The organism is Planobispora rosea, assembly GCF_014648175.1.
Classification (GTDB): Bacteria; Actinomycetota; Actinomycetes; order Streptosporangiales; family Streptosporangiaceae; genus Planobispora; species Planobispora rosea.
Window position 1 is genome coordinate 1 of sequence record NZ_BMQP01000040.1, and the last position, 55,481, is coordinate 55,481.

General features: G+C 69.6%; 54 protein-coding genes and 2 pseudogenes (1 of these 56 running past the window's edge). 35 read left to right on the forward strand and 21 right to left on the reverse strand.

The window, feature by feature from the left end:
- Both IEZ08_RS30160 and IEZ08_RS30165 read right to left on the reverse strand, forming a co-directional pair.
- On the reverse strand, positions 1-1,333 hold a 1,333-nt coding region (locus IEZ08_RS30160; protein WP_229803679.1), incomplete at its 3' end, for a cbb3-type cytochrome c oxidase subunit I.
- Between the two features lie 251 nt (positions 1,334-1,584).
- The gene (locus IEZ08_RS30165; RefSeq protein ID WP_068923223.1) at positions 1,585-2,169 is read right to left on the reverse strand and encodes a hemerythrin domain-containing protein; all 585 of its coding nucleotides are present in this window, start codon (positions 2,167-2,169) and stop codon (positions 1,585-1,587) included.
- 140 nt (positions 2,170-2,309) lie between these two features.
- Between IEZ08_RS30165 and IEZ08_RS30170 the strand changes: the two genes are divergently transcribed.
- Both IEZ08_RS30170 and IEZ08_RS40390 read left to right on the forward strand, forming a co-directional pair.
- Complete coding sequence (locus IEZ08_RS30170; protein ID WP_068923222.1) at positions 2,310-3,578, forward strand: cytochrome P450; 1,269 nt, start codon at positions 2,310-2,312, stop codon at positions 3,576-3,578.
- A gap of 225 nt (positions 3,579-3,803) precedes the next feature.
- Complete coding sequence (locus IEZ08_RS40390; RefSeq protein ID WP_268249380.1) at positions 3,804-3,926, forward strand: hypothetical protein; 123 nt, start codon at positions 3,804-3,806, stop codon at positions 3,924-3,926.
- Here IEZ08_RS40390 and IEZ08_RS30175 read toward each other — a convergent pair.
- The gene (locus IEZ08_RS30175; protein ID WP_189243458.1) at positions 3,908-5,347 is read right to left on the reverse strand and encodes an amidase; all 1,440 of its coding nucleotides are present in this window, start codon (positions 5,345-5,347) and stop codon (positions 3,908-3,910) included. The genes IEZ08_RS40390 and IEZ08_RS30175 overlap by 19 nt on opposite strands.
- A gap of 351 nt (positions 5,348-5,698) precedes the next feature.
- Here IEZ08_RS30175 and IEZ08_RS30180 point away from each other — a divergent pair, with 351 nt between their 5' ends.
- Positions 5,699-6,199, forward strand: a complete 501-nt coding sequence (locus IEZ08_RS30180; protein ID WP_203863547.1) for an enolase C-terminal domain-like protein — start codon at positions 5,699-5,701, stop codon at positions 6,197-6,199.
- A 221-nt stretch (positions 6,200-6,420) separates the two neighbouring features.
- Here IEZ08_RS30180 and IEZ08_RS30185 read toward each other — a convergent pair whose 3' ends face one another.
- The gene (locus IEZ08_RS30185) at positions 6,421-7,644 is read right to left on the reverse strand and encodes an SGNH/GDSL hydrolase family protein (RefSeq protein ID WP_189243459.1); all 1,224 of its coding nucleotides are present in this window, start codon (positions 7,642-7,644) and stop codon (positions 6,421-6,423) included.
- Between the two features lie 833 nt (positions 7,645-8,477).
- On the opposite strand from IEZ08_RS30185, the gene IEZ08_RS30190 reads away from it, so the two are divergent.
- From IEZ08_RS30190 to IEZ08_RS30220, 7 genes are all read left to right on the forward strand, one after another.
- Positions 8,478-8,768 carry a Nif11-like leader peptide family natural product precursor gene (locus tag IEZ08_RS30190; protein WP_068923219.1) on the forward strand — a complete coding sequence of 97 codons (291 nt, stop codon included), beginning with the start codon at positions 8,478-8,480 and terminating at the stop codon, positions 8,766-8,768.
- Between the two features lie 61 nt (positions 8,769-8,829).
- Positions 8,830-10,137, forward strand: coding sequence for a SagB family peptide dehydrogenase (locus tag IEZ08_RS30195; RefSeq protein WP_084780035.1), 1,308 nt, complete (start codon positions 8,830-8,832; stop codon positions 10,135-10,137).
- Positions 10,138-10,142: 5 nt separating this feature from the next.
- Positions 10,143-12,350 (forward strand): TOMM precursor leader peptide-binding protein, encoded by a 2,208-nt coding sequence (locus IEZ08_RS30200; protein WP_068923217.1) that lies wholly within the window; start codon positions 10,143-10,145, stop codon positions 12,348-12,350.
- Positions 12,347-12,901 carry a hypothetical protein gene (locus tag IEZ08_RS30205; RefSeq protein WP_189243460.1) on the forward strand — a complete coding sequence of 185 codons (555 nt, stop codon included), beginning with the start codon at positions 12,347-12,349 and terminating at the stop codon, positions 12,899-12,901. Before IEZ08_RS30200 ends, IEZ08_RS30205 begins: the two co-directional genes overlap by 4 nt.
- Before the next feature lie 377 nt (positions 12,902-13,278).
- Positions 13,279-14,460: an L-rhamnose isomerase gene (rhaI, locus tag IEZ08_RS30210; protein WP_189243461.1), complete on the forward strand. Its 1,182-nt coding sequence runs from the start codon at positions 13,279-13,281 to the stop codon at positions 14,458-14,460.
- A 52-nt stretch (positions 14,461-14,512) separates the two neighbouring features.
- Complete coding sequence (locus tag IEZ08_RS30215; protein WP_068923214.1) at positions 14,513-16,552, forward strand: bifunctional rhamnulose-1-phosphate aldolase/short-chain dehydrogenase; 2,040 nt, start codon at positions 14,513-14,515, stop codon at positions 16,550-16,552.
- Positions 16,553-16,605: 53 nt separating this feature from the next.
- On the forward strand, positions 16,606-17,988 hold the full coding sequence (locus IEZ08_RS30220) for a rhamnulokinase (RefSeq protein WP_189243488.1): 1,383 nt from the start codon (positions 16,606-16,608) through the stop codon (positions 17,986-17,988).
- A gap of 159 nt (positions 17,989-18,147) precedes the next feature.
- On the opposite strand, the gene IEZ08_RS30225 is transcribed toward IEZ08_RS30220, so the two are convergent.
- The 3 genes and pseudogenes from IEZ08_RS30225 to IEZ08_RS30235 form a co-directional block, all read right to left on the reverse strand.
- Entirely contained in the window at positions 18,148-18,780 is a 633-nt protein-coding gene (locus IEZ08_RS30225; RefSeq protein WP_068923213.1) for an MBL fold metallo-hydrolase, read from the reverse strand.
- Positions 18,780-19,709 (reverse strand): annotated as a pseudogene (locus IEZ08_RS30230) (S-(hydroxymethyl)mycothiol dehydrogenase); the annotation flags it as partial. The pseudogene IEZ08_RS30230 and the gene IEZ08_RS30225, both read right to left, overlap by 1 nt.
- 38 nt (positions 19,710-19,747) lie before the next feature.
- A complete protein-coding gene (locus IEZ08_RS30235) occupies positions 19,748-20,032 on the reverse strand; it encodes a GntR family transcriptional regulator (RefSeq protein ID WP_229803669.1) in 285 nt (94 codons plus the stop codon).
- Between the two features lie 702 nt (positions 20,033-20,734).
- Between IEZ08_RS30235 and IEZ08_RS30240 the strand changes: the two genes are divergently transcribed.
- Positions 20,735-21,199, forward strand: a complete 465-nt coding sequence (locus IEZ08_RS30240) for a GntR family transcriptional regulator (protein WP_189243462.1) — start codon at positions 20,735-20,737, stop codon at positions 21,197-21,199.
- On the opposite strand, the gene IEZ08_RS30245 is transcribed toward IEZ08_RS30240, so the two are convergent.
- Positions 21,196-21,765 carry a cysteine hydrolase family protein gene (locus tag IEZ08_RS30245; protein ID WP_189243463.1) on the reverse strand — a complete coding sequence of 190 codons (570 nt, stop codon included), beginning with the start codon at positions 21,763-21,765 and terminating at the stop codon, positions 21,196-21,198. The two genes, IEZ08_RS30240 and IEZ08_RS30245, sit on opposite strands and share 4 nt — an antisense overlap.
- Positions 21,766-21,784: 19 nt before the next feature.
- Positions 21,785-22,942, reverse strand: coding sequence for a hypothetical protein (locus tag IEZ08_RS30250; RefSeq protein ID WP_189243464.1), 1,158 nt, complete (start codon positions 22,940-22,942; stop codon positions 21,785-21,787).
- A 545-nt stretch (positions 22,943-23,487) separates the two neighbouring features.
- Between IEZ08_RS30250 and IEZ08_RS30255 the strand changes: the two genes are divergently transcribed.
- The 5 genes from IEZ08_RS30255 to IEZ08_RS30275 all read left to right on the forward strand — a co-directional run bounded on the left by IEZ08_RS30255 (position 23,488) and on the right by IEZ08_RS30275 (position 26,998).
- Positions 23,488-23,949, forward strand: coding sequence for a hypothetical protein (locus IEZ08_RS30255; protein WP_189243465.1), 462 nt, complete (start codon positions 23,488-23,490; stop codon positions 23,947-23,949).
- A 142-nt stretch (positions 23,950-24,091) separates the two neighbouring features.
- Positions 24,092-24,334 carry a hypothetical protein gene (locus IEZ08_RS30260; protein ID WP_189243466.1) on the forward strand — a complete coding sequence of 81 codons (243 nt, stop codon included), beginning with the start codon at positions 24,092-24,094 and terminating at the stop codon, positions 24,332-24,334.
- The gene (locus tag IEZ08_RS30265; protein ID WP_189243467.1) at positions 24,331-24,522 is read left to right on the forward strand and encodes a hypothetical protein; all 192 of its coding nucleotides are present in this window, start codon (positions 24,331-24,333) and stop codon (positions 24,520-24,522) included. The genes IEZ08_RS30260 and IEZ08_RS30265 overlap by 4 nt, the downstream gene beginning before the upstream one ends.
- Positions 24,523-24,878: 356 nt before the next feature.
- Positions 24,879-25,166 carry a hypothetical protein gene (locus IEZ08_RS30270; protein ID WP_189243468.1) on the forward strand — a complete coding sequence of 96 codons (288 nt, stop codon included), beginning with the start codon at positions 24,879-24,881 and terminating at the stop codon, positions 25,164-25,166.
- A complete protein-coding gene (locus tag IEZ08_RS30275) occupies positions 25,163-26,998 on the forward strand; it encodes a cell division protein FtsK (protein ID WP_189243469.1) in 1,836 nt (611 codons plus the stop codon). The genes IEZ08_RS30270 and IEZ08_RS30275 overlap by 4 nt, the downstream gene beginning before the upstream one ends.
- A 373-nt stretch (positions 26,999-27,371) precedes the next feature.
- Here the strand turns inward: IEZ08_RS30275 and IEZ08_RS30280 are convergent, their stop codons facing one another.
- The 4 genes and pseudogenes from IEZ08_RS30280 to IEZ08_RS30295 all read right to left on the reverse strand — a co-directional run bounded on the left by IEZ08_RS30280 (position 27,372) and on the right by IEZ08_RS30295 (position 31,512).
- On the reverse strand, positions 27,372-28,904 hold the full coding sequence (locus IEZ08_RS30280; RefSeq protein ID WP_189243470.1) for a recombinase family protein: 1,533 nt from the start codon (positions 28,902-28,904) through the stop codon (positions 27,372-27,374).
- 23 nt (positions 28,905-28,927) lie between these two features.
- Positions 28,928-29,107 (reverse strand): annotated as a pseudogene (locus tag IEZ08_RS30285) (alcohol dehydrogenase catalytic domain-containing protein); the annotation flags it as partial.
- A 144-nt stretch (positions 29,108-29,251) separates the two neighbouring features.
- Positions 29,252-30,499 (reverse strand): MFS transporter, encoded by a 1,248-nt coding sequence (locus IEZ08_RS30290; protein WP_068923211.1) that lies wholly within the window; start codon positions 30,497-30,499, stop codon positions 29,252-29,254.
- 89 nt (positions 30,500-30,588) lie between these two features.
- Positions 30,589-31,512: a LysR family transcriptional regulator gene (locus IEZ08_RS30295; RefSeq protein ID WP_068923210.1), complete on the reverse strand. Its 924-nt coding sequence runs from the start codon at positions 31,510-31,512 to the stop codon at positions 30,589-30,591.
- A gap of 109 nt (positions 31,513-31,621) precedes the next feature.
- On the opposite strand from IEZ08_RS30295, the gene IEZ08_RS30300 reads away from it, so the two are divergent.
- The 7 genes from IEZ08_RS30300 (at position 31,622) to IEZ08_RS30330 (ending at position 38,606) form a co-directional block, all read left to right on the forward strand.
- Positions 31,622-32,683, forward strand: a complete 1,062-nt coding sequence (locus IEZ08_RS30300) for a fumarylacetoacetate hydrolase family protein (RefSeq protein ID WP_189243471.1) — start codon at positions 31,622-31,624, stop codon at positions 32,681-32,683.
- On the forward strand, positions 32,683-33,660 hold the full coding sequence (locus IEZ08_RS30305; RefSeq protein WP_068928725.1) for a cyclase family protein: 978 nt from the start codon (positions 32,683-32,685) through the stop codon (positions 33,658-33,660). The genes IEZ08_RS30300 and IEZ08_RS30305 overlap by 1 nt, the downstream gene beginning before the upstream one ends.
- Before the next feature lie 7 nt (positions 33,661-33,667).
- A complete protein-coding gene (locus tag IEZ08_RS30310; RefSeq protein WP_068923209.1) occupies positions 33,668-34,795 on the forward strand; it encodes an FAD-dependent oxidoreductase in 1,128 nt (375 codons plus the stop codon).
- Positions 34,792-35,808: an amidohydrolase family protein gene (locus IEZ08_RS30315; protein ID WP_068923208.1), complete on the forward strand. Its 1,017-nt coding sequence runs from the start codon at positions 34,792-34,794 to the stop codon at positions 35,806-35,808. Before IEZ08_RS30310 ends, IEZ08_RS30315 begins: the two co-directional genes overlap by 4 nt.
- Positions 35,809-35,838: 30 nt before the next feature.
- The gene (locus IEZ08_RS30320; protein ID WP_068923207.1) at positions 35,839-36,777 is read left to right on the forward strand and encodes a VOC family protein; all 939 of its coding nucleotides are present in this window, start codon (positions 35,839-35,841) and stop codon (positions 36,775-36,777) included.
- A 15-nt stretch (positions 36,778-36,792) separates the two neighbouring features.
- Entirely contained in the window at positions 36,793-37,752 is a 960-nt protein-coding gene (locus tag IEZ08_RS30325) for a fumarylacetoacetate hydrolase family protein (RefSeq protein WP_229803670.1), read from the forward strand.
- A gap of 167 nt (positions 37,753-37,919) precedes the next feature.
- Positions 37,920-38,606: a class I SAM-dependent methyltransferase gene (locus IEZ08_RS30330; RefSeq protein WP_203863548.1), complete on the forward strand. Its 687-nt coding sequence runs from the start codon at positions 37,920-37,922 to the stop codon at positions 38,604-38,606.
- A gap of 103 nt (positions 38,607-38,709) precedes the next feature.
- Here IEZ08_RS30330 and IEZ08_RS30335 read toward each other — a convergent pair whose 3' ends face one another.
- Complete coding sequence (locus IEZ08_RS30335) at positions 38,710-39,759, reverse strand: aldo/keto reductase (protein WP_189243472.1); 1,050 nt, start codon at positions 39,757-39,759, stop codon at positions 38,710-38,712.
- 121 nt (positions 39,760-39,880) lie between these two features.
- Between IEZ08_RS30335 and IEZ08_RS30340 the strand changes: the two genes are divergently transcribed.
- Positions 39,881-40,351 carry a MerR family transcriptional regulator gene (locus IEZ08_RS30340; RefSeq protein ID WP_189243473.1) on the forward strand — a complete coding sequence of 157 codons (471 nt, stop codon included), beginning with the start codon at positions 39,881-39,883 and terminating at the stop codon, positions 40,349-40,351.
- A 289-nt stretch (positions 40,352-40,640) separates the two neighbouring features.
- On the opposite strand, the gene IEZ08_RS30345 is transcribed toward IEZ08_RS30340, so the two are convergent.
- The gene (locus IEZ08_RS30345) at positions 40,641-41,639 is read right to left on the reverse strand and encodes a zinc-dependent alcohol dehydrogenase family protein (protein WP_189243474.1); all 999 of its coding nucleotides are present in this window, start codon (positions 41,637-41,639) and stop codon (positions 40,641-40,643) included.
- Between the two features lie 109 nt (positions 41,640-41,748).
- On the opposite strand from IEZ08_RS30345, the gene IEZ08_RS30350 reads away from it, so the two are divergent.
- The 7 genes from IEZ08_RS30350 (at position 41,749) to IEZ08_RS39925 (ending at position 48,040) form a co-directional block, all read left to right on the forward strand.
- Positions 41,749-42,129, forward strand: coding sequence for an ArsR/SmtB family transcription factor (locus IEZ08_RS30350; RefSeq protein WP_068923201.1), 381 nt, complete (start codon positions 41,749-41,751; stop codon positions 42,127-42,129).
- 91 nt (positions 42,130-42,220) lie between these two features.
- Positions 42,221-42,865 (forward strand): PilZ domain-containing protein, encoded by a 645-nt coding sequence (locus IEZ08_RS30355; RefSeq protein ID WP_068923200.1) that lies wholly within the window; start codon positions 42,221-42,223, stop codon positions 42,863-42,865.
- Positions 42,866-43,040: 175 nt separating this feature from the next.
- The gene (locus IEZ08_RS30360) at positions 43,041-43,817 is read left to right on the forward strand and encodes an SDR family oxidoreductase (RefSeq protein ID WP_068923199.1); all 777 of its coding nucleotides are present in this window, start codon (positions 43,041-43,043) and stop codon (positions 43,815-43,817) included.
- Positions 43,818-43,977: 160 nt separating this feature from the next.
- On the forward strand, positions 43,978-46,158 hold the full coding sequence (locus IEZ08_RS30365) for an ATP-binding protein (protein ID WP_176728474.1): 2,181 nt from the start codon (positions 43,978-43,980) through the stop codon (positions 46,156-46,158).
- Between the two features lie 177 nt (positions 46,159-46,335).
- A complete protein-coding gene (locus IEZ08_RS30370; RefSeq protein WP_189243475.1) occupies positions 46,336-47,238 on the forward strand; it encodes an MEDS domain-containing protein in 903 nt (300 codons plus the stop codon).
- Positions 47,235-47,549, forward strand: coding sequence for an MEDS domain-containing protein (locus IEZ08_RS39920; protein ID WP_203863549.1), 315 nt, complete (start codon positions 47,235-47,237; stop codon positions 47,547-47,549). The genes IEZ08_RS30370 and IEZ08_RS39920 overlap by 4 nt, the downstream gene beginning before the upstream one ends.
- A complete protein-coding gene (locus tag IEZ08_RS39925) occupies positions 47,480-48,040 on the forward strand; it encodes an ATP-binding protein (protein ID WP_373294389.1) in 561 nt (186 codons plus the stop codon). The genes IEZ08_RS39920 and IEZ08_RS39925 overlap by 70 nt, the downstream gene beginning before the upstream one ends.
- A 47-nt stretch (positions 48,041-48,087) precedes the next feature.
- On the opposite strand, the gene IEZ08_RS30380 is transcribed toward IEZ08_RS39925, so the two are convergent.
- The gene (locus IEZ08_RS30380) at positions 48,088-48,912 is read right to left on the reverse strand and encodes an NAD(P)H-binding protein (RefSeq protein WP_068923195.1); all 825 of its coding nucleotides are present in this window, start codon (positions 48,910-48,912) and stop codon (positions 48,088-48,090) included.
- A 250-nt stretch (positions 48,913-49,162) separates the two neighbouring features.
- On the opposite strand from IEZ08_RS30380, the gene IEZ08_RS30385 reads away from it, so the two are divergent.
- Positions 49,163-49,975, forward strand: coding sequence for an alpha/beta hydrolase (locus IEZ08_RS30385; protein ID WP_229803672.1), 813 nt, complete (start codon positions 49,163-49,165; stop codon positions 49,973-49,975).
- A 198-nt stretch (positions 49,976-50,173) separates the two neighbouring features.
- The gene (locus tag IEZ08_RS30390) at positions 50,174-51,157 is read left to right on the forward strand and encodes a BtrH N-terminal domain-containing protein (RefSeq protein WP_189243476.1); all 984 of its coding nucleotides are present in this window, start codon (positions 50,174-50,176) and stop codon (positions 51,155-51,157) included.
- A 57-nt stretch (positions 51,158-51,214) separates the two neighbouring features.
- Here the strand turns inward: IEZ08_RS30390 and IEZ08_RS30395 are convergent, their stop codons facing one another.
- A complete protein-coding gene (locus IEZ08_RS30395; RefSeq protein WP_203863551.1) occupies positions 51,215-51,307 on the reverse strand; it encodes a BBE domain-containing protein in 93 nt (30 codons plus the stop codon).
- Between the two features lie 277 nt (positions 51,308-51,584).
- On the opposite strand from IEZ08_RS30395, the gene IEZ08_RS30400 reads away from it, so the two are divergent.
- Complete coding sequence (locus IEZ08_RS30400) at positions 51,585-51,998, forward strand: VOC family protein (protein WP_068923192.1); 414 nt, start codon at positions 51,585-51,587, stop codon at positions 51,996-51,998.
- A gap of 303 nt (positions 51,999-52,301) precedes the next feature.
- On the opposite strand, the gene IEZ08_RS40395 is transcribed toward IEZ08_RS30400, so the two are convergent.
- Entirely contained in the window at positions 52,302-52,436 is a 135-nt protein-coding gene (locus tag IEZ08_RS40395) for a hypothetical protein (RefSeq protein WP_268249381.1), read from the reverse strand.
- Between the two features lie 44 nt (positions 52,437-52,480).
- Here IEZ08_RS40395 and IEZ08_RS30405 point away from each other — a divergent pair, with 44 nt between their 5' ends.
- Positions 52,481-52,966, forward strand: coding sequence for a hypothetical protein (locus IEZ08_RS30405; protein WP_068923191.1), 486 nt, complete (start codon positions 52,481-52,483; stop codon positions 52,964-52,966).
- 124 nt (positions 52,967-53,090) lie between these two features.
- Here IEZ08_RS30405 and IEZ08_RS30410 read toward each other — a convergent pair whose 3' ends face one another.
- The 3 genes from IEZ08_RS30410 to chrA all read right to left on the reverse strand — a co-directional run.
- Positions 53,091-53,441, reverse strand: coding sequence for a hypothetical protein (locus IEZ08_RS30410; RefSeq protein ID WP_068923190.1), 351 nt, complete (start codon positions 53,439-53,441; stop codon positions 53,091-53,093).
- A 185-nt stretch (positions 53,442-53,626) separates the two neighbouring features.
- On the reverse strand, positions 53,627-54,547 hold the full coding sequence (locus IEZ08_RS30415; protein WP_229803674.1) for a DUF389 domain-containing protein: 921 nt from the start codon (positions 54,545-54,547) through the stop codon (positions 53,627-53,629).
- Positions 54,548-54,644: 97 nt separating this feature from the next.
- On the reverse strand, positions 54,645-55,481 hold the 3' portion of the coding sequence (chrA, locus tag IEZ08_RS30420; RefSeq protein WP_189243477.1) for a chromate efflux transporter. Its footprint extends 543 nt past the window's final position; the window shows 837 of its 1,380 coding nt (coding positions 544-1,380); its start codon lies beyond the right edge, outside the window — the gene reads right to left on this strand; the stop codon is at positions 54,645-54,647.

Below are 55,481 nucleotides of genomic sequence, written 5' to 3' on the forward strand. Positions count from 1 at the left end.
GGAAGCCTTCGGCGCCCAGCCAGTGCTGGACCAGGAAGGTGGTGTGGAAGCCGATGAACAACGTCCAGAAGTGCACCTTGCCGAGCGTGTCGTTGAGCATCTTGCCGGTGAACTTCGGCCACCAGAAGTAGAAGCCGGCGAACATCGCGAAGACCACGGTGCCGAAGACCACGTAGTGGAAGTGGGCCACCACGAAGTAGGTGTCGGTGACGTGGAAGTCCATGGGGGGCGAGGCCAGGATGATGCCGGTCAGGCCGCCCAGCAGGAAGGTGACCAGGAAGCCGATCGAGAACAGCATCGGCGACTCGAAGGTCAGGTGGCCGCGCCACATGGTGCCGATCCAGTTGAAGAACTTCACCCCGGTCGGGACCGCGATCAGGAAGGTCATGAACGAGAAGAACGGCAGCAGCACCTGGCCGGTCGGGAACATGTGGTGCGCCCACACGGCCACGGAGAGCCCCGCGATCGCGATGGTGGCCCCGATCAGGCTGATGTAGCCGAACAGCGGCTTGCGGCTGAAGACCGGGATCACCTCGGTGATGATGCCGAAGAACGGCAGCGCGATGATGTAGACCTCGGGGTGGCCGAAGAACCAGAACAGGTGCTGCCAGAGCAGCGGGCCGCCGGTGGCCGCGTCGAAGATGTGCGTGCCGAGCTTGCGGTCGGCCTCCAGGGCCAGCAGCGCGGCGGCCAGCACCGGGAAGGCGATGAGCACGAGAAGCGAGGTCAGCAGCACGTTCCAGGTGAAGATCGGCATGCGGAACATGGTCATGCCGGGCGCGCGCATGCAGATGATCGTGGTGATGAAGTTGACCGAGCCGAGGATGGTGCCCAGACCGGCGATCACCAGACCCATGATCCACAGGTCGCCGCCGACACCGGGCGAGGCGATCGCGTTCGACAGCGGGGTGTAGGCGAACCAGCCGAAGGCGGCCGCGCCGTCCGGGGTGAGGAACCCGGAGATCACGATGATACCGCCGAAGGCGAACAGCCAGTAGCTGACCATGTTCAGGCGCGGGAAGGCCACGTCCGGCGCACCGATCTGCAGCGGCATGACCTCGTTGGCGAAGCCGGCGAACAGCGGCGTGGCGAACAGCAACAACATGATCGTGCCGTGCATGGTGAACAGCTGGTTGAACTGCTCGTTGCTGGTGAGCTGGAGGCCCGGCTGGGCCAGCTCCGCCCGGATGACCAGCGCCATGACGCCGCCGATCAGGAAGAACACGAACGAGGTGATCAGGTAGAGGTGCCCGATGACCTTGTGATCGGTGGACGACATCCACTTCGTGAGGATGGTGCCCCTGCGCTCGGTGCGGACCGGCGCGACGGCCAGCGGCTCACCGGCGGGCGGCTTGTAGGTCGTCACGACGCCCTCCCGATGACCGGCGAACCGCTGCGGATCTCCGCAGCCCTGTGTTGTGCTGCCTGCCGTACTGCGTAGCGCTAGTACTCCGGCATATCACGGCGAACTCGCTCAGGGAACCGCCGGCGGGAACCCACCCGCGGACACCGTACGGCCCGCGCCTCCAGGGGACGGAGGCGCGGGCCGTACGGTGTCCGGAGTCCGGGGAATCGCCCGCAGGCTCAGCCGTTCTTGCCCATCGCCTGACGGATCACGTCGCGGATCCGGTCCACCATCGCCACCGGCGTGCCGACCAGCAGGTTCTTGGTCGCCGACTCCACACCCGGGTGCGGGTGCGTCGGGGCCATCGCCTCGGCCGCCTTCACCCCGGCCGCCATGGCCCGCCGCTCGGCATCGGAGGCGTAGGCGCGCAGCTTCTGGAACTCGTAGCGCTCCTCGCTGCGGGCGTGAGCCTCCACGGCCGCGCGCAGCAGGGCCAGGTTCGTCAGGAACTGCGGGTCCTCGGGACCCGCCTGGTCCATCCGCATGAGCAGTTCCTTGGCCTCGCGCTCCTCGGCCAGGCGGTCGTCGACCACCGCGTCCCCGCCCTCCAGCTTGAGACGGGCGTACGGGTGCACGACCTCCTCCTCGGCCGTCTCGTGGACCGCCAGCATCCGCACCAGCCGCTGGAACGCCTCCGGCCGTTCACCCGGGGTGGCCTTCTCGACCTCGTCGAACATGTCCCTGATCAGGGCGTGCTGCGCCAGCAGCAGGTCGACGACATCGGTCTCTTCCATGGTCTCCGGGCGGGGGTAGGTGTTGGTCATATCGCTCTCCCTTCGCGTTTCTCGCGCCCGCCTGCCCTACCCACACCCGGCAGCCGAACACCACCGCGCGGCGGCCGGCGTGCCCCGGGCCGTTTCCCACCGGCGGTTTCACCGCCCGCGGCGCGGGCATTCCAGCGCCTATGTTTCTGCCGGACAACACGATCCCTCTCCTGCTCCAGGGTTACGCCTGGCTGCCCCAGCTGCGGCGGCGCGCCTCCGGCGAGGTTGTGCACACCCGGGTGGGGGGCCAGCGCGCCGTCGCGCTGCGCGGGCCGGACGCCGCCCGGTTCTTCTACGACGAGGACCACGTCGAGCGGCACACCGCCCTGCCCGGTCCCATCAAGAGCACCCTGTTCGGCCATGGAGCCGTGCACACCCTGGACGGCACCGGCCACCGGGTGCGCAAGGCGATGTTCCTGTCCCTCCTGACCGGTGACGGCATCGGCTCCCTGGTCAGGTACACCACCGCGGCCTGGGACGAGGCGGCCGCCTCCTGGGCCGATGGGCGGCGCGTGGTGCTCTTCGACGAGGCCGCCGCGATCCTGGCCCGGGGCGTGTGCCGGTGGACCGGCATCCCGCTGGCCGAGTCCGAGGTGCCCGCCCTGGCCTCCGACCTGGTGGCCATGGTCGACGGCTTCGCCACCCCGGGGTCCCGGCACTGGCGGGCCCGGACCGCCCGCGCACGCCGCGAGGCGTGGCTGAGGTACCTCGTGGAGTACGTACGCGACGGTGTGGCCACCGTTCCCGCGGGCTCGGCGCTCGACGTCGTCGCCCACCACCGCGACGCCGACGGCGAACAGCTCGATCCGCACACGGCGGCGGTGGAACTGCTCAACATCATCCGGCCGACCACAGCCGTGTGCTGGTTCGTCTCGTTCGCCGCCCACGCCCTGCACCGCTGGCCGCGGCACCGCGCACCGCTGCGCGAGGGAGACGACGCCTTCGCCGAGGCGTTCACGCATGAGATCCGTCGTTTCTACCCGTTCGCCCCGTTCCTCGGCGGCCGGGCGGTCCGGGACCTGACCTGGCGCGGAGAGAAGATCCCCGCCAGAAGCCTGGTGCTGCTCGACGTCTACGGCCAGCACCATGACCCCGCCCTGTGGAAGGAGCCCTACACCTTCGACCCACGGCGGTTCATCGGCCGCGAGATCGACGCGTTCGAGCTGATCCCGCAGGGCGGTGGCGACCCCGCCGCAGGTCACCGCTGCCCGGGCGAGGCCATCACCGTCGCGCTGCTGAAGGCGCTGAGCATGCGGCTGGCCCAGCTGGACTACGACGTCCCGGAGCAGGACCTGGACATCTCCCTGCGCCGTATCCCCGCCCGCCCGGCGAGCGGCTTCGTGCTGACCGGCGCCCGCGCCGCCGCGGGGTCCGCGACGGCACGCCACGCGTCCACGGCCCGGAGCTGAGCCCGCACGTTTGACCGCTCCATACACAGCGATGACCCGGGCCCGCGCATCGGTTCTCTCCTGCGGGAAACGACTACCCATGGCCGGAGTGGTGCCGCGCAGAACCGCGCTCACCACTCACACGGCCTGCCGACGTTATCGTTGGACGCACATCACCCTGTACGGACAGTCCGAGCCGGCCGTGTCAGCGGCCGGGCCTCGGGCCGACCTCGGCGTGGAGAGACCATGACGACACCCGGACCCGATCATGTCGACGACGGCGCCGACATCGATCTGGACGACCTGCTGCCCGATCCGGACGACCGGTTGCCCTGGGCCGACGCCGACGACTACGACTGGACGCGATAGGAACGCGGCCACAGTGCGGAGACCGGGGGCGTCCGGTCCTTCCACGGCATAGCCCGCTCCAGTTCGGCGGCGACCTGGAACAGCAGGTCCTCGCGCCCGTGGGCGGCGACGATCTGCACCCCGATCGGCAGCCCGTTCCCGCTCCAGCCCAGCGGCAGGCTGATCGCGGGCTGGCCGGTGACGTTGAACACCACGGTGAACGGCCCGTAGTCGGCCAGCGACTCCAGCCAGCTCAGCAGGGTGTGGCCGGGGTCGTCCTGACGCAGTGTGCCGTGCGGCGCCGGGAGGCGGCCCAGCGTCGGGGTGACGAGCAGGTCGTACTCGGTGAGGAAGGCGCTCACCGAGCGGGTCACCCGGTTCTGCGCGTCGAAGGCGGCCATCATGTCCATCGCCGTGTACTCCCCGGCGACTTTCAGGAACTGCCGGGAGACGGCCTCCATCATGGCCGGGTCGGGCTTTCGGGGGGCCAGCAGCAGGGTGGAGGAGAGCGCCACCCCTTCCAGCACCCAGCTCCGCATGACCGCGTCCCAGTCGACGCGCGGGCCGTCCTCGGAGACGAGGTGCCCGGCCTGCTCCAGCACCAGACCGGTCCGTATCGCGGCCGCGGCCACCTCGGCGTCCACCGGCGTCCCGGACCATGCCCGGGTGGTCACCGCCACCCGCAACCGGCCCGGGCGGGCCGCGATCTCCTCGGCGTAGGGGCGCAGCGGCGGCGGAGCGGTGTACTTGTCGCCGATCCCCGGTCCGCAGACGGCGTCCAGCAGGTGGGCGGCGTCGCGGACGGTGCGCGTGAGAGCGAACTCGCAGGCCATGCCCAGCATGGGCTCTCCCAGGTCGGGCCCGCTGGTGATACGGCCCCGGCTCGGCTTGAGCCCGACCAGGCCGCAGCAGGAGGCCGGGACGCGGATGGAACCGGCCCCGTCGCTGGCGTGCGCGACGGGCACGGCCCCGGCGGCCACCAGGGCGGCGGCGCCACCGCTGGACCCGCCCGCTCCCCTGTCCGGATCCCACGGGTTGCGGGTCGTTCCGAACCTGACCGATTCGGTGGAGAAGCTGACGCACATCTCCGGCGAGGTGGTGAGGCCCAGAGTGACCAGGCCCGCGGCCCGGAAGCGGGCCATCAGATCGCTGTCGTGGTCCGGGACGACGCCCGGCAGGCTCCGGCTGCCGAGGAAGAACGGCACCCCCTCCGCCACCGGCCCGTGGTCCTTGATCAGGAACGGTACCCCGGTGAACGGCCCGTCCCCGGCGTGGTCGAGCGCCGGGCTGAACACCGGCAGCGCCAGGCCGTTCACCTGCTCGTCCGCCGCGGCCAGGGCCTTCCTGGCGGTGGCCTCGACCTCCTCGGCGGTGACGTCACCTGCCTTGATCAGCGTCCGGAGGCCGACGGCGTCGTACCTTGCGTACTCGTGAAGTTCCATGGAGAGTCCTTCTCCGGGCGTCCCCGACGCCCGTACATCGATCACAGGGGATCCTTCGGCGGATCCGCTCGTCAGTGAGGCAGCGCGGCAGGCCGCTGAGCGGGTGCTGAGCGGGGCGCTGCGATGGGATACAGCCTGAACGAGACGACGGTCGCTCCACCGGGTCAGCAGCCCGGGAAACCGTCGCCGGTGATCGAGGTGGTTCTACGCTCGGTACATCACCGCCCATGCTGCCGGACACCGTGCCGGGACGTCCACACGATTTGAGGCGTCCTCCGCGGCAGGCCGTAGACCCGGCGCGCGGTCGCCCCGAACACGGCGGCGCGGCCGGCCGGGTCCAGATCCGCCAGCATCGAGGAGCCGACCAGCCCCGACGACGTCCTCGGTCACGCCGCGATCCGCCGCGGGGTCGCCCCGGTCAGGGTCGCCACCGGGGAGCACTGCGCCAACCGGGTGATGTTCAAGCAGTTCCTGCAGGCCGAGGCGGTCGACGTGCTCCAGCTCGACGCCTGCCGGGTCGCCGGGGTCACCGAGAACGTGGCGATCCTGCTGCTGGCCGCGCGGTTCGGCGTGCCGGTCTGCCCGCACGCCGACGGCGTCGGGCTGTGCGAGGTCGTGCAGCACCTGGCGATGTTCGACTACGTCGCGGTCAGCGGCAGCGTCCAGGACCGGGTGATCGAGTACATCGACCACCTGCACGAGCACTTCGTCGACCCGGTGACGGTGCGCGACGGCCGGTACGCGGCGCCCACGGCTCCGGGCATGTCGGCCGAGCTGCGGTCCGAGTCGCTGGCCGCCCACCGCTATCCCGACGGACCCGTCTGGCGGAACGTGAGGAATGCCGATGTCTGAGCCCACCGGGTCCACTGAGCCCATCGACCCCATCGAGTCCCAGGAGCCCCATGAGCCCGGCGAGTTCCGTGGGCTCGCCGCGCTGGTCACCGGCGGGGCCTCGGGGATCGGCCTGGCCACCGCGCCCACCCGAGGACTCCGGCGCGGGTGCCCGTGTCACCTGCGCCGGAGCGGTGGAGACCGGCGCAGGCGCCGGCATCACGCGTTCACCGGGAAACGTCTCACTTCGGGACGTCGAACGGCAGGTCGGCGTAGGGAGCGTGGCTGCGCCACGTATCGCCGCTGAGCCTTCCCAAGGTGTATCCCGCATCCAGCAGCCGGCTCACGAAGTACCTGGCGATGATCTCGTACACCGCCTCGGTCGGGTGCGCCAGGTCACTGGTCGTGATGCACCGCCGCATCTTCGCCATCTCGGGAGTGTCCTTCGGCTGCGGCGAGACGCTCCCGTGGTAGATGGGGCGCACGCCGCGCTGCTGGGCCTTCTTGGACAGGTTCCACTGGTCCATCTGCGCGCTGACGTGGTCCATCCACGCACTCATGCGCACGAGGTGGACGTTGTCGGCGCCGGGTGCGTGCGGTCCGGCCGGCCACTTCTCCACGAGGCTTTCGAGCATCGCGTCGTAACGGCGGATGACCGGGTCGATGCTTCCCGCCAGGGGAATCCACGAAGGGTCTCCGAGGCCCTCGATGAACCGGATGGCGTTGTACACGCTCGGCAGGTCGAGCACCATGAAGTGGTGGCGGTCCTTCGTCTCGGGGAAGCTGGAGTTGACCAGTTCGACCAGGGACTGGATCTCCGCCACGGCGGGGAACACCCCGACGCCGCCGGTGAGCTCCTTCGGATACGTCTGGCTCCACGACAGCCATGCCGAGTAGTCCGGCGTGGTCGGCAGGGTCTTGATTTTCCTCGGGTCGTAGTCGGGACGCTCCGCGGTGACGAAGTCGTTGAGGCCGATCCAGATGACGTGCATCGTGTCACCCTCGAAGGGCTTGGTCAGGAGCCTGCGCTGTGCGACGTAGTCTTTGACCTGATCCCGCAGGTAGGTGAGCGCACCGAATTTGGGTGCCCAGTCCGTGGTGACGATGGCCCCGCCCATGGCGTAGTTGACGTACTTGATCTCCGGCAGGGCTCCGGTCTCCTCCGACGGCTTCCTCATCTGCTTGAGGTATTCGTCGAGGTCCACCGGGGGCTTCGGTTCGGCCCGTCCCCCCTGGGGTTCGACGCCGAGGACGGAATAGCCGGACAGGGTGCGGTAGTCGTTGGACTTTCTGATCGACAGGTCCTTGTTGCCCCACATGAGGGTCTCACCGGTGGACCACTCCACGAGGAAGTCGGTCCAGTTTCTTCCGTCGCTGTAGCGGCCCGCCTCGTTCACGCGCATGGCGCGGAACAGCCGGGCGAGCTCTCCCGTCGGCCACAACCACTTGTTCCCGATGTCGGACATGCTGTCGCCGAGGATGACGACGTTTTTGATGTCGATCTTTCGGCCCGATGCCGGAGGAGCGTCGATCTTTCTCCTCGAAGTCGAAGGGGTGTCCATTTTCCTCTCCAGTCCCGAAGAAATTACAGCCAGGATCCGAAACCGTTTACGGGCGGCTTCCAGCCGTCCACGGAGAACACGAAAGATCGAATGCACTCCGGCCCGGACTGGACGTCTCGGCTCACCATAGAGCGCGAATCCGACACTGCCTAGGGCCCGCCCGCCGCCGGAATGATTACAGACAACATGTAAGGATATTTCTCTTGATTCTCTTTCAGTGACGCCGCCAAAGGATTCTGACGGCCTGCCGTCAGAATCCGGGGAGCAGATCTCCGAGATTTCTCGGCAAATCATCCGATAACGAGACAAAATCGAGCCATACCGAACGGGATCGCGGCGAACGGCGATCACCGGGAACCACAAGGGCGGCAGTGATCGAAAAGCGTCTGCCGGATAGCCGAAACCCCCCTTCCCGTCGAACCGAAACGCAGATCATCCACTCGGGACAATCACTACTCCTGAAATGCCCGAAGTTTCCGAAAAGCCGTTGTTCTCCGGGGCGTGGCCACAGCGTTGCGGGCCGCATGCGGTCTCGTGGTCGCGGTCTCGCAGGTGGGTGCCGCGTTCGACGGTACGGGCGAGGTGGACCGGCCGGAGTCGCCGTCTTCGACGCGGAATGCCGGCCCGTCGACGGCGAGAAGCTTCCCCGTTGTGTGCACAACGACACAGACTCCCCCGCCTTTCGTCGTTTCAATTCTGCTTCGACAGCACTGGAACTCTCAATGAAAGGAGTCGCGATGGAGCACGGCACAGCGCTGGTGGCTTCCCCGGCCGAGCAATTCCTGAGGCTGACCCAGACCGATGACGGACTCAGGGCGCAGCTCCGGGGAATGTCGAGCGAGGACCTGGTGGAGGCGGCGGTGAAACTCGCCGCCGAGCGGGGCCTCGTCTTCTCCGGCACCGAACTCGAAGACGAACTGGCCAGACAGCTCGGCCTCGAGGAGCACGACCTGCTGCAATTCGCGCCGCCGACGAACTGCTCGTCGGCCAGCGGCTGCCGCACGCCGTGCATGTACTGCAACTACTAATCCGATAACGGGGGATGCGATGTTCGGGGATTTGCACCTGTCACTGAACAAAGGCGTTTCGATGAAGTCGGAGGGCGACGTCGTGACGCTGGAGCGCGACGGGCATCGCATCTCCATCGCCGCTGCGGGCCATGAGCTCGCCGCGGCCGTGAAGGAGCTGTCCGCCGGGGGTGTCACGCTGGCGCGGCTGACCGGGGATCCCGTACGGCTGCCGATGGTGATGCGCCGGCTGGCGCGTGGCGGCTGGCTGCGTTACTCGATCATGGACGGCGCCGTCGTGGCCACACCGGTGGCGACGCCCGAGACCGAGTGGCCGGCTCTGGACCCTGACGCTCGTTATGCGCTCTCACGCTTCGCCTACCTGCACCGCGACGGGGACACGCTGCTGCTCAGGTCGCCGCTGTCGTACCTGGAGGTGGCCGTCGCCGACCCCCGGGCGATCGCGCTGGTGGCGCGCCTGGCCGCGCCGCGCCCGTACGACGAGCTCGTCGAGACGGACCTCGACGCCCAGGTCATGCGCCTGTTCAGGCACGCCCGCCTGGTCTGCGAGCCGGACGGCGAGGACGGCGAGGACGGCGACCCGGCGATCAGGCAGTGGGAGTTCCACGACCTGCTCTTCCACGCCTCCACGCGCGACGGGCGGCACGACCGGCCCACGGGCGGCACGTACAGGTTCCGGGGCGAGATCGACCCGCTGCCCGCCGTACGCCCCGCGATCGGGGAGCTCGTCACCCTGCCCGCGCCCCGCGCCGAGCGGCCGGAGACGTCGCTGTTCGACGTGCTCGACCGGCGGCGGAGCATCCGGCGGCACGGCGAGCGGCCCCTGACCAAGGAGGAACTCGGCGAGTTCCTGCACCGGTCGGCCAGGCTGAGCGGGGTCTTCAGAGCCGGGGACGAGGAGGTCGGCCGGCGGCCCTATCCGGGCGGCGGCGGCCTGCACGAGCTGGAGATATACGTCGTGGCCGGAAAATGCGCCGACCTGCCTGCCGGTCTTTACCACTATCGCGCCCGCGAGCACGCGCTCGGCCGGGTCAGCGAAATGACGGCACCAGTCGAGGCGTTGCTGCGCGACGCCGCCTTCTCGACCGCCAATCCGGAGGGCCCGCAGGTGCTGATCGTCATCGCCGCGCGTTTCCAACGGCTTTCCTGGAAATACCAGCGGATCGCGTACTCGCTGATTCTCAAACACGTGGGCTGCCTCATCCAGACCATGTACCTGGTCGCCACGGCCCTCGAACTCGCGCCGTGCGCGATAGGCGGCGGCAATTCCGAGCTGTTCACCCGGGCGCTCGGAGAATCGTATTTCACTGAGACGTCCGTCGGAGAGTTCGCCTTGGGGACCCGGCCGGACCGTGACGCTGAGGAGTGAGCCGGATGCTCGAGCGCCCCCAGTTCAAACCGCATTTCCAGGTGGAGGTGTCGCCGCCTGACACGGTGTTCCTCCTGAGTGAGGACGGCGCCTTCTCCCTGACCGGATCCGTGTACGTGCTGCTGGCGTCCCTGCTGGACGGCACACGGGACAGGCAGGAGATCCTCGACGCCGTGGCCGGGCGCTATTCCGAGGTCGCGGCGCACTTCGCGCTGTCGCGCCTGGAGCGCATGGGGTACCTGTGCGAGCGGGTCCAGGGGAACCCCGCCGAGGCGGCCTACTGGTCGATGCGGAACGTCCCGCCGGCGGAGGGCCGCGGGATCGCCGTGGCGGCGCTGGGCTCCGTGCCCGCCGCCGAGTTCGAGACCGCCCTGAAGGCGCTGCACGTCCGGGTCGAGTCCGGCCCCGAGGCAGCCGACCTGGTCATGGTCGTCGCCGACGACTACCTCGACCCGCGCCTGGCCGAGTGGAACGAGACCGCCCTGCGCGCCGGACGCCCCTGGATGCTGGTCAAGCCGGTGGGCCGGGTGCTGTGGCTGGGCCCGATCCTGGTCCCGGGGGTCACGGCCTGCTGGCGGTGCCTGGCGGAGCGGCTGACGGACAACCGGCCGGTCGAGACGTTCGTGGCGCTGCGCAGGGGCCGGCCGGGGCCGATCTCGGTGGCGGCGCTGCCGTCCACCGTCCAGACGGCCGTGCACGCGGCGGCCACGCTCGCCGCCGACTGGCTGCTCACCGACGCCGACGACCTGCGGGGAACGCTTGTCTCGCTCGACTCCGCGGGGCTGGACAGCCGGCGACATCGGCTGATCCGCGACACGACCTGCCGTGCGTGCGGCACCGGCGACGCAGAGCCCGACCGGCGGCCGATCGAGCTGACGAGCAGGAAGAAGACGTTCACCACCGACGGCGGACACCGTACCGTGTCCCCCGAGGAGACGCTGCGCCGCCATGAGCACCTGATCAGCCCGATCACCGGCGTGGTGCGGGATCTCCGCGCGTTCGAGACCGGCAGCCCGCTGATCACCGTGTACGCGGGCGCGCACAGCTTCGGCCGCCCCGGCCACGACCTGGCGGACCTGCGCCGCCTCCTCGTCACCGAGAGCGCCGGCAAGGGGCGCAGCGACGCGCAGGCCAAGGCCAGCGCCCTGTCGGAGGCCATCGAGCGGCACTCCGGCGTCTTCACCGGCCGCGAGCCGCGCGTCTCGGCGACGTACGCGGGACTGGGCGAGTCGGCCGTGCATCCGGCGGCCTGCCTGCAGTTCAGCGACGAGCAGTACCGGGGGCGTGAGCGGTGGAACCGCGAGCACTCCAGCTACGCCTGGGTCCCCGAGCCCTTCGACGAGTCGCGCGAGATCGAGTGGACGCCGGTGTGGTCGCTGAGCCTGGGCCGGTGGCGGTACCTGCCGACGGCGTTCTGCTACTACGGCTACCCGCTGCCGGACGGCCACCGGTTCTGCGTCGGCGACTCCAACGGCAACGCCTCGGGGAACAACCTCGAGGAGGCGATCCTGCAAGGGTTCATGGAACTGGTCGAGCGCGACAGCGTGGCCGTGTGGTGGTACAACCGGCTGCGCCGTCCCGCTCTGGACCTGGACAGCGTGGCCGATCCGTACCTGGCCGAGGTGCGCGCCGAGTACGCGCGGCGCGGGCGCGAGATGTGGGTGCTCGACCTCACCGGCGACCTCGGCATCCCGACGTACGCGGCGGTCTCCGCGCGCGTCGGCCGGCCGGACGAGCACATCATCCAGGGGTACGGCGCCCACCTCGACCCCGGGATCGCCCTGCTGCGCGCCGTGACCGAGATGAACCAGATGATGGCCCTGACCATGAACGAGCCGCTGGACTTCACCGGCGATCCGGACAACCGGTACTGGTACGAGCACGCCACCCTCGCCAACCAGCCCTACCTCCTGCCCCACCCCGGCCTGGAGCCCGCCAGGCTCTCCGACCACGCCCGCCGGTGGAGCGACGACCTCAGGGACGACATCCGGACCTGCGTGGACATCGTCGCCGCGCACGGCATGGAGACCCTGATCCTCGACCAGACCCGTCCCGGCATCGGGATGAACGTGGTCAAGGTGATCGTCCCCGGACTGCGGCACTTCTGGGCGCGTTTCGCGCCCGGCCGCCTGTACGACGTGCCCGTGAAGCTGGGGTGGCTGCCGCGGCGGCTGCGCGAGGACCAGCTCAACCCGTTGCCGATCAGCTCATGAACGCCATGGCACGCTCCTTCACGGGCGTCTTCACCGCCGCTCAGGTCGCGGCGCTGGTACGCGAGGCCGCCGCGGCGTACTCGGGATCGCGGCAGGTGCTGGTCGAGGGGTACCGGGTGAACGGCGCGCAGCTGCTCTCGCCGACCCGTTACCGCTACGCGCGTACCGGCTCGGAACTGGACGGGCACAAGAACGGGGTGCTGACCTCGCTCGTACGGGAGCACTTCGGGGCCCGCCTGACGACGGTGACCTCCTCGTACAACTTCTACGGGGTCGGCGACCACATCGGGATCCATCGCGACGCGCCCGACTGCCGGTACGCCGCGCTGATCTCGCTGTCCGGGAACCTCGGACCGCTCGACGTCTACCCGCACCTGGCCGGGTGCGACGGCGGTGAGCTGCTGAAGCGGATCGAGAACGACGCGGCCGGCACCCCCGTGCGGCTGCCGGTCCCGTACGGCGGCGTGGTGGTCGTCCAGGGCAGCGTGCTGCCGCACGCCCGGCCGCCGGCGACGCTCCCGTGCGCCGTGGCGACCGTCTGCTTCGGCTGACAGGCTCATCAGCGAAGATCACGACGCCTATGGTGTCACGGTGGTTTTGCCGGGTGGGCTCGTCCGGGCACCGAGAAACCCGCCGGAGACATCCGGTACCGGAGTGCACGCTCTCGCAGGTGATTAAAACGTTCTATCCACGGTCGTACGGACCCCGCCCGCCGGAAGCGTTCGGGGGTTCGGCAGCTCACGCGCGCAGCCTTCACCGCTGCGGCCGTCCGGCCGATCAGCGCAGAACCCCAGGAAGATGAAGCCCGGCTTTCTCGGCCCGCCGGGTCCGCACCCGGAGGGGCTCGACAGCCCGGCTATCTGAGGCATTATTGTTAAAACGTTTCATTTTCCTCTCGAGCGACTGCCCGGGGAACGGAGCCATCGACATGAGCCATCTGGACCAGTCCGCCCGTGACGGCGTCAAGCGGGCGTTGCGGGAGCAGCGGATCGAGACGCCGTCCTGGGCGTACGCCAACTCGGGCACCCGCTTCAAGGTGTTCGCCCAGCCGGGCGTGCCGCGCGATCCGTACGAGAAGATCGCCGACGCGGCCGTCGTCCACCGGCTGACCGGCGTGGCCCCCACCGTGGCGCTGCACATCCCGTGGGACCGGGTGGACGACTACGCCGCCCTGGCGAAGTACGCCTCCGACCGGGGCGTGGCGCTGGGAGCGATCAACTCCAACGTCTTCCAGGACGACGACTACAAGCTGGGATCGGTGACCAACCCCGACCCGCGGGTGCGCCGCAGAGCCGTCGACCACCTGCTGGAGTGCGTCGGCATCATGGACGCCACCGGCTCGCGGGACCTGAAGCTGTGGTTCTCCGACGGCACCAACTACCCCGGCCAGGACGACATCCGCGCCCGCCAGGACCGGCTGGCCGAGGCTTTGTCGGAGGTGTACGACCGCCTCGGCGCGGAGCAGCGGATGCTGCTGGAGTACAAGCTGTTCGAGCCGGCCTTCTACACCACCGACGTGCCCGACTGGGGCACCGCCTATGCGCACTGCCTGCGGCTGGGGCCCAGGGCCCAGGTCGTCATCGACACCGGGCACCACGCCCCGGGCACCAACATCGAGTTCATCGTGGCGTTCCTGCTGCGCGAGGACAAGCTCGGCGCCTTCGACTTCAACTCCCGCTTCTACGCCGACGACGACCTCATGGTGGGCTCGGCCGACCCGTTCCAGCTCTTCCGGATCATGAACGAGATCGTCGCCGCCGACGCGCTCCGGCCGGAGTACGGCATCGCGTTCATGCTGGACCAGTGCCACAACATCGAGCCGAAGATCCCGGCGATCATCCGCTCGGTGATGAACGTGCAGGAGGCCACCGCCAAGGCGCTGCTGGTGGACCGCGAGGCGCTGGCGGCGGCCCAGGCCGCCGGTGACGTGCTGGGCGCCAACGCCGTCCTGATGGACGCCTACGACACCGACGTCCGGCCGCTCCTGGCCGGGCTCCGTGCCGACCTCGGCCTCGACCCCGACCCGATCGCCGCCTACCGGCGCTCCGGTTACGCCGAGAAGATCGCCGCTGAGCGCGTCGGCGGGCGGCAGGCCGGGTGGGGCGCCTGAACCGCGTCCCGATCCGCCCGCGTCACCGGCCCCTATCCCAGGAAGACCGATCATGAGCAATCCCCCTGTCTCCCCGGTCCACGACCTGCTGGCCCGGAGCAACCGGCTCGGTTCCGATCCGCGCACCACCAACTACGCCGGCGGCAACACCTCCGCCAAGGGCGAGGCCGTCGACCCCGTCACCGGTACCCCGGCCGAGCTGCTGTGGGTCAAAGGCTCCGGCGGCGACCTGGGCACCCTGACCGAGCAGGGCCTGGCCGTCCTCCGCCTGGACCGGCTGCGCGCCCTCGTGGACGTCTACCCGGGGGTGGAGCGCGAGGACGAGATGGTCGCCGCGTTCGACTTCTGCCTGCACGGCCGGGGCGGCGCCGCGCCCAGCATCGACACCGCCATGCACGGGCTGGTGGAGGCCCCGCACGTCGACCACCTGCACCCCGACTCCGGCATCGCCGTCGCCACCGCCGCCGACGGCCCCGCGCTGACGAAGGAGATCTTCGGCGAGCGGGTCGTGTGGGTGCCCTGGCGGCGCCCCGGCTTCCAGCTCGGCCTGGACATCGCCGCCGTCCGGAAGGCCAACCCGCAGGCCATCGGGGTCATCCTCGGCGGGCACGGCATCACCGCCTGGGGCGCGACCAGCGAGGAGTGCGAGCGCAACTCGCTGGAGATCATCCGTACGACCGAGGAGTACATCGCCGAGCACGGCCGGCCCGAGCCGTTCGGCCCGGTCGTGTACGAGACGCCGCCCGAGGCCGAGCGGCACGCGCGGGCCGCCGCGCTCTTCCCGGTCCTGCGCGGCCTGGCCTCGACCGACCGGCCGCAGGTCGGCCACTACACCGACACCGACGTCGTGCTCGACTTCGTCACCCGTGCCGAGCACCCCCGGCTGGCCGCGCTCGGCACCTCCTGCCCGGACCACTTCCTGCGCACCAAGGTCCGGCCGATGGTGGTGGACCTGCCGCCGGCCGCGCCGCTGGAGGACGTCGTCGCGCGCGTCAGGGAGCTGCACGCCGCCTACCGTGAGGACTACCGCGCCTACTACGAGCGGCACGCCGGCCCGGACTCCCCGCCGATGCGCGGCGCCGACCCGGCGATCGTGCTCATGCCCGGCGTCGGCATGTTCAGCTTCGGCGCCGACAAGCAGACCGCCCGGGTGGCGGGCGAGTTCTACGTCAACGCGATCAACGTGATGCGCGGGGCGGAGGCCGTCTCGGCGTACGCGCCGATCGACGAGGCGGAGAAGTTCCGCATCGAGTACTGGGAGCTGGAGGAGGCCAAACTCCGGCGCAGGCCCAGGCCCAGGGCACTGGCCACCCGGATCGCCCTGGTCACCGGCGGCGGGTCCGGCATCGGCCGGGCGACCGCGCTCCGGCTGGCCGCCGAGGGCGCCTGCGTGGTAGTGGCCGACCGCGACGCCGAGGCCGCCGCGAAGGTCGCCGCCGAGATCGGCGGGCCCGACGCGGCGGTCGCCGCCGCGGCCGACGTGACCGACGCCGAGGCGGTGGCGCGGGCGGTGCGCGAGGCGGTGCTGGCCTTCGGCGGGGTGGACCTCGTGGTCAACAACGCCGGCCTGTCCATCTCCAAGCCGCTCCTGGAGACCAGCGAGACCGACTGGGACCTCCAGCACGACGTCATGGCCAAGGGTTCCTTCCTCGTCTCCCGCGAGACGGCCCGGGTGATGATCGTGCAGGGCATGGGCGGCGACATCGTCTACATCTGCAGCAAGAACTCCCTGTTCGCCGGGCCCAACAACGTCGCGTACGGCGCCGCCAAGGCCGACCAGGCCCACCAGGTCCGGCTGCTCGCCGCCGAGCTCGGCGAGCACGGCATCCGCGTCAACGGCGTCAACCCCGACGGCGTGGTCCGCGGCTCCGGGATCTTCGCCGGCGGCTGGGGCGCCCGGCGCGCGGCCGTGTACGGCGTGCCCGAGGAGAAACTGGGCGAGTTCTACGCCCGGCGCACGCTGCTCAAGCGGGAGGTGCTGCCCGAGCACGTCGCAGGCGCCGTGTTCGTGCTGACCGGCGGGGAGCTGTCGCACACCACCGGCCTGCACGTCCCGGTCGACGCCGGCGTCGCCGCGGCGTTCCTGCGGTGACGGCGGCACTCGCCGTCGCGGCGGTCGACCTCGGTGCGGCCAGCGGCCGCGTCATGGTCGGCCGTCTCGGCCCCGGCCGCCTCGAACTGACCGAGGCGCACCGCTTCGCCAACGAGCCGGTGCGCCTGGGCGTCACCCTGCACTGGGACGTCCTCGCGCTGTACGCGGGCGTGCTGCGCGGGCTGCGCACCGCCGGGCCGGTCGCCGGCGTCGGCATCGACTCCTGGGCGGTCGACTACGGGCTGCTGGACGCCTCCGGCGCGCTGCTGGGCAACCCGGTCCACTACCGCGACGCCCGCACCGACGGCCTGGCCGACCGGGTGGCCGACGAACTCGGCCGCGAGCGCCTGTACGGCGTCACAGGCCTGCAGCACCTGCCCTTCAACACCCTCTACCAGGTGGCCGCCGAGCTGGGCACGCCCCGGTACGAGGCGGCCCACCGGCTGCTGCTCATCCCCGATCTGCTCTCCTACTGGCTCACCGGCGAGATCGGCGCGGAGATCACCAACGCCTCCACCACCCAGCTGTACGACCTGAACCGCCGTGCCTGGGCCGCCGAGCTGATGGTCGAGGCGGGCATCCGGCCGGAGCTGCTGGCGCCGCTGCGCGAACCCGGCACCCGCATCGGCCCGGTCCTGCCCGGGACCGGCCTGCCCGGCGCTCCGGAGGTGGTGGCGGTGGCCTCCCACGACACGGCCTCCGCCGTCGTCGCGGTGCCCGCCTCCGGGCCGGACTTCGCCTACATCTCCTGCGGCACCTGGTCCCTGGTCGGCGTCGAGCTGGACCGGCCGGTGCTCAGCGAGGCGAGCCGGCGGGCCAACTTCACCAACGAGACCGGCGTGGACGGCACGATCCGCTACCTGCGCAACGTGATGGGACTCTGGCTGCTGCAGGAGTCGCTGCGCGCATGGGGCGAGACGGACCTGCCCGGCCTGCTGCGCCGGGCGACGCAGGAGCCGGCGTTCGCGTCGGTGATCGACGTGGACGACGCGGTGTTCCTGCCGCCCGGCGACATGCCCGCCCGCATCGCCGGCGCCTGCCGGGCCACCGGCCAGCCCGTGCCGCAGACCCCGGCCGCCGTCGTGCGCTGCGTCCTCGACAGCCTGGCCCTGGCCCACCGCCGGGCCGTACGGCAGGCGCAGGAGCTGTCGGGACGGCACGTCGACGCCGTGCACATCGTCGGCGGCGGCGCCCGCAACGCGCTGCTGTGCCAGCTGACCGCCGACGCCTGCGGCCTGCCCGTGGTGGCCGGGCCGGTGGAGGCCACCGCGCTGGGCAACGTGCTCGTCCAGGCCCGCGCCGCCGGGGCAGCCGGTCCCGGCCTGGCGGACCTGCGGGCGCTGGTCCGCCAGACCCAGGACCTGGTGCGGTACGAGCCGCGCGGCGGCGCGCGCGCGTGGGCGGCGGCCGAAGCGCGGCTGGACGGGGAGGGCTGAGCGCGCGCATCGCGTGGTTCGCCACCTGCCTGGCCGACACCCTGAACGGCCGCGCCCGCGTCCCGTGCCGCTCGGACGCCTGAACGGCGCGGAACGTGTCCGGCGGGTCTCCCCGACCGGCATGGCCGTACGGCGGAGACCCGCGGGACGTTCCCGTCCTCAGTGGCCCCGGCTGATCCACTCCTGCAGGTGGGGCGCCTCCGCTCCGATCGTCGTGCTCGCGCCGTGCCCGGTGTGGACGGCCGTCTCCCCGGGCAGCGTCAGCAGGCGCTCGCGGATCGAGTCGACGATGACGCCGAAGTCGGAGAACGACCGTCCGGTGGCGCCCGGCCCGCCCTGGAAGAGGGTGTCACCGGTGAAGACGGCGCCGAGCTCCGGGGCGTGGAAGCAGCAGGCGCCCGGGGCGTGACCCGGTGTGTGCAGGACCTCCAGGCGGGTGCCGCCGACCTCGATGACCTGTCCGTCGGCCAGGGCGCCGTCAGGCCGGCGATCCGGATGGGTGAGCTCCCACAGCGGCAGGTCGGCCGGGTGCAGCAGGACGGGCGCCCCGGTGGCCTCGGCCAGGGCCGGGGCCACCCGGACGTGGTCGTCGTGGGCGTGGGTGGCGAGGACGGCGACGACCCTGCGGCCGGCGACCAGCTCGGTGATGGCCGCCACGTCGTGCGGGGCGTCGACGACCACGCACTCGTCGTCGTCGCCGAGCACCCAGACGTTGTTGTCGACGTCGAAGGTCTGGCCGTCCAGGCTGAAGGTGCCGGAGGTGACGGCGTGGCCGATGCGGACGCCGCCCATCAGAACACCACCACGGAGCGCAGGACCTCGCCGTGGTGCATCTTGGTGAACGCCTGCTCGACCTGGTCCAGGGGGATGGTCTCGGTGACGAAGCCGCCGAGGTCCAGCCGTCCCTGCAGGTACAGGTCGATCAGCATCGGGAAGTCGCGAGACGGCAGGCAGTCGCCGTACCAGGAGGACTTCAGCGCGCCGCCGCGCCCGAAGACGTCCAGCAGCGGCAGCTCCAGCGTCATGTCCGGGGTGGGGACACCGACCAGGACCACGGTCCCGGCCAGGTCGCGGGCGTAGAAGGCCTGCTGGTAGGTCTCCGGGCGGCCGACCGCCTCGATCACCACATCGGCGCCGACGCCGCCGGTCAGCTCCCGGATCGCCTCGACCGGGTCGGTGGTCCGGGAGTTGACCGTGTGGGTCGCGCCGAAGCCCCTGGCCCATTCCAGCTTGCGGTCGTCGATGTCCACCGCGATGATCTTCGCGGCTCCGGCCAGCGACGCGCCCAGGACGGCCGCGCCGCCGACGCCGCCGCAGCCGATGACGGCCACGCTGTCGCCGCGGGTGACCCCGCCGGTGTTGATGGCCGCGCCGAGGCCCGCCATCACGCCGCAGCCCAGCAGACCGGCCACGGCCGGGGACGCCGCCGGATCCACCTTGGTGCACTGCCCGGCCGCCACCAGGGTCTTGTCCGCGAACGCCCCGATGCCCAGCGCCGGGCTGAGCTCCGTACCGTCACCCAGGGTCATCTTCTGCGTCGCGTTGTGGGTGTCGAAGCAGTACCACGGACGGCCGCGCAGGCACGCCCGGCACTGGCCGCAGACCGCCCGCCAGTTGAGGATCACGTAGTCGCCCGGGGCGAGACCGGTCACGCCCTCGCCGACGGCCTCGACCACGCCCGCGGCCTCGTGGCCGAGCAGGAACGGGAAGACGTTGCTAGGTAATTGTCCCCTGGTTGTTACCTAGTCAGCAGTGATCGTCATTCCTTAGACGAGGCGCTGAGCTGGCCGTTCGGCCCGCTAGGACGATCAGCGACGAAGCTTCCCATCCCCGGCTCCGTGCGGATGAGCCCATCGTTCCGCAACGCCCGATGGACCTTCTGACCGGTTGCAGTGGCAATGCCGTATATCTGCTGAAGCTTCAGCACAGACGGCACCTGATCACCAGGAGCAAGCTCCCCGCTCTCGATCTGCCCCTTGAGGATCTCGTAGACCTGCACCCAGCGGGGAACACCGGGCTTCCACTCTCGCTCCTGATCAACCACACGGACACGCTAAGCGGGGCATAGTCTGGCAGGCGAGATATAACATGCCTGGCTAGGTATAGCATGGTGTACTACAGTGCCTTTCATGAGGAGCTATTCAGAGCAGCCCGAGGGGGAAGGGCACGCACCCATCGAAGGCCGACCGCTTACGGCATCCACGAGGTTCCCGGTCCCACACCAAGACAGTCCTTCCGAACCACTCATCTACGCATGGACCGCGCACGGCGAGGACGGGCAGGGCTCGCGTGGAGTCACAACCGAGCCCCATAACGCGACAGCCCGTTTAAGTGAAGCCCTCTACGCGCTGGGGCCGGGCGCGAAAGGCTCAATTCGGCTGGCACGTCTCGATTATTTGGCCGTGAATCCATCGTACGTGTACGGAGAAGTACTCCTAAGCGCTCATCGGGAATGGCTAACGGGCGCGGTAGTAGTACGAGGAACCGGGCAGAGATATGACGCTCGTTGAATGGAAGCCATACACCCGGTCAGAACGAGACCGCATCAGGATCACTGAGACATCCTGCTGCGCAGCCTATGAATGGGCGTGCCAGGGTGGCCACTTTCTCATTCTCCGGCGTTCGGGAAAACGTTACGAAGAGGCCGCGAGGGGCCTTTATCGCCAAGCGCGCGATACATGGGAATCCCTAATTCTGGAGCATGCGCGGGACCATATGGAACGACAGAAGGGTAAGGGCAATTCCAATGGGCAGACCGGCCGCGTTCCGAAAAATCGCAAGCGTTCTGTGCGAGCGGATAGAGACAGGGGAATACCCGATAGGCGGTAGCCTCCCTTCAGAATCAGAGCTGTCTCGGGAGTTTGGCGTTGCACGAACAACTCTCCGGCGCGCCTTGATCGCGATGGAGGCCAAAGGACTGATCGAGTCGATTCCCGCTAAAGGACGCATCGTAAAGGGAGGCCAGGAAACGCCTCACTACCGATATCAGGCCATCGCCGATGATCTGCGTGAGCAGATCCGTCAGCAGGAAATTCCTCCTGGGAGTTCATTGCCGAGCGAGGCCACATTACGACGCCGATACGCTGCATCGCGTAACACTGTGAGACATGCTCTTGCCGTCCTGGAAAGCGATGGATGGCTATTGCGCGGAACAGGAATGAGGCGCGTGGTGCGTCTTCAGGGAGAAGACGCACCACACTGTCATTGTTAGTCCGATACTTCGACCTGCCCCGACGTTAGCGATGCCCACGGGATGTCCGAGATCTCAATTATCTGTCCAGGACCGATGAAGCGGGAAGCCACAAGGACACCCGCGTCATGTGCGTACTGGCCTGCGTGACTAGCCGACGCATCCTTGATCAGGCGCGGTGTAAGATCGCGCTCAAATGCGTCCACTACCGTTTTCAGCACGCAGCTTTCAGTATCGAGACCGCACACGTATAGGTCGGTCCAGCCGTGCTCTCGAACAAGCGCCTCGCCCTGTTCATTGAAGAAGCTGTATATGGTCTTATCCAAAACAACCGTTGCCTTGTTGGCGAATGGGGCGAGCTCAGGCACGATGTCAATTTCCGGAGAGCTTTTTAGCTTCGACCAGCGGATCAGTCTTTCGTAAGGGCTCCCCTCATAGTTGATGTATCGCGTGAAGACGACATCGCCGCCCGCTTCCTGCCACCTGTCAACCAGCTCCGCTATCACTGGTATCACAGGGCTCGAATGCTCACTGATGAAGCCGTTCTGCGCGTCGATAACGACCAGCACCGCCGACTTGTTGAACACTGACTTGCCTTCCGTCTTACTATCGCAGAATTTCGATTGCCTCTGACATGTGATCAAGGACGCCGCTAGTATCTAAAATCGCCTTGCGCATGCACTTGTGATATTCGGTCTCCTGCGGGCGAGCATTTATAAGACGCGACCGGGCGGCACGCAGGAAGCGCCAGCCATACTGATCCGGAACCCTGGGATCAAGCCCTTGCTCTACCTGAGTATTGATGGATTCGCAGTAGGCCCACATTGCTTGTGCGGCAAGCTCAACGTTCACTATCTCGTCTTCTGACAGCGCTCTACGCGGTGCGGCGGGGTAATAAACGACTCCGGACCATGCCGCATATCCAATGGAAATTCCCTTGAAGCCGAAAGGGACCATTTCTGCGTGCTCGAAGCCCTCCGCGAGAAGTGACCGCTCCACTAATTCAGCATGAGCAAGAGATGAGTCGGACATCTCCGAGTCACGCTCGTGAAGTATTCGGGGGATACACATGATCCGTAAAGCGGTGTCTAGCTCGTGCGCTTGCCATGATGGAGTGTGAACCCAGTACGCGCTTAAGACATAAGAGGCGTCCACTGGAGAAGACAGGGAGCAGCGCAGAGCCTGAGATGCCCATTCAAGGTCACGGGCATACGTTTTCCTTCGCCATATCGCTAGGTGCGCGAGGCTTGGTAGCTCCAGTTCCTCAACGAGATGGAACATGGCCACACCAAACGGCCACACATAAAGCGCGCATTCACCATTAGCATTGGAAACGTTCACACAGTGGCATTCGAGCCCAAATTTAGCTTCCGCAGCCTCCATTCCCTCAGCGTGAATTAGATCAGGTACGCGTCGCGCCTCGATATACGCTGGGATGAATTTATGAGACCGGACGCCAGAGAGCTGATTAGCCGAAGCCGCTACCGGATTTATGTCACCAAAGAGTTCTTGGGCGGTAGCCTCATAGACCACGCAATACAGCTCGATATAGAGAGGGTCTTGGCACGCCGCGCGGCCGGTCTCGTGACGATATATAGACTTTTCGATTGCTTCAGGCTCGGGAAGCCCGCGACTCGCACCCAATCGATGCAATTCCTGGGCTGCGCGCTTTCTACTCCACTGGCGCGCCTTGCGCTTCGCGATCAAGACCCTATTGGGTTCTAGTTGTTTGCTCTGATCCCTGAGGTGCGGGACTTCGGACATGCACCATGTCCTCTCGTGTCCAGTCCTGTCATCTGCCGCGCTGTTGCTTCAGCTCCGAAGCTGAAGGCATGACACAGAGACACCGCACCGATCAGAGCCCCCGGGCTCGAATGCAAAGCGATTCACGCGGCGGACGGGAAACGCCCGTGGCTGGTTGCGCATCATCTGACCTGCCCGCGAGACGGAGGGTCGAGGGACTTGCCAATCCTAGACCGGCGGTACTCAACCTGTCCCGTCCGGTAGCGATTCAAGTCCAGGCGACGGCGCACCCCTACACCGCGAGCAGTGATCGCTTCGCTGGTCACAGCACTGATGGCACGTTCGCGCTCGCCGGAACCTCGTCGGCTCGGCGGGCTCCGGTGAGCAGCCAAAAGCCGCCGCATGGCTCCGCTATGCCGAGCAATCACAAGATCGCCAGATATGGCGACTCCCCTTCCCCTACCCCCCTCTACGCCCGTACGAGCAACGCCAAAACGGAAAGGAAGTGATCAATCATGTCAACTACGAAACGACAGCACCGATCCGAAGTAATCTCCGGAATCCGCATGCTCGCAGATTTCCTGGAACGCCATTCCGATTTGCCCGTTCCATACAGCGTCGATGTTCTGGTTTTCCCGGGAATCGACAAGGGCTATGCCATACAGCGCGCAGCGGTCGAACGCCTCGCCGAACTCCATGACGTTGCTTTCAAGGATCAGGCGGGGCACTACACGGCAAGCATCGAGTTCGGTCGCGCCAGCTACCGTATGGTGGCCATTTCCGAGGAAGCCTATGCACGGCATAGCGCACTCATGTCCTACCAGGACTCCGTCATCCCTGATACGCCATCCCGTGTAGAAAGAGAAACGAACACACGCATAAACATCCCCGCACCCGAAAATTATGGGCGCAAGTGCGAATGCGGCGCTCTGGCCGACAAGGGCACGAGCCTGTGCCGGAAGTGCCGTAGCCGTAGCCGTTGGAATCGGCGTAAGGCTCCCTTCTCCCGAGAGGGAGACCAGTGGTGATCCCCCTCATTTCAATGGTTCTCGGACTGATCGGCTTCGTTGCTACGGCCGTCATGCTGGCCCGCGTCGCCATAGACGTCCGCGCCCGTGATCGGGCCACCGTGGCACGCCACGTCATGGCACTACAGCTCCGGAACCACCGATGTTCCTGACCGTCGTCATCGCATGCAGTCTCAGCGTGATCGTGCTGGCGGCCCTGGCCGTCGCCGTCCTGGCCATGAAACGCGAGGACAAGCGCATGCGCCTTCATCGCACGCCACGGACCACGCTGGAGCGCTACTCCCGGCGAGTCATGGGGCTGTACGTCCGCGATGAAGAGTGCGCTTTCTGCCCCGACCTACCCGCCTCAGCCTCAGCCTCAGCGAAAGGAGGTGATCAACGATGACCCTCTCTCTGCCACTCGTGGTCATCCTCGGTGCCGTCGTGTGGGTGCTGCTCAGACACTCCTCACTGAAGTTCCTTCATGCGGTGGTGTGCATCCTGTTCGGCTTCTACCTGGCGTCCACCATCGCCGCCCCGGAAGTCCGCCGTCTCGTATCGACCGTCATTCGCACTATCACCGGAGCGTTCTGACCGAGCGTGACCACAAGCGATCACCAAACAGTCCGTACGGCGCTAGACCAATCGAGAAGGACGGTTGATCGCGAAGCACGGAGTCTACAAGTAATACCAGCTAGTGACCTCGCCGGCCCGAACCGCGGAAAGGAAAATGATCATGAACCAGGAACGAACCACTGCACCACGAGCGACCATGCGCGCACCATCAGGATTGGTCACTCACCGTCAGATTCCAACCTACGGGCGGCCCGACTTCCGCCCACGATCTTGGGAGGTGATGCCGTACGAACACCCCACTCCACAACGTCAACGTCCAGGCAGCCCGCCTTAACCACGCCCACGCCCTACTCCTGATCAACGGCCCCCTCTGGGTGCCGTTCCACAAGACCGAAACCGTCTCCGCCGTCCTTACGGCCCTCGACGACATTCCCGATCTCTGTGACGACCTTGAGCGCCTTCGCGATCACGTCGCCAGCATCCGGCTCCACCACGCCAACCTGAAAGCCGCCGTTCTCGCCTCGCTCAACGCCCACCACGAGGGAGAAGACGATCCCTTCTGGTACGTGCGTGACGAGCTCGCCAACCAGGGCGACGCCCCTCCCCCGCTTCGCTACCCCCGCCCGTACACCGACGCTCCCACGCGAGGTGAGGGCCGATGACGAAGCACCGCCTATCCCGTAGCCGCTTGCGGCGCGATGCGCGCCGTATGCGCCGCGCGGGAATCGAACCCATGATCATCATGGATGACATCGAGTTCGACTCCATCGCGATCGTCATCTTCTTCCGCCTGATCTGGCGCTACCGGTCCGAACTGGCCCCCTTGGGGCTGGCTCTGCTGGTCGAGGCCGCCGCCGTGGCGCTGCACATCTCCCAGCCGACCTGGTGGGTAGGCATCAGCATCGGAGCCGCCTTCCTGACCATGACCGTCCTGATCTTCGGTCGGCATGTCGGTCTGTCCCGTGGCCTGGAACGCGTGTACGCCGCGTACCTGGTCGCGATGATCGGGGGCTGGGTCGCAACGGCGACAGCCATCGGACCCGGCAAACCTCCCCTCCCCTCGATCCTGATCATCGGTGGCTTCGTCTCGGCCCTCCCCTGGTGGGTCCACCGTCGCCGACGCGCCAAGGTCCGGGTAGAACGCAAGCTCGCCGCATGGCCCGAACTCGCCGAACAGATCGGCCTCGCCGGATCACGCATTCAGTCCGCGATCGTCGATCTGTGGGGCTACCGCTTCCGCCTCGCGCTGGCCCGTGGCCAGACCGTCGAGGACGCCATTACCAAGATCGGAAACGTTGAATCGGCGCTGGGCGCGCGGCGCGGTGGTGTGCGCATTCAGCCGGTACCCGAGCAACGCGCCGACCGCGCCGACGTGCGCATCATCGAGACCGACCCCCACGCCGACGCGATCACCTGGCCCGGCCCGTCGATCACCTCCGTCACCCAACCGATGGAGCTTGGCCTATGGGAGGACGGGACCCCCGTAGCCGTCTCCCTGCTGCGTCGTCACGCCCTGTTCGGCGGGGTGGCGGGAGCGGGCAAGTCCGGTGCCGTGAACGTCGTCATGGGCAATCTCACGGCCGCCGCCGACGTGATCGTCTGGGGTATCGATCTCAAACGCGGCATGGAGCTCCAGCCGTGGGCATCCTGCCTCGATCGCATCGCCACCACACCGCAGGAAGCATGCACGCTGCTCCGTGATGCGGTGGCGATCCTCGACGGCCGCGCTGAGTGGCTGGCCTCCCACGGGCTTCGTGTGTGGGAACCCACGCCGGACGCGCCCGCCCTGGTGATCATCATCGATGAGTACGCCGAACTCGTCGATGACGCCCCTGAGGCGGTCACCTACGCCGACTCCATCGCCAGACGGGGCCGCGCTCCCGCTGTCACGCTGCTCATCGCGACGCAACGCCCCTCACAGCGCGCGATGGGGCACAGCGCCGTCCGTTCTCAGATGGATGTCCGTCTGGCCTGCCGTGTCCGCGAACGCGGGGACGCCGACCTGATCTTGGGTGCGGGCATGCACAAGGCCGGATGGCACGCCGACAAGCTCAACGCGCCTGGAAAGTTCCTGCTCAGCGCCCCTGAGCACGACATCCCCCGTCGTGGGCGCGCCTACCTGCTCACCGATGAGATCGTTCAGCGCACCGCCGAACGGCACGCCGAGCGCCGTCCGTCGCTTGACCCCATCTCGGCCGAAGCAAGGGAAACGCCTCTGTACGCCCCTGAGACGGCCTCTGAGCCACCGTCGCCGCTTCCCGCAGCCAGGGGACGGCATGCCCGCCAGGAAGCCGCGAGCGCCGCCGAGGACGCTTTGAAGGCAGCGCTCGCCAACGCACCCGGAGAGGGCACCTCGATCGGTGACCTGATCACCGCAACGTCGATGAGTCGCCCGTGGATCTATCAACGGCTGCGGCAGCTCGCCAGCGATGGACACGCCGTCCAAGTGTCCCGGGGCCGTTGGCGTGACAGGCGCGAGGACCACTCTCCGTAATTGTCTTCGTCTATGTCCACACGCGCGTCTGCGCGCATAGGGCGAGCGCGGCCCATAGACGAAGACGAAGACAATCACTCAGCGTATCGAGGAAGGAGGTGATGCCTAACGAGCCCTGAAGATCGCGAGAGCTACCGGACGGCCGGAGCCGAGCACGGACGACGCTCACGCGTCGAGCAGGGACTTCCCGAGCGGATCGAAGACCCCGCAACCGTCGCGGTCATAGTCCTGCTGTTCCGCGATCTCCCGCCCCGCGCACGATCCAAGAAAAGAGCGAGAAACAGAAATGGTTAATCCACAATCCAGTCGTCCAAACCAAAGGGAGCCAGTCAAATGACCGGCTCCCTTTTGGGTTCATACGAGGCGTATCGCTCTAGACTCTCCAGTTGAAATCTACGCGCTGCCTCAGCCTCTTGAGCTCCAACTCTATTTTCTGTGCCGCGTCCGCATGCAGACTGGGAAGATTGCTCCGCATGTCCTCCGGAACCGGCCTTATCTTGATGTCGATGAGAACCGATCTGATCGCAGCACGTTTACGTTCTATCGTCCAGCCTTCCCAGGCATCGCGAACCTCGTCGCCCGGAGGGATGTCCCCTAGAATGACAACCTTCCCGGAGAGCCTGTCATACTCACGCTGAAGCTCCGTGATGCGCGAGTTGACTTGCGCTCTGATGTCTAGCCATTCCTCCCGATCTATAATTTCTCCACCGTAGTCCAGTCGCGCCTCCTCCTTTCGCTCCTTGGCTTTCTTTATCTGCTTCAGGATCAAGATGCGCTGTTTTTCTTCGGCCTTGTCTGTTCCCTTCCGAAGTGCCTCTTGGATACGAGGGGACTCCAGAGCGTCTAAGACGGCTCCGGTTACATATTCCTCAAGAGAGTCCGCTTTGATCCGCGTCCCTCCGCATCCGCCACGCATCCCCCAGGCGCAGGCGTAGCTGTTGGCTCGCGGAGCCTTCTCCCCACGGAAGTACATCTTCTTTTCGCATTTCGAGCACAGCAGGATGCCCGAGAGAAGATGCTTCTGACGACGGGTGACGTCTGCCTTGCGCCCTGGATCACTGAACAGTCTGCGGAGTCGCTCGTGGGTATCGATGTCGATGATTGCAGGCCAGTCGCCGGGATATTTCTCGCCTTCCCATTCACGGAGACCGGCGATAAACGCTGAGGTTAGGATTCCGCGTAGCGTATTGGGATCCCAGCGGCTACCCGTGACCGTCGGAATATTTCTTGACTGCCAGTCTCGGACTATACCGCCTAGCGATTCTCCATGATCGAGGAGACGGGTAGCCGCTTCTCTGATCAGGTCAGGCTCGGCAGGATCTAGCTCTATTCGGATGACCCGACGCTTTCGATCAGTCTCGTGAGGATTGTCGTAGATATTGCGATAGCCGAATCTACGCTTTCCCGCTCCCGGGCGACGGCCTTTCCTTGCGTTTCGCTCTACGGCCTCGCGTACACGTGCCGACTTGACGGCGCTTTCCCTGCGGGCTCTCAGAGTCTCCATGCCACCGTAATACGCACCTTCCGGTGTGCTCAGGTCGAGATCCCCGCCGGTGTACGCGGAGAGGATGACGCCGTTACGCACGCAAGCGCGCTCGAATTGATTCCAGTCGTCGAGATTTCGCGTGAGCCGGTCGATGTCACGCACTATTACTACGTCGAGTTCACCGCGTTCGATCGCGGCGATGAGCTGCATGAATCCGTCTCGCGATATCTCCTTGTATCCCGAAACGCCGTCGTCTTTGAAAGAGGCAACCAACCGGTCTCCCCTGCGCGCAGCGTGACGCGCTCCGTTCTCAAGCTGTGTGGGGACCGACTCCGCCGCGTCGTAGGTCTCACTGAGCCGGGCGTAGACACCGGCCCTGAGCTGGGGTTCCGCCTTCTTACCGCGCTTGTTCTGTGTCATGCCTCCAGCATGGGAGAAAAACCTAGTGACGGGAAGTCGTCGTTGATGCCGCCCTCACGGTAGTGCAGGTCGGTGTGGCAGACTCCGCAGGCCTGGACGGTGACCACCGCCTCCCCCGGACCCGGATCGGGCACGAGGACCGACTCCACCGACACGGCCTGGCCCTTGCCTCGCGCGATCACGCCGCGTACTTCGTATGCCATCCGACTGCTGCCTTTCCTTCGTTCCGGTGCCCCGGGAGCCCGCACTGGGGCGGTAAGGACATGATCACGCGCGGTGCGCCCGGACGGAAGGGACCGCCGGGCGCACCGCGTGTCGCCGGATCCCGCGCGGGGGCGGGGGTGTGCCTACTCGGCCGGAGCGGCGTTGAGCGGCGTGGCCGGGACGGTCAGGACGGTGGCCACCAGGGCGGCCAGCACCAGCGACGCGACGCCGATCACCGCCAGGGACAGGCCGAGCCCTCCGGTCACCGCGGCCAGGGCGCTGACGAGCAGCGGGGAGAGGAACTCCCCGAGGAACAGGGCGCCGGTCCACAGCCCGGTGCCGCGGCCGCGCTGCGCGAACGGCAGCCTGTTGACCGCCCAGGTGAGCAGGGTCGGCAGGAGCAGTCCGGTGGCGAAGCCGGTGAGCACGGCGCCCGCGACGATCACGGGGACGGCCTCGGTCGCGGAGATCAGGAGCAGGCCCAGGCCGGACAGGGCGAACTCCGCGATGAGCAGCACGCGCGCGCCGCGGCCGGAGGCCCTGGCGAACAGGCCGGCTCCGACGGCGGTCGCCAGCGACATGAGCGCGGTGACGCCGCCGATGACCGCCGGGTCGGAGACCCCCACCCCGTCCAGGACGTAGGAGAGCTGAACGATCAGCGTGTAGAAGACGACGCCTCCGCCGATGGTGACCAGGGAGGGGACGGCCAGGGCCCGCCAGGGCCAGGGCTCCCGGTCGCCGTGGTGCGGTCCTCCGTCGTGGGGGCCTCCGTCGTGGGGGCCTCCGTCGTGGGGGCCTCCGTGGTGTGCGGCGGCGGGCTGCCAGAGGAGGAGCGCCATGGGGATCGCGGCGAGCGCGGCGACGGCGTACAGCCAGAACGGGGTGCGCCAGCCGCCGGCCCCGAGCAGCCCGCCGAGCGCGAAGAAGGCCGTCGCGGCGACGGTGGTGACGAGGGTCTGCAGGCCCAGGTAGCGGATGCGGCGCGGACCGGACCAGTAGTCGGCGATCAGAGTGGTGCAGCAGGTCATGATGGCCGCCTCGCAGACGCCGACGAGCACGCGGCTGGCCAGGATGGCCTGGATCGAGTCCAGGTAGAGCGGCGCGGTTCCGGAGATCGCGTAGCCGACCATGGCGGCGATCAGCAGGCGTTTGCGGTCGAACTTGTCGGCGACGGCGCCGGCGAAGGGGGCGCCGAGCGCGATGAACAGCGCCGGGACGGTCAGGATCACCGGGACCAGGACGTCGGATCCCGGTGTGGCGGCGAAGTGTTCACTGATGCGGGGCAGGACCGGCGAGAGCAGGACGGCGCCGAGCACGGGCATGCAGCTTCCGATGAGCAGCAAGACGAGCTGGGGCGGGCCAGCCTGCTTCGCGATGGCCGGCTGGGACATGCGGGCCTCGCTAGATGTCGCGGGGGATGGTGCACAGCACTGTCGGGCAAGGGACGCGACGCGCGGAAGACCGGAAGTTCTGATATCCCTCATCCACGGGGTGGATGGTCCTGCTCCCGCAGCGCCCGCCCGACCTCGGCCGCCCTCTCGCGGAGCCAGATGTGCGCCGCGTCCTGGCTGTGCACGGGATGCCACCACAGGGCCTCCTGCAGCGCCGCCTCGAACGGGCAGGGCAGCACGCGGACCGGAGCGAGCCCGCGCAGCATCTCGGCCAGGCGCCGCTGGACCAGGGTGACCCGGCGGGTCCCGGCCACCAGGTTGGGCAGCAGGGAGAAGCTCTGCACGGACACCTCCACGCGGGGTTCCAGTCCCAGCGTGCTCAGCTGCCGGGTGACCGGGGCGTCGAAGAAGCGCCGGTAGACCGCCCAGGGCAGCCGGGCCAGGTCGTCCAGGGTGATGTGGTCGCCGATGTCGGGATGGTCGTCGGCGACCAGGCACACCCACTCGTCGCGGTACAGCTCCACGGCGGGGAAACCCCTGATCACACCGTGCGGCATGAGCACGCCGTCGACGCCGCCGAGCACCGTGCCGGTGTCCTCCACGATCCTGCCGTCCAGGTTCCGGAAGTGCAGCCGGACACCGGGCGCCTCGGCGTGCAGGGCGCGGGCGAGCTCGGCGCCGAAGACCGCGATGGCGTAGTCGGAGGAGAGCAGGGTGAACTCGCGCTGCTCGACGGCCGGCTGGAAGTCCGCCCGGCTGGTGAAGAGCCGCTCCAGCATGACGCAGGCGCTGGCCGCCGGTTCCCGCAGTGCGCTGCCCAGGGCGGTCAGCTCGTAGGTGTTGCCCTTCCTGACCAGCAGGTCGTCGGAGAAGTGGCGGCGGAGCCTGGCCAGCGCGGCGCTGGTCGCCGGCTGGCTGAGCCCGATCCGCAGCCCGGCCCGGGTCACGCTGCGCTCCTCCAGCAGCGCGCGCAGGGCGACCACGAGATTCAGATCCAGGCTGGCGAGGTTCACGGCATCCCTTCCGCTATCCATCCGATGGATTACTCCGATCTGGAGAATCGATTTCCCAGATCCGTCCGGTTGGCTCAAGGTTAAGGGCACCGCACCGGGAGGAAACATCGTGGAAACACACCCGCCTCTTGCCGGCCCGTTCGCGATCGGCACCTTCTCCGCAGGGAACGGCCCGGCCTTCCCCGGTCTCGTTACCGGAGACCGGGTCCTGGACCTGCGCACCGTCCCCGCGCTCGGCGCACCGGATCCGACCACGCGGCTGACCACGCGGGTCCTGCTGGAACGCTGGGACACCGCGCTGCCGCTGCTGCACGACGCCGCCGGATCGGTGGAGGGCACGTGGCTGCCGCTGGCGGAGCTGCGGGTGCACGCCCCCGTCGAGCCCCGGCAGATCCTGCAGTCCGGCGCCAACTACCGCACGCACGTCATCGACCTGGCGGTGGCACACGAGCCCGCGGACGGCCGCCCCGCCGAGCAGGTGCGGGCCGAGGTCGCCGCGATGATGGACCGCCGCGCCGCCGAGGACCGGCCGTACGTGTTCATCGGCCTGCCCTCCTCGGTCACCGGCCCGTACGACGACGTGGTGATCCCCGCCTGGTGCGCCAAGCCGGACTGGGAACTGGAACTCGCCGCGGTGATCGGCCGCCCGGCCTTCCGGGTCCCGGCCGAGCACGCGCTGGAGCATGTCGCCGCCTACACCATCGCCAACGACCTCACGGCCCGCGAGCTGGTGTTCCGCCGTGACATGCCGGAGATCGGCACCGACTGGCTACGGGCCAAGAACGCCCCGACCTTCACCCCGCTCGGGCCCTACCTGGTGCCGTCCGCCTTCGTCGCCGACCCCGGCGACCTGCGGGTGACCCTGCGGCTCAACGGCGAGGCGATGCAGGACGAGTCCACCAAGGACATGATCTTCGACGTGGCGCGGCTGGTGTCCTACGTCTCACAGACCGTGGAGCTGTTCCCGGGCGACCTGGTGCTCACCGGCAGCCCGGCCGGGAACGGCATGCACTGGGGCCGGTTGCTCCGCCCCGGCGACGTGATGGAGGGGACGATCACCGGTCTGGGCGTCCAGCGCAACCGGTGCGTGGCCGAGCCGCCCCCGATGACCGGGCCGTCTTCGGTGACCGGGCCGTCTTCGGTGACCGGGCCGTCCCCGCGGGAGGCGTGATGCTCCACCGCACCGGCATGCCCGACCGAGCCGACCCCGAGGGCGCCATCGCCGAGGCCGCCGCGAAGTACTCCAACTGGGGCCGCTGGGGGGACGACGACGTCCTGGGCACCGTCAACTTCATCGACGGGGCCAAGCGCCGCGAGGCCGCCGCGCTGGTACGGCAGGGCACGTCCTTCTCGCTCTCCCAGCGTTTCGACACCGACGGCCCGCAGAAGGGCTGGCGGCGCCGTACCAACCCGGTGCACACCATGACCGACACCGGCACGGACGCCGTCCACGGCGACCAGGGCTTCCCGCACGGGTTCGGCGGCGCGGACGACGTCATCGCCATGCCGCTGCAGTGCTCCACCCAGTGGGACGGCCTGGGCCACATCTTCGACCACGGCCTGGCCTGGAACGGCCGCCCCGCCGACAGGGTCGTCACCTCCGCCGGTGACCTGGTCACCGGCATCGAGCACCTGGCCGCGGCCGTGGCGGGCCGCGGCGTCCTGCTCGACGTCGGCCGCGTGCTCGGCGACGACGGCGAGCTGCCGGACGGCTTCGCCGTCACCGAGGAGCACCTGACCGCCACCGCCGAGGCGCACGGCGTCGCGATCGGCCGGGGCGACATCGTGTGCGTGCGCACCGGGCAGCTCACCCGGGCCCGCCGCGACGGCTGGGGCGACTACGCCGGCGGCCCGGCCCCGGGCCTGTCGTTCACCACCGCCGGCTGGCTGCACCGTACCGAGATCGCCGCCATCGCCACCGACACCTGGGGTTTCGAGGTCCGGCCGAACGAGTTCGACCACGCCTTCCAGCCCCTGCACCAGGTCGTCATCCCCCACATCGGACTCCTCATCGGCGAGATGTGGGACCTGGACGCCCTCGCGGCGCACTGCGCCGCCGACGGCGTCCACGAGTTCTTCCTCACCGCCGCCCCGCTGCCCGTCACCGGAGCGGTCGGCTCCCCCGTCAACCCCATCGCCATCAAGTGAGATCTCCATGACAGCACTGGGCAACGCCCTCATCGTCGGCGGCGGCACCGCCGGATCGGCCCTGGCGATCCTGCTCGCGCGCGGCGGCGTCACCGTGGACATCGCGGAGATCAATCCGGAGCCCGCCACGCTCGGCTCGGGCATCACGCTGCAGGGCAACGCGCTGCGGGTACTGCGCGACCTCGGCGTCTGGGACCGGGTCGGCGCCGCGGGCTTCGCCTTCGACTCCCTCGGGCTGCGGACCCCCGGCGGGGACCTGATCGCCGAGATCCCCGACGCCCGCACCGGCGGTCCCGACCTGCCGGCGACGCTCGGCATGAACCGCCCCGAGCTGGCCGCGATCCTCGCCGACGCCGTACGGGACGCCGGTGCGCGGCTCCGGCCGGGCCTGACCGTGAACGCCCTCACCGACACCGGCGACGGCGTGCGGGCCGAGCTGTCCGACGGCACCACGGCCACCTACGACCTGGTGGTGGGCGCCGACGGCATCCGCTCCACGGTCCGCCGGCTCATCGGGATCGACGTCGTCCCCCAACCGACCGGTATGGGCATCTGGCGTGTCCACACCCGCCGTCCCAAGGAGGTCGAGCGCACCGACCTGATCTACGGCGGCCCGTGCTTCATCGCCGGATACTGCCCCACCGGTGCCGACACCATGTACGCCTACCTGGTGGAGAGGGCCCGGCCGCGCGAGTCGGTCGCGGACGCCGACAAGCCCGCCCACATGCTGGCCCTCGCCCGGGGGTACGGCGGCGCCTGGGACGAGATCCGCACCGGCATCACCGACCCGGACCGCATCAACTACACCTGGTTCGAGTCGCTGCTGGTGGACCGACCCTGGAACCGCGGGCGCACCGTCCTGATCGGCGACGCCGCGCACGCCTGCCCGCCCACCCTCGCCCAGGGCGCCGCCCAGTGCCTGGAGGACGCCGCCGTCCTGGCCGAGCTGCTGCTCGGCGCCGACCGGATCGACCAGTCGTTGTTCGACGCCTTCATGGACCGCCGTCACGAGCGTGCGAAGGCCGTGGTCGAGGCGTCCGTGCAGCTGGCCTCCTGGCAGCTGAACCCGGTGCCGGACGCGGACGTGCCGGGTCTGATGGGGCGGATCGCCGCGATGGTGACGCAGCGCCCATGAACACCGTTTCCCTGAACGCCGTACCCGTGAGGACCGTCGACGCGCACGCGCACGTGATCCTGCCGCAGGTCGAGCAGGCCGTGGCCGGGCAGCCGGGGCTGCGGGCGCACCGCGAGCTGGACGCCCGGCGCAACGGTCCCGAGTCCATGGCGGTCTCGGGCCGGATGGTCGCAGAGCGGATCGCGCGGCTCACGCAGGTGCCGGCACGGCTGGCCGGCATGGACGCCGCCGGGGTGGACGTGCAGATCGTCAGCCCCTCCCCCTCGCACTACCACTACTGGGCCGGCGAGGAGCTCGCCGAGCAGGTCTGCCGCCTGGCCGGCGAGGGCGTCGCCGGACACTGCGCGCAGGCCCCCGACCGGCTGTACGGCCTGGGCCTGGTCCCGCTCCAGCATCCCTCGCTGATGGTCGAGCTCCTGGACCACGCCCTGGGGCTGGGCCTGAAGGGTGTGGAGATCTCCTCCCACGCCCCCGGCCGCGAGTTGTCGGATCCGGCGTACGAGGAGTTCTGGGCGCGGGCGGCGGAGGCGGGGGCGGTGGTGTTCCTGCATCCGTTCGGCTGCACCCTGGACGAGCGCCTGGACCGCTTCTACCTGTCCAACATCGTCGGCCAGCCGGTCGAGAACGCCGTCGCCCTCTCCCACCTGATCTTCTCCGGGGCGCTGGACCGGCACCCTGCGCTGAAGATCCTCGCCGCGCACGGCGGCGGCTACCTGCCGACGTACCTGGGCCGGGCCGACCACGGCCGGCGGGTGCGGCCCGAAGCGCGGGGCTGCGCCGAGCCGCCCAGCGCCTACCTGGGGCGGATCTGGTTCGACTCGCTCGTCTACGAGCCCGCCGCCCTGCGCTCCCTCGTCGGCGCCGCCGGGGCGTCCCAGGTGGTGCTCGGCTCCGACTACCCCTTCGACATGGGCGTCGAGGACCCCCTCGACCGGCTGCGCGCCGCCGGATTCGGCCCCGCCGCCCACGACGCGATCCGCGGCGGCAACGCCGTCGCCCTCTTCGATCTCTGAAGACTCCGAGGACCCCGAGGAACAACGACCATGACCGATCGCCTCATCACCCACCTGCGCCACGTCGACCTGGCGGTGCCCGACTACGCCCGGCAGCGTGAGTTCTACTCCGGCGTCTGGGGCCTGACCGAGGTCGCCAACGACGGCGGCATCTCGTTCCTGGCCGCCGAGGGCTCGCCCGAGCAGTACGTCATCCGGCTGCGCCGGGCCGACGAGAAGCGCCTGGACCTGGTCGCCTTCGGCGCCGCCACCCCGGCCGACGTCGACGCCCTCGCCGAGCGGCTGCGCGCCGCGGGCGTCCGGTTGATCTCCGAGCCCGGGAAGGTCGACACTCCCGGCGGCGGGTACGGTTTCCGCTTCTTCGACGTCGACGGCCGCACCGTCGAGGTCTCCGCCGACGTCGCCGTGCGCGTCCACCGCAAGCTGGAGGCCAAGGAGTCCGTACCGGTCCGGCTCTCGCACGTGGTGCTCAACGCCCCCGACATCGACGCCACCCGCGCCTGGTACGAGACCCACCTGGGCTTCGCGCTCTCCGACACCCTGGCCCACCCGCGCATGGGCCAGGTCATGCACTTCATGCGCTGCAACCCCCAGCACCACAGCATGGCCATCGCCCGCGGCCCGCACGCCTCGCTGCACCACATCAGCTTCGAGCTTCGCGGCCTGGACGAGTACATGTACGGCACCGGCCGGCTGCTGCGCGCCGGCGTGCGGATGATCTGGGGGCCGGGCCGCCACCTGGCGGGCGACAACACCTTCTCCTACTTCATGGACCCGCACGGCAACACCGTGGAGTACACCACCGAGCTGGAGGAACTGGACGAGGACGCCTGGCACCCGCACGTCTACGACTTCTCCCAGCCGGAGGTCACCGACCAGTGGGGCACCGCCAACCCGATGAACGAGCTGGTCGCCAAGGAGTCGTTCAACGACGTCGACCGCGGCGTCTTCGTCGCCCCGCCGGTCTGACCGTCCGATCCCCCGTTGGAGAGCATCATGCGCCTGGCCACCTTCCAGTACCAGGGTCTGCGCCGCAGCGGCGTCGTCGACGGCGACGCGATCCTGCCCTTCCCGCGGGGAGCCGAGCTCCTCGACGTCATCCGTACCGGCTCCGTCCCGGACACCGGGGCCGCCGTGCCCCTGACCGAGGTGCGGCTGCTCCCGCCGGTCGAGCCGCCCGCGGTCCGCGACTTCGTCACCTTCGAGGAGCACGTCGAGGGCGTCCGCCGCAGCGTGAGCGGCGCGGCGGGCGTCCCGGACGCCTGGTACGACGCGCCGACCTTCTATTTCACCAACCCCTACGCGATGATCGGCGCCCACGACGACGTCCCCGTGCCGCCGGGCTGCCGCGCCCTGGACTTCGAGCTGGAGGTGGCCGCGGTCATCGGCCGCGAGGGCCGCGACCTCTCCCCCGCGCAGGCCCGCGACCACATCTTCGGCTACACGATCTTCAATGACTGGTCGGCCCGAGACCTGCAGTCCCGTGAGATGCAGGTGGGGCTGGGCCCCTGCAAGGGCAAGGACTCCGCCACCACCCTCGGCCCGTGGCTGGTCACGGCCGACGAGCTGGAGCCGTACCGCGACGCCGAGGGTTTCCTCCGGCTCGCGCTGACGGCCGAGGTCAACGGGGCCGTGGTGGGCCGGGACCTGCTGTCGAACATGGGCTGGCCGTTCGAGGACCTGGTCGCCTACGCCTCCCGGGGCGCCCCGGTGCGGCCCGGCGACGTGCTCGGCTCGGGCACCTGCGGCAACGGCGGCTGCCTCGCCGAGCTGTGGGGGCTGCGAGGCCGCCAGGACCCGCCGCCGCTGAAGCCCGGCGACGTCGTCACCCTCACCGTCGAGGGCATCGGCGCCGTCTCCAACACCGTCGTCCCCGGAACCGTCCCGGAACCGGTCCCTCCCGCCCGCAAACGCCCCCGAGACCGCCCCCGAGACCGCCCCTGACCGCGATCCCGGCCAGGTCCCGCACCCAGTCAACGGTGAACGCGTCGTTTGATCTCCGACAATCCTCAGCCGGTGTACCGAGGCGGGCAGGACCGGTCCCGGACGCCTCCCCTCCGGTTCGCCGCGTTCGGGCGCGGCTCCGGAAGCGATGCCCCAGAATGGGGAACGTGATCTCACGACGGCTCTATCACGGCACAGGACCGGGACCGATCACTCCGGACGGCTGCGCGGTCGACTACTACGCCACCCTCACCGCGCGCGGCGAACCCGAGCTCATCCATGCGGCCGTCCCGCCCGGAGCGTCCATCCTGGAGCTGGGCGCCGGCACCGGGCGGATCACCCACCCGCTGCTCGCCCTCGGCCACGAGGTCGTCGCGGTCGACGAATCCCCCGACATGCTCGCCCACATCACCGGCGCCGAGACCGTCCTCTCCCCCATCCAGAGCCTGGAGCTGAACCGGACCTTCGACCTGGTGCTGCTGATGTCGTTCGTCGTCGAGACCGCCGACGACGACCTGCGCGCCGCCTTCCTGCGCACCTGCCACCGCCACGTCAGCGCCGGAGGCTGCGTCATCCTGCAGCGCAAACCGCCCGAGTGGTACGACACCGTCCAGCCGTCCGAACGTGTCCCCGGCGACGGCAGCACCGTCCGCATGACCGACGTCCACCGGCCCGGACCCGGTCTGCTGGAGGCCACCATGGAGTACACCGTCGGCGACCGGCACTGGACGCACACCTTCCTCAGCCGCCGCCTCGACGACGACCTCCTGGAGAGCGAGCTCAACCGGGCGGGACTGACGATCTCCGAGTTCCTGGAGCCGAGTCGCGAATGGGTGCGCGCCGTACCCCGCTGAGCACGGTACCTCCGCAGGGTCCGGCCGCGATCGGCGCGTCCGGTGCCGCGGTGGCGTCCCAGGCGCAGTGCCGCCGTCTCCCCTGTCCGCGCGGCCGGGCGGCTCAGCCCGCGGCCCGGTCGCCGGGCAGGCGCCGCCGGCGGGCGGCGTCCGTCAGGGCGGGCGGCTGCCAGACGCCGTCGGGCCGGTACAGGTTCGTGCCCGGCGGCACGATCTCGTCGATCCGGTCCAGGGTCGCGTCGTCGAGGGTGAGAGGAGCGCCCTTGAGCGTGGCCTCCAGTTGCCCCATGGTGCGCGGGCCGACGATGACCGAGGTGACCGCCGGGTGCGTCACGGGGAAGGCGACGGCGAGTTCGGGCAGCGTGCGGCCGATGTCCGTCGCGAGCTCGACGAGCCGCTCGACGACGTCGAACTTGACGGCGTTCTCGGGGATCGAGGGATCGAAGCGGTGCGGAGTGATCGACGGGCGGCCGGTGGACAGGTCGACGGGCCGCCCCTTCCGGTAGGCGCCCGACAGGAATCCCGACGCCAGCGGGCTCCAGGTCAGAGCGCCCATGCCGTACCGCTGGCACACCGGCAGCACGTCGGCCTCGATGCCGCGGGCGAGCAGCGAGTACGGCGGCTGCTCGGTCCTGAAGCGCCGCAGGGCGCGCCGCTCGGCCACGTGGTGCGCCTCGACGATGTCGGCGGCCGGGAACGTCGAGCAGCCGAACGCCCTGATCTTGCCCTGGGTGACCAGGTCACCCAGCACACCGAGGGTCTCCTCGACGTCGGTCGCGGGGTCGGGGCGGTGGATCTGGTAGAGGTCGATCCAGTCGGTCCGAAGCCGCCGGAGGCTCCCCTCGACCGCCTTGATGATCCATCGGCGCGAGTTCCCGCTCCTGTTGCGGCCCTTCCCCATCGGGAAGTGCGCCTTGGTGGCGAGCACGACGTCGTCGCGCCGGCCGGCCAGCGCCTTGCCGACGATCTCCTCCGACTCGCCGGCCGAGTACATGTCGGCGGTGTCGATGAAGTTGATCCCGTGATGGAGTGCGTGGTGGATGATGCGGGCGCAGTCGTCGTGGTCGGGGTTGCCGACCGCGCCGAACATCATCGCGCCCAGGCAGTGGACGCTCACCTCGATGCCGGTGCCGCCGAGAACGCGGTAACGCATGATCAGGCTCCTGGAAGACGTCATGGGGTGCCGGAACGACCCGCGCCGAGAACCGGGGGGCGGGCGTGCGGGGAGCCTACGAGTTGGAGCCGACTCTAGATCAAGTCGTAGGGTGGGCGGCATGGCGGAGACGAACCAGGGGCTCAGCATCGGACAGGTCGCCGAGCGCACCGGGCTGAGCGTCCACACGCTGCGCTTCTACGAGCGTGAAGGCATCCTGGCCGCCCCGGTGCGACGTGGCCCCGGTGGTCGGCGCGTCTACAGCGACGGTGACGTGGAGTGGCTCCACCTGTGCGTCAACCTGCGCTCCGCCGGCATGCCGCTGCCCGCCATCCGGCAGTACGCGGAGCTCGTCAGGCAGGGAGCGGACGGGGAGGAGCATCTCCTGGCCCTCCTGCGGCAGCACCGCGACCAGGTCACCACAGAGATCGAACAGCTCACCGAGTCCCTCGGCCTGATCACCCGCAAGATCGGCGCGTATGCCGAGCGGCTCGCCCGGGGCGTCACCGGTCCGGTCCGCTGCACGCCCCCGCCCACCGGGCGGCCTTCCGGGGAAGAACCGAGACGGTCCTGGAGGGCCGGACCCGCCTGACCGGAGGGAGGTGCGCAGGACGTCGTCGTGACGCCGGAGGGGCGTGATCAGGCCCGCCTCGTGTAGCACGGTGGCGCCGCGACCTCACGGGAGACCTCCGGCAGTGGACCTCTCCGAGGGCTCTCCAGACGTCTCTCTGTGTTTAATTACATGATTACAGACTTAATCATAGGTTCGGCGCGCAGATCGAGATCAGCCGATGCGGCAGGCGTCGGGGCCGGATCGGATGACACCGGACCCGCGAAACGGCCACGGGCCGGGAGAGCCCGTGCCCAGCGGTCCGGGGCGGTCAGTGCGCGACGGTGACCACGATCTTGCCGATCTGGGCGTTGCGCTCCAGGTAGCGGTGGGCCTCCACGATGTCACCCAGTTCGAAGGTACGGTCCACCACGGGCCGGAAGGCCCCCGAGCGCAGCCCGGAGGTCACGAAGGCGACCGCCCTGCGCAGCCGCTCGGGCCGCCTGGCCGTCTCCAGCATCGTGTACGTGCGCATGTTCAGCGCGGGCATGCCGAGCTCGAATCCCGGATAAGGAGTCGCCTCACCGCTCAGCGCGCCGTACAGCATCAGCATGCCGTCGTCGGCGACCACCTTGGCCAGGTCCCGCACCCCGGCGCCGGCGACGGCGTCGAAGACGTACTCCGCACCCCGCCCGCCGGTCGCCGTCAGCACCCGCTCGACCACGTCCTCCGACTCACTGACGATCACTTCCGTGGCGCCCTCCTTCAGCAGCGCCGGCTTCTTGGCGGCGGTGCGGGTGACGGCGATCGGCGTGGCGCCGATCCGTTCGGCGACGTGGATGGCGGCCAGACCGACACTGCTGGACGCCGCGTTCAGCACGACCGTGTCCCCGGGACGCATCCCACCGACCTCCACGAGCCCGCCGTAGGCCGTGATGTACGGCATCCACACCGCCGCCCCCTCCACCGCGTCAAGCCCCTCGGGGCGCCGCACCAGTGCCGCGGCAGGCACGATCGCGCGCTCGGCGTAGACGCCGTGGTCGTTCTGCGAGAAGGCCGGGACGGTGCTGACCTCGTCCCCGGGCCGGAACCCGCTCACGCCCTCGCCCACCGCCTCGACCACACCGGCCGCCTCCGTGCCCAGCCGGGCCGGGAACCGTCTCACCGGCTCTATGTAGTTCCCCGTGCGGAACAGCACCTCGGCCCGGTTCAGGCCGATCGCGTCCACCCGGATCAGCACCTCGCCCGGGCCCGGCTCACCGATTTCCACGTCCTCCAGCCGCATCACCTCGGGCCCGCCGAGTTCGTGGAACAGCACCGCCTTGGTCATCGCCCCGTCCTTCCGCTCCGGTAGATGATGATCCACTCAAGCATCAAAGTACGACCGTCGTCAAACTTTGATTGTCATCATACTTTGATGGGTGTCGTACTATAGAGTTATGGAGGCCGACCGCATTCCCCACCACCCCGACGTACGGACGATCACGCTCCAACGGGTCCTCGATGCCATCGTCGATCCGGTACGGCGGAGCATCGTCACGCAGTTGTACGGCGCCTCCGGCGACATCGCCTGCGGCGGGTTCGATCTGCCCGTGAGCAAGTCCACGGCCACGCACCACTTCCGGACCCTGCGCGAGGCAGGTCTCATCCGGCAGTACTACGCCGGCACCTCACGGATGAACGCCCTGAGACGCGATGAGATCGACGAGGTCTTCCCCGGCCTCCTCGCCGCCGTCGTCACAGCCGACCGCGGCTCTCGCGAGACGGCGAATCCCCCTGAACCGACTGGTCAGGGCCTATCGGCAGCCGGATCGGGTTGACGCCGCACACCGTGATCCATTGACCGGGACGGTTCCCTGACGGAGCCTCCGGTCCCGTCAGGTCGGCGGTGCCACGGCCGATGGGATCCCCGTGAACCCGTTTCCCCCGCTGAAGTGCGCGCTCTACGTCTGCATCGATGACGACGCCGGGCACCGTTCCCGGCTGGAGGCCGTCACCGACGGGGGGATCGTCGTCGCCACGCCCGCGGACGTCGCCCATCTTGATTCCGTCCACGTCGGCAGCCACCTGGTACTGTTCTGGATCAACGCCGACGGGCGCGTGGTGCTTCCGGTGCGGCTGACCGGCATCCTCCCCGGCCCGCCGGAGCGCTGGGAGGTACAGCCGCTGGGCGAGGCCCGCCGGCTCGGACGCCGGCGGCACGAGCGGGGCGGAGGCGGGGAGCCGATGCGCCTGTCCACCTTCGCCACTCAGCCCGCCGTCACCTTCGACAGCACGTTGCTGGACCTCAGCGAGAAGGCGCTGCGCTGCTGGACGCCGGCCTTCGACATCGCCGTAGGTGAGCGGGTGCACGTCCGGGCCTTGCTCAGCATCGGAACCCTGAGCCAGATCGGCACCGTCACCGCCGTGCGCGAGGCGCCCAACGGGCTGGGGCAGCACCTCGTGGTGGTTTTCCAGTCGCCGTCGGCGTCCACCGTCCAGCTGATCCGCCGGTACCTGTTCGTGTGGGGACCCGTGTACCGCCGCGCCCGGCGGGGCGCCGAAGAGAACGAGTGACCCGGGGCCGGGCCTCACGGTCCACGACGGCGTAGGCGGCCGATCTCGGGGACCGGAAGCTCATGATCGGCTCCGGACCGGGTAGGGGCGCGGGTGCGGCACCGGCCGCTGTCCACCAGCTGTTCGGCGGCGACACGCTGGACGCCGTCGTCCACGGCGTCCCGGAGAGGCGGTCATGAAGACGATCGTGGTCACCGGCGGGACCCGGGGCATCGGTCTCGGGCTCGTCCGGGCCTTCCTGGAGAGCGGGCACCGGGTCGCGTTCTGCGGCAGCCGCGCGGAGACGGTGGAGAAGGCGACCGCCGGACTGCCCGGGCCGGACGTCCTGGGCGTGGTGGCCGACGTCACCGACCGGACCCAGGTGCGAGAGCTGTGGGAGGCGGCCACCGGGCGCTTCGGCGCGGTGGACGTCTGGATCAACAACGCCGGGGTCTCCCACACCCGGGCCCCGCTGTGGGAGCTGCCCGACGCCGAGGTCCGCGCCGTGGTCGGGACGAACCTGGTCGGAGTGCTCAACGGATCGGCGGTGGCGCTCGCCGGGATGGCCGCCCAGGGACGCGGCCACGTGTGGAACATGGAGGGACTGGGCAGCGACGGCCGGGCGGTCTCCGGGCTGAGCGTGTACGGCTCGACCAAGCGGGCGCTGACCTACCTGACCCGGACGCTGGCCGGGGAGGTGCCGCCGGGGGTGTCGGTCGGGCTGCTCAGCCCCGGGATGGTCGTCACGGACCTGCTCACCCGCGGCTACGACCCGGAATCCTTCGAGAAGGCCAAGAGGATCTTCAACATCCTGGCCGACCGGGTCGAGACCGTCGCCCCGTGGCTGGCCGAGCGGGCACTGTCCCAGGCTCGCAACGGTGCACACGTCCGCTGGCTGACCCCGGCGAAGATCGCGGCCCGCTTCGCGCTCGCCCCCGTCCGCAGACGCGACCTGTTCTCCGGCGGGGAGTGACGACGGCCTGCCCGTATGGCCGTGCCTTGTCGGAAACGCTGTGACCTGCGGGCCCCGAGCCACCCGTTGGGCACGGAAGGCGCCGTGGCTGAATGGAGGGATTGCGATCGGGGCCAGGGGGGACGAGAAAAGTGCTGATGATGTCGGGGGGATGAGCGTCATGGGCACGCAGTCAGAGCAGGATGACGACCGGCCGCTGGATTCTTCTGGACCGCGGGCGCCGGTGGGGCAGCCGGACCCTGCCGCCCTGACCCGCATGCCGCCAGAGCGCCAGCAGACGTTCCTGGCCACCCTGCTGGACAGCCTGGCCTCGGGAGTGGTGGCCTGCGACGCCGAGGGCGACGTGGTGGTGTTCAACCAGTCGATGCGCCAGGTCCGCCCGTACATCCCCGGGCTGCACATCCGCGACATCGCCGTGGCCTTTCATCTGTACGCCGCTGACGGGCACACCCCGCTGCAACCGCGGCAGGTGCCGCTGGCGCGGGCGCTGGCCGGTGAACGCATCGACGGCGAACAGGTGATCGTGCATCCGCCCGGCCGGCACCCGCGCCGCTTCGCCGTCACCGGCCGGCCGATCGACACCCCCGACGGGCAGCGGCTGGGCGCGCTGGTGGTCCTGGACGACATCACCGAGGTACACCGGGCCGGCGTGCTGGCCGCCGCCCAGCACGCGGTGGCCCAGGCGCTGGCCGACGCCGTCTCCGCCGAGCAGGCCGCCGTCGCCGTGGTCGCCGCCGTCACCGAGGCGCTGGGCTGGAGCTACGGCGAGTATTGGCAGGTCAGCGCGGACCAGGCGGCGATTGTGCGGATCGGCTCCTGGACCGCGCCCCGCCGGGACTTGTCGGCCTTCCTGGTCAGCCGGCCGGAGCGGATGCGGCCCGGCCAGGGCGTGGCCGGCATCACCTGGGCCGGTGGCCGGGCGATGTGGATCAGCGACCTGGCCGACGACCCGCGCGCCATCATCAGCAAACCGCAGGCGCTGCAGGCCGGTCTGCGGGCCGCCATCGGCCTGCCGGTGCGCAGCGGCCACCAGATCCTGGGCGTGCTGACCTTCTTCACCGACACCGTCCAACCGGCCGACGATGACCTGACCATGCTGCTGGACGGTGTCTGCGCCCACGTCGGCCGGTACGTGGAACGGCGCCGCGCCGAGGAGCTCGCCGTGGCGCTGGCCACCAGCCGCCGCCACTTCGAACAGGTCATCGCCCAGATCACCGACAACGTGTGGACCGCCGAGGTCACCCCCGGCGGCTCGACGCGCTCGGTGTATCAGAGCCAGAACGCCGCCCCGCTGTTCGGCCGCCCGCTGCCCGAGGGCGCGGATCTGGCCGAAGTGATGGCCCGCCGCGTCCACTCCGACGACCAGCCGGCCTACGCCGCCTTCACCCAGGCGCTGGGCCGCGGCGAGCGGGCCGAGATCGAGTGCCGCATCCGTGGCCTGGATGAGGTGACCCGGTGGATCTGGATCCGCGCCACCCCGCGCCGCGATGGTGACCGGCTGTTCATCGACGGCATCTCCACCGACGTGACCGAACGCCATCGCCTGGCCGAACAGCGCGAACACCTGCTGGCTCAACAGCAGCAGCAGGTGCGGAAACTGCGCGAGATGGACCGGATGAAGGACGAGCTGATGGCGATGGTCACTCACGAGCTGCGCAACCCCATCGGCGCCATCCGCGGTTATGCCGAGATGCTCGCCGACGATGCGGACCTGACCCCGGACCAGCAGACCTTCGTCGACGTCATCGACCGCAAAAGCGCCCAGCTGCAACGCCTCGTCGAGGATCTGCTGGACCTGGCCCGCCTGGACTCCGGGCAGCTGAGCATCGACATCCGTCCCATGGATCTGGCCCAGCTGATCCGCCAGACCCTGGAGGACCACCGGCCCGCCGCCCAGGCCAAACACCTCACCCTGACCGCCGAGCTACCGGAACGGCTGCCCCTGCGCGCCGATCCGCTCCGGCTGCGCCAGGTGCTGGACAACCTGCTGTCGAATGCGATCAAGTACACCCCCGAGAAGGGCGCCGTCACCCTCACCGCAGGACCCGTCACCGGCGACGACAGCGAGGATCGCGGCCGGGCTCCGTGCGCGATGGCCGTGCTCACCATCGCCGACACCGGCATCGGCATCCCGCCCGAGCAGTACGAGCACCTGTTCTCCCGGTTCTTCCGCGCCTCCACCGCCAAGGACGCCGGGATCAAGGGCACCGGCCTGGGCCTGGCCATCGTCCGCGCGATCGTCACCGCCCACGGCGGCACCGTCACCGCCGCCCCCCGGACGGGTGGCGGCACCGTCTTCACCGTGGCCCTGCCGGTGGAGCCGTCGGCCCGGCCGTCATGACGGTCTCCGGCGGCTGTGATGCTGCCGTGGGCGCGATGGCCGAATTCCGTTCCGGCCCGGATAATGCCGTTCCGGTCCGGATAATGGATGAGCAGGAACGGCTGCGGCACCGGACGGACACGTAAGCTGTAGTGGCCTCGGTGCGCCCTACCGACCGACAGAAGCATGGTGAAGGTGATGACGACCCCGGTGGACCGGCTCACGCCGGGTGATCACATCTGCTGGCCTTTCCGCACCGACGACGAGCGGTTGACGACGATGCTGGAGTTCGTCGGCGCCGGTCTGGGCGCGGGTGAGAAGGTGCTGTGCTTCACAGAGGAGATCGCACCGCGGACACTGCAGTCGGCGCTCGCGGAGCGCGGGGTCGACGTCGAGACGGCCGACGCTCTCGGGCAGGCGCGGTTCCACACCGCCGACACCTCCTATCTGGCCACCGGGCGCTTCGACGCCGAGGCGGTGCTGGACGGCTGGCACCGGCAGCTCGCCGAGGCCCGCCAGGAGGGATATGCGGGCCTGCGGGTGATCGCGGACATGGCGTGGGCGGCGCGTCGGCCGCAGGTGGACGGCACCGAGCGGCTGGCCTGGTACGAAGCGCAGGCCAGCCGGATCTTCGCCGACGCCTACGCCACCGTGGTGTGCATGTACGATCAGCGGCTGTTCCCCGGCGACCGGCTGCGCGGCATCGCCGCCGCCCACCCGGCGGCTGTCTTCCCCCGCACCGGGGACGACTGGCACCCGCGGCTGCGGCTGGTACGCACCACGGACCCGGCCGGACTGCGCCTGATCGGCGAGGCCGACCGCGCCTGCCGCGACGCTCTGGAGGCGGTGCTGGCCGGGCTGGCTGAGGACCTGCCGGCCGGGAGCCCCGCGACCGTGGACGTGAGCCGGCTGGCCTTCGCCGACGTCAGTTGCGCGGCGGCGCTGGTGCGCACCGCCGGCGCCCTGCCGTACGGTATGCGGATCGTGGGCGCCTCGGCCGCGCTGCGCAGGCTCCTCGACATGATCGGGGCTGAGGCGCCAGGGCTGACGGTCCTACCGGCCGATGGCGTGTCTCCGGCTGCCGCGACGGGTCGCCGATGAGCGCTCTGACCGACGACCTCGCGATCAGCGGCGGCCACCTCGGCGCGTTCGAGCATGTGGGCCTGCTCTACGACGGCGTCGAGGACTACCTGGCCGGCGTCTTGCCGTTCGTGCACGACGCCCTGGCCGCGGGCCAGCCGGTGCTGGTCGCCGTGCCGCATCCGAGCCTCGGTCCCATCCGCACCGCGCTGGCAGCCGCCCTGAACACTCCGCCTGCGTCCTGCACGAAGCCATGGTCAACATGGCCTTCGCCGGAAGGGACGCGCTCATCGTCTGCCCGTATGACGCCCGTCTCGATGCCCGCGTACTGACTGAGGCGCAGCGTACCCACCCGGTCATGATGCGCGAAGGATCACGCTTGCCCAGCCCTCGTTACGACGACCCGCTGGTCGTGATCGACGAGCTCAACCTGCCGCTGCCCCCGGTGCCCGCCCACGCGGTCGCCATCGCTTACCACGGCAACGCCTGCCTGGCCGAGGTGCGGCGTTTCACCGCCGAGCGGGCCGCCGCGATCGGCCTTCGTCCCGGCCGGGTGCAGGAACTGGTCGTGGCCGTCAACGAGCTGGCCACCAACACCCTGGAGCACACCAGCGCCGGCGGCCGGCTCAGCATGTGGAGCGAGCAGCGGATGCTGGTGTGCCAGGTCGACGACGACGGCCACGTGGTCGATCCGCTCGCCAGTCGCGTGCAGCCTGCGGGGGCACGTGGCCACGGGCTGATGGTCGTCAACCGGCTGTGCGACCTCATGCGTGTGCACAGCCGGCCCGGCCGCACGATGATCCGGCTGCACATGCTGATCTGAATCCCGCCTGAGCGGTTCAGACGGGCAGGCGGCGGCCGGTCTCCCGATCAGGGACGGAAGGCTCCGGCGTTCTCCTCGGCCCACTCCGCGAAGCCCCGCGCCTCCCGGCCGGTGATCTCCTTCACGGTCGGGACCACGGTGTAGCCGGCCTCCGGCGTGTTGCCCAGGGCTTCCATGAGGAATTCGACGGTCTCCTCCCCCATGCCGTCGGCGCGCCACTTGGCCCGCGCCTCGTCCACGGTCAGCTCCACGAACTCCACGTCCTTGCCGATGGCGGCGCCCAGGATCGCGATCTTCTGCCTGAGCGTGATCGCCTCGGGTCCGGTCAGCATGTACGTCCTGCCACCGTGTCCGCCCTCGACCAGTACGGTCGCGGCCACGGCGGCGATGTCGCGCTCGTGCACCAGCGCGCTCAGCCGGTCGCCGAACGGCTCCTTGACGACGCCGTCCGTCTTGATCGTCTGTGCCCACCAGCGCAGCGTGTTGGACATGAACTCGACCGGCTCCAGCAGCGTCCACTCGACGTCCGTGGCGGCGAGCGCCTGCTCCAGGTCGCTCTCGGCACGTCCGCCGAGCACCGTGACCCGGCGCACGCCCGCCTCGGTGATCAGCTTCACCAGGCCGGCGCCGTCGGGCAGGGGCGAGTAGTCATCGCCGGCGAAGTTGATGAGGTGCGCGGCCTCGACGCCGTCGAAGACGCCGGCCAGCGAGTCGAGTCGGGCGAGGTCCCCGGCGACGACCTCGACGCCTTCGGGCAGGTCCGCCTTGCCGGGGTTCCTGGTCAGGGCCCGCACCTGCCGTCCGGCGGCGAGGAGCTCCTCGACGACGAGGCGGCCGACGGTCCCGGTGGCGCCGGTGACGAGGAAAGTCATGGTGAACCCCTATCTTTTCGGAACGGAACGTTCTGATCTCAGAATATCAGAACGGAACGTTTCATTCCAGTAGATTCCCCTAGGAGCCGTACGCGAACAGAAGACGTGCGAGGCACCGGGGCGCCCTCGTCCCCTGGGGACCGTTTCCGGATCGGGCCGGATCGGCGATCGTCCGCCGGCGACTGCGGCAGGACGGACGGGCCGGGTGAGCGGCGGATGTCCCGTACCGTGGACGGCGGGGAGGTCGATGATGTCCGTCTGGATCACACGCGGCGTGCCGGCCCTGCTCGTGCTCGCCCTCCTGGTGGTCGGCCTGGCCTGGCTGTTCCAGCGCAGTCTGATCTACCTGCCCGACGGCTCCCCGGTCCCGCCGGCCGCCACGGTCCTGCCCGGGGCGCGCGACGTCACCCTCATCACCGCCGACGGCCTGCGCCTGGGCGCCTGGCACGTGCCCGCCGCCGGACCCGCGCGCGGTGTGTCGGTGCTCGTCGCGGGCGGCAACGCGGGAAACCGGATGCACCGGGCGCCGCTCGCCCGCGCCCTGGCCTCCCGGGGGCTGTCGGTGCTGCTCATGGACTACCGGGGCTACGGCGGCAACCCCGGCCGGCCCAGCGAGGCCGGCCTGGCCCTGGACGTCCGGGCGGCGCGGGAGCACCTGGCCCGCTCCGGCGACGCCGTGATCTACTTCGGGGAGAGCCTGGGCGCCGCCGTGGTCACGGAACTGGCCGCCGAGCATCCGCCCGCGGCGCTGCTGCTGCGCTCCCCCTTCACCGACCTGGCCGACGCCGGTCAGGTGAACTACCCCTTCCTGCCGGTGCGTCCCCTGCTGTGGGACCGCTTCCCGGTGACCGAGCATCTGGCGGGCGTGCACGTGCCCACGACGGTCGTCTTCGGCTCCCGCGACACCATCGTGCCCGCCCGCCTGAGCCGGGCGGTGGCCGAGGCCGCACCGGGACTGGTCCGCGGTGTCGAGATCGCGGGCGCGGGCCACAACGACCGCGTCTTCCTGGACGGGTCCGAACTGGTCGGCGCGGTCCTGGAACTGGCCGAACGGGCAGCCTGACGGCCTCGTGAGCACCGGGAGTCCGGCGGCCGGGGAGCGGTCCGGACGGGAGCGGCCGGCCGGAGGACCCGGTGCGGCTGGACTCTCCCACTGTGGGAGGCCTCATGCTCCTTCCATCGGCCCCAGCGGTTGATCACGAAGGTGTCAGGGACGGGGACGGCGTGACCGTTCGCCGGGTCAGTGTGAGGAGAGCGACGCGTGACCATTGTGAAGGACGTCGAGACCCGCGGCATGCACCACTGCGAGACGACGGCGCTGGGAGTGCTGCTGCGGCACGAGGGGCTCGACCTGTCCGAGCCCATGCTGTTCGGGCTGGGCTCGGGCCTGTCCTTTATCTACTGGGACGGCAAGGGCATGCCGTTCCCCTTCCTCGGCGGCCGCGTCAGGCCTTTCGACCTCACCAGGAACCTGGCCGCCAGGCTGGGGCTGACGTTGACGGTCGAGGAGACCGCCTCGCCGCGCAAGGCGTGGCAGAACGTGGCCACCCCCATCGACGCCGGCCGCCCGGTCGGCCTCCAGCTCGACTGTTACCACCTGGACTATTTCCAGTCCAAGGTGCACTTCGGCGGTCATGTCGTCGCCATGTACGGCTACGACGAGCACGACGCCTACCTGGTGGACACCGGCCAGCAGGGCGGAGCGGTGCGCACCAGCCGCGACAGCCTCGCCAGGGCGCGGGCCGAACGCGGCCCGATGACCGCCAGGAACCGCTCCTTCACCGTCACCCTGCCGGCCCGTCCGCCGTCCTGGCAGGACCAGATCATCCCGGCCGTCAGAGACTGCGCCGAGGCCTTCCTCGCCGCCCCCATCGCGAACCTGGGTTACCGCGGCATCGCGAAAGCCGCCGGACAGGTGCCCGGATGGCTGCTGCGCGCCGGCGAGCCGCGGCGGGACCTGCCGCAGGCCGCCCTCCTCATGGAGAAGGGCGGCACCGGCGGCGGTCTGTTCCGCGCCCTCTACCGCGACTTCCTCGACGAGTGCACCCGGCTGATCGACGACGGCGGCCTGCGCACCGGCCACCGGCTGTACGCCGAGGCCGCCGCGCTGTGGACGGACGTGGCCGCACTGATCACCAAGGCCGGGGAGAGCGGCGACCCGGGATATCTGGATCAGGCCGGCGCCGTCCTCCACGAGCTCTCACGCATCGAGAGGGACGCCATGCAGACGCTGCGTCAGTTGTGAGCCCCCGGGTCTCCCGGGTACGGGCTCCCAGGCCGCGTGGGTGAGGGCTACCCAGACCTACCGAGGCCGGACGTTGCGGTTGCGGGCGAACAGGTTGCCGGGGTCGTACCGGCGCTTGACCGCCGCGAACCGCCGCCAGGTCCGGCTCATCGCCGTCGAAGGCGACGTGGATCTCGACCGGCGCTCCTGGGCCGCAGCACATAGGCCGGGCTGCCCGAAGATGGCAGAGTCAGGAACGAAAGGGCGGGGAGGCGGTTATGAGCACACCCGGCGAGCAGACGACGGACACAGCCGGGCCCTCGCCCGTGGCAGCGGTACGGATCCCACCCCGGACCCGCCAAACCGATCAGGAATGAAGAAGCGACGGTCGTGAAGCCGCCCTAGCGTGACTCCTGTGTGCATCCCCAACCCACGAAGGAGACAAGGCATGAAAGCGCACGTGAGCTCGATCCTCCTCGGCGTCCGGGACATGGAGCAGTCCAAGCGGTTCTACACCGAGGGTCTCGGCTGGAAGGTCCAGCAGGACTACGGCGTCTCGGTGTTCTTCGAGCCGGACGGCGGTTCGCCCGTCGGCTTCTACGGCCGCGAGGGCCTGGCCGAACAGGTGGGCGCGAGCCCGGAGGGCAGCGGCTTCAGCGGGCTGGTCCTCACCTACGTCGTCCGCAGCGAGGCACGAGTCGACCAGATCATGGCGGAGGCCGAGAAGGCCGGCGCCACGATCCTCAAGCCCGCCGGCCCCCTGCCGTGGGGCGGGTACGGCGGTTCCTTCGCCGACCCGGACGGTTACATCTGGAGCCTCGGCTACAGCGCCCAGGGAGAGGACCAGCCCTACGCGGAATAGCGGAACAGCCGCCGGGGACGGGACGGCGATGAGGTGACGCCGCGCGAGGCCCCTGTGACGCCTCTCAGCCCGTCTCAGCTTCGCCACAGCGCCTCCCGCATAGCGTGCGGGGACATGGCGAGCACACTGCGCATCACCGCGGCGTTCCGGTGGTGGGGGCATGGTTGAGAACGCGCGTACGGTGAACGCGGCGCCTGGCCGGTGGCGCCGGTGGTCGTCCTCGGCTGGGTACGCGGCCTTCGGCTGGGCACTGCTGTACGGCGGGTTCGGCCTGGTCGCGGTGTCGAACGGAACTGCGGTGTTCTACCGCGCCGGCGAACCGCTGCCGGTCGGCCTGAACTGGATCATCGTGATCCTGGCCGTCGTGGCGTCGGTGACGATCCTGGCCGCCGTACGGCCTCGGGGCCGGCGGGTCCACCGGCCTGCCGTCTCCGCCACGCTGACCGGACTGGGCGTGCTGACCGGTGCTGCCGTATGCGGCCATGAAGACGACGTGGGCGCTGGGCGGGACCTTCGCCGGGGTCGGCGGTGCGCAGATGCTGGCGACGATGGAACGCGACGGCGCCTCCGGAGTGCTGCTCACCCTTGAGCACTGGGGCATCGACGCCACGGTTCTGCTGGCCGCGCTGGGGGCGTTCCTCATCCTCGGCCTGGTACGGCCGTGGGGACAGCGCTTCCCCCGCTGGGCACCCGCCCTGCGCGGCCGTCGGGTGCCGCGCTGGCTGCCGCTGATCCCCGCGTTGCTCGGTGCCGCCACACTCGCGCCGTACGGAGCCGCCGGACTCGTCTGCGCCGCGCTCGGCACGTCAGGTGTCGTGAGTGTCTCCCGGGGCGACTTTCCCACCCCGGGGGACGCCCTGCTGGTGACCTGGATCGGACTGGGTGCCTTCGCCGTATACGGCATCGCGCTGGGTGTGGCCGCCTGGTCCTACCTGCGCCGCACCCGGCCGGTCTGCGCGGCCGCCTGAGGCGCCCGCCACCCCGTGCGGGGCTGTTCGGCGGGCGGCCGGCCTCGCCCAGGAGGGACAGGACGGCGTGATCATCCGGTCCGCGGCTCCCGGGCCTCTCTTGAGAGGACAGAACGCGGCGGCCTCATCCGGAAGCGGATGAGGCACCGGCGCGGGCCTGCAGCGCATCCAGCACCTCCACCTGCCCCGGCGGGACGGCCACCTCCAGCGCCAGGGTGCCGTCGGCGACGATGAGAGTGAAGGTGAAGAAGGAGCAGCAGCCGTTCTCCCGCACCGCCAGCTCGGCGGCGCGGGCGGCGTTGTCCGGGCTGGAGACGAGCTCCAGGTGCAGCCGCGTGCGCTGCGGGCGCCGTACCGACCGGACCGCCGCGGCGAAAAGGGCGTCGAACTCGGCCACTCGCAGCGGCTGCTCAGTCGTGGGCAGCGTGCACGCCGAGGGCACCCAGCCCTGGTCAAGGGGGATGTCTTGTCTCATGCCCCGACGGTAAGCCTGTACCCGGGTACCGGATGCAAGCCCCGCAGCCGGCCTTCTCCCGTGCCGCCGGGTCCCGTACCCATGCCTGCACGCCGATCCGCGTGATCCGTTGCGTGACTGAAGGTCATCGGCGCCCAGCGCACGACCGTCGGGAGATGACTGCCCGGCGGGTGCCCGGCCGGGCTTCAGGGCCGGACGCCGAGCTCGCGGTTCCGCCACGCCACACGCTGGATGAGCAGGGTCGCCAGGCCGGCCAGGACCATTCCGGCGAGGTTCACCGCCAGCTGGGCCAGCGACCCCGTGACCTCGTCCCAGCGGGTCAGGGCGACCGCCACGGCCACGCTGCCCGCGGCGGGGATCGTGGTGACGGAGATGAAGACCCCGACCAGCGCCGAGGACTTGCCCCCCGTGATCGACAAGACGCCCGCCGCCCCCGCGAGCAGGGCCACGATGAACGACCATTTGTCCGGCTTGACGATGAACTCCAGCTCCCGGTCGACGGCGTCGAGCCAGGAGGGGTCGATCCAGCCCCACCACCGGGACACGGTCGCGGCCGCGAAAGTGATCACGATAGCCAGGGCGAACCCTGCCGCGAGGGTGCGGACGGCGGCGCCGACAAGAGAGAGATCCCGGCGGAGGAGGCCGAAGCACACCGCCGCGACGGGACCGAACTCCGGCCCCAGCACCATCGCCCCCACGATCAGAATGGGAGAGTCGAGCAGCACGCCGATCCCCGCGATCTGGGTGGCGATCACGATGAAGGCCAGGAAAACCCAGGTCAAGCGGGCGTCGTCGGAGGCTCGCTGAGCGATTTCCTCCCAGACGACCGCGTCGTCGCCATATCCGGGAGCCGCTTCCTGGGCGGCTGCCGCGGTCTCCGAGAGCGACACGTCGACGTTCTCTACCGCGATCGACCCGTCCTGGTCGAGCCCGAGTTCCTGCAGCCGCTCCAGCAGCTCGCTGGCGGCCTCCCGGGCGACGTCGCAGAAGACCACGTCCCCTGCCGGCCGGTGCGCCGCTCCCGGAAGGACGACGATATTGGTCACCGCGACGCAGTCGGTGAGCATCGAGCTCACTTCGCCGGTGCGCTCTGCGGGAACGATCATTCGGAGATGAAGCACCTGATCGACTTTATCGGGGGGACTACCGGGTTCCCAGCCCCGCCGGGGCTGGGAGCCGGCCGCGCGGTGACGGCCCCGCCGTTCACGGCAACACGACGGTGCCCACACCCAGCAGGGCGCAGACACCCAGGATGCGCAGCATCGGCCACTTCAGGGCGAACGTCATGAGCAGTGCGGCCACCGTGATCGCCAGGGCGACGGGGCTGAGCGTGCCGGGGTCGGGCAGCCGGACGCCGAACGGACCCCAGGCCCAGATGGAGGTGCGGGTGAACAGGGTGTGCTCGGCGAAGTACAGCGCCAGGTTGGCGATGACTCCGACGACCGCGGCGGTGATGCCGGTCAGGGCCGCGCCGACGGCGGTGTTGTGGCGCAGGCGCTCGACGTGGGGAGCGCCCAGGAAGATGAACAGGAAGCAGGGCACGAAGGTGACCCACGTGGTCAGCAGGGCGCCGAGCAGGGCGCCGGCCCAGGGGGTCAGGGCGCCGGGATCGCGGTAGGCGCCCAGGAAGGCGACGAACTGCACCACCATGATCAGCGGGCCCGGGGTGGTCTCGGCCAGGGCCAGCCCGCGCACCATCTCTCCCGGGCTCAGCCAGGCGTAGGTCTCCACGGCGCGCTGGGCGACGAAGGCCAGCACCGCGTAGGCGCCGCCGAAGGTGACCAGGGCGGTGCCGGAGAAGAACAGGCCCTGGGTGGTGAAGACGCTGTCGGGGCCGGTGAGCAGCGCCACGGCGGCCACCGGCAGCCACCAGGCGGCCAGTCCGACGGCGAGGATCCTCCTCGCCGAGCGCCAGGACGGCCGGGCGTGGTGCAGGGCGTCGTCGGAGATCAGCGGGGCGGGTCCGCCGTCACCGCCGTGCCCGTCGCTTCCGGCGAAGACGTGCGGGGCCAGCCGGTGCACCGTCCAGCCGATGAGGGC

Bases quoted from the DNA above. Each gene is read 5' to 3' on its own strand.
- IEZ08_RS30165 (WP_068923223.1), bottom strand. From the start codon at position 2,169: ATGACCAACACCTACCCCCGCCCGGAGACCATGGAAGAGACCGATGTC.
- IEZ08_RS30170 (WP_068923222.1), top strand. From the start codon at position 2,310: ATGTTTCTGCCGGACAACACGATCCCTCTCCTGCTCCAGGGTTACGCC.
- IEZ08_RS40390 (WP_268249380.1), top strand. From the start codon at position 3,804: ATGACGACACCCGGACCCGATCATGTCGACGACGGCGCCGACATCGAT.
- IEZ08_RS30175 (WP_189243458.1), bottom strand. From the start codon at position 5,347: ATGGAACTTCACGAGTACGCAAGGTACGACGCCGTCGGCCTCCGGACG.
- IEZ08_RS30185 (WP_189243459.1), bottom strand. From the start codon at position 7,644: ATGTCCGACATCGGGAACAAGTGGTTGTGGCCGACGGGAGAGCTCGCC.
- IEZ08_RS30190 (WP_068923219.1), top strand. From the start codon at position 8,478: ATGGAGCACGGCACAGCGCTGGTGGCTTCCCCGGCCGAGCAATTCCTG.
- IEZ08_RS30195 (WP_084780035.1), top strand. From the start codon at position 8,830: ATGAAGTCGGAGGGCGACGTCGTGACGCTGGAGCGCGACGGGCATCGC.
- IEZ08_RS30200 (WP_068923217.1), top strand. From the start codon at position 10,143: ATGCTCGAGCGCCCCCAGTTCAAACCGCATTTCCAGGTGGAGGTGTCG.
- IEZ08_RS30205 (WP_189243460.1), top strand. From the start codon at position 12,347: ATGAACGCCATGGCACGCTCCTTCACGGGCGTCTTCACCGCCGCTCAG.
- rhaI (WP_189243461.1), top strand. From the start codon at position 13,279: ATGAGCCATCTGGACCAGTCCGCCCGTGACGGCGTCAAGCGGGCGTTG.
- IEZ08_RS30215 (WP_068923214.1), top strand. From the start codon at position 14,513: ATGAGCAATCCCCCTGTCTCCCCGGTCCACGACCTGCTGGCCCGGAGC.
- IEZ08_RS30220 (WP_189243488.1), top strand. From the start codon at position 16,606: ATGGTCGGCCGTCTCGGCCCCGGCCGCCTCGAACTGACCGAGGCGCAC.
- IEZ08_RS30225 (WP_068923213.1), bottom strand. From the start codon at position 18,780: ATGGGCGGCGTCCGCATCGGCCACGCCGTCACCTCCGGCACCTTCAGC.
- IEZ08_RS30240 (WP_189243462.1), top strand. From the start codon at position 20,735: ATGGGCAGACCGGCCGCGTTCCGAAAAATCGCAAGCGTTCTGTGCGAG.
- IEZ08_RS30250 (WP_189243464.1), bottom strand. From the start codon at position 22,942: ATGTCCGAAGTCCCGCACCTCAGGGATCAGAGCAAACAACTAGAACCC.
- IEZ08_RS30255 (WP_189243465.1), top strand. From the start codon at position 23,488: ATGCTCGCAGATTTCCTGGAACGCCATTCCGATTTGCCCGTTCCATAC.
- IEZ08_RS30260 (WP_189243466.1), top strand. From the start codon at position 24,092: ATGTTCCTGACCGTCGTCATCGCATGCAGTCTCAGCGTGATCGTGCTG.
- IEZ08_RS30265 (WP_189243467.1), top strand. From the start codon at position 24,331: ATGACCCTCTCTCTGCCACTCGTGGTCATCCTCGGTGCCGTCGTGTGG.
- IEZ08_RS30275 (WP_189243469.1), top strand. From the start codon at position 25,163: ATGACGAAGCACCGCCTATCCCGTAGCCGCTTGCGGCGCGATGCGCGC.
- IEZ08_RS30280 (WP_189243470.1), bottom strand. From the start codon at position 28,904: ATGACACAGAACAAGCGCGGTAAGAAGGCGGAACCCCAGCTCAGGGCC.
- IEZ08_RS30290 (WP_068923211.1), bottom strand. From the start codon at position 30,499: ATGTCCCAGCCGGCCATCGCGAAGCAGGCTGGCCCGCCCCAGCTCGTC.
- IEZ08_RS30305 (WP_068928725.1), top strand. From the start codon at position 32,683: ATGCTCCACCGCACCGGCATGCCCGACCGAGCCGACCCCGAGGGCGCC.
- IEZ08_RS30310 (WP_068923209.1), top strand. From the start codon at position 33,668: ATGACAGCACTGGGCAACGCCCTCATCGTCGGCGGCGGCACCGCCGGA.
- IEZ08_RS30315 (WP_068923208.1), top strand. From the start codon at position 34,792: ATGAACACCGTTTCCCTGAACGCCGTACCCGTGAGGACCGTCGACGCG.
- IEZ08_RS30320 (WP_068923207.1), top strand. From the start codon at position 35,839: ATGACCGATCGCCTCATCACCCACCTGCGCCACGTCGACCTGGCGGTG.
- IEZ08_RS30335 (WP_189243472.1), bottom strand. From the start codon at position 39,759: ATGCGTTACCGCGTTCTCGGCGGCACCGGCATCGAGGTGAGCGTCCAC.
- IEZ08_RS30340 (WP_189243473.1), top strand. From the start codon at position 39,881: ATGGCGGAGACGAACCAGGGGCTCAGCATCGGACAGGTCGCCGAGCGC.
- IEZ08_RS30345 (WP_189243474.1), bottom strand. From the start codon at position 41,639: ATGACCAAGGCGGTGCTGTTCCACGAACTCGGCGGGCCCGAGGTGATG.
- IEZ08_RS30350 (WP_068923201.1), top strand. From the start codon at position 41,749: ATGGAGGCCGACCGCATTCCCCACCACCCCGACGTACGGACGATCACG.
- IEZ08_RS30360 (WP_068923199.1), top strand. From the start codon at position 43,041: ATGAAGACGATCGTGGTCACCGGCGGGACCCGGGGCATCGGTCTCGGG.
- IEZ08_RS30365 (WP_176728474.1), top strand. From the start codon at position 43,978: ATGGGCACGCAGTCAGAGCAGGATGACGACCGGCCGCTGGATTCTTCT.
- IEZ08_RS30370 (WP_189243475.1), top strand. From the start codon at position 46,336: ATGACGACCCCGGTGGACCGGCTCACGCCGGGTGATCACATCTGCTGG.
- IEZ08_RS39920 (WP_203863549.1), top strand. From the start codon at position 47,235: ATGAGCGCTCTGACCGACGACCTCGCGATCAGCGGCGGCCACCTCGGC.
- IEZ08_RS39925 (WP_373294389.1), top strand. From the start codon at position 47,480: ATGGCCTTCGCCGGAAGGGACGCGCTCATCGTCTGCCCGTATGACGCC.
- IEZ08_RS30380 (WP_068923195.1), bottom strand. From the start codon at position 48,912: ATGACTTTCCTCGTCACCGGCGCCACCGGGACCGTCGGCCGCCTCGTC.
- IEZ08_RS30385 (WP_229803672.1), top strand. From the start codon at position 49,163: ATGTCCGTCTGGATCACACGCGGCGTGCCGGCCCTGCTCGTGCTCGCC.
- IEZ08_RS30395 (WP_203863551.1), bottom strand. From the start codon at position 51,307: ATGAGCCGGACCTGGCGGCGGTTCGCGGCGGTCAAGCGCCGGTACGAC.
- IEZ08_RS30400 (WP_068923192.1), top strand. From the start codon at position 51,585: ATGAAAGCGCACGTGAGCTCGATCCTCCTCGGCGTCCGGGACATGGAG.
- IEZ08_RS30405 (WP_068923191.1), top strand. From the start codon at position 52,481: ATGAAGACGACGTGGGCGCTGGGCGGGACCTTCGCCGGGGTCGGCGGT.
- IEZ08_RS30410 (WP_068923190.1), bottom strand. From the start codon at position 53,441: ATGAGACAAGACATCCCCCTTGACCAGGGCTGGGTGCCCTCGGCGTGC.
- IEZ08_RS30415 (WP_229803674.1), bottom strand. From the start codon at position 54,547: ATGATCGTTCCCGCAGAGCGCACCGGCGAAGTGAGCTCGATGCTCACC.